This is a genomic window from Paenibacillus sp. 2TAB26 (genome assembly GCF_052115145.1).
Taxonomy (GTDB): domain Bacteria; phylum Bacillota; class Bacilli; order Paenibacillales; family Paenibacillaceae; genus Pristimantibacillus.
In genome coordinates, this window is sequence record NZ_JBFRGC010000045.1 from 1 (window position 1) to 50282 (window position 50282).

At 45.6% G+C, this 50282-nt stretch carries 45 protein-coding genes, 7 tRNA genes, 1 rRNA gene, 1 other RNA gene and 1 pseudogene; 48 read left to right on the plus strand and 7 right to left on the minus strand.

Annotated elements, in window-relative coordinates:
• The 7 genes from AB4Z50_RS33530 to AB4Z50_RS33560 form a co-directional block, all read left to right on the plus strand.
• A 23S ribosomal RNA gene (locus AB4Z50_RS33530) occupies positions 1–118 on the plus strand; the annotation flags it as partial.
• Positions 119–269: 151 nt separating this feature from the next.
• Positions 270–346: transfer RNA gene (locus AB4Z50_RS33535), tRNA-Met, on the plus strand.
• 23 nt (positions 347–369) lie between these two features.
• Positions 370–445: transfer RNA gene (locus tag AB4Z50_RS33540), tRNA-Val, on the plus strand.
• Between the two features lie 35 nt (positions 446–480).
• A tRNA-Asp gene (locus AB4Z50_RS33545) sits at positions 481–557 on the plus strand.
• 16 nt (positions 558–573) lie between these two features.
• A tRNA-Phe gene (locus tag AB4Z50_RS33550) sits at positions 574–649 on the plus strand.
• 38 nt (positions 650–687) lie between these two features.
• Positions 688–772: transfer RNA gene (locus AB4Z50_RS33555), tRNA-Tyr, on the plus strand.
• A 15-nt stretch (positions 773–787) separates the two neighbouring features.
• Positions 788–863 (plus strand) — tRNA-Lys (locus tag AB4Z50_RS33560).
• Positions 864–1011: 148 nt separating this feature from the next.
• On the opposite strand, the gene ssuE is transcribed toward AB4Z50_RS33560, so the two are convergent.
• The gene (gene ssuE, locus AB4Z50_RS33565) at positions 1012–1566 is read right to left on the minus strand and encodes an NADPH-dependent FMN reductase (protein ID WP_441886357.1); all 555 of its coding nucleotides are present in this window, start codon (positions 1564–1566) and stop codon (positions 1012–1014) included.
• Between the two features lie 189 nt (positions 1567–1755).
• On the opposite strand from ssuE, the gene AB4Z50_RS33570 reads away from it, so the two are divergent.
• From AB4Z50_RS33570 to AB4Z50_RS33695, 26 genes are all read left to right on the plus strand, one after another.
• Positions 1756–2703 (plus strand): glycosyltransferase family 4 protein, encoded by a 948-nt coding sequence (locus AB4Z50_RS33570; protein WP_441886360.1) that lies wholly within the window; start codon positions 1756–1758, stop codon positions 2701–2703.
• Between the two features lie 174 nt (positions 2704–2877).
• Positions 2878–4020 (plus strand): PucR family transcriptional regulator, encoded by a 1143-nt coding sequence (locus AB4Z50_RS33575; protein ID WP_441886363.1) that lies wholly within the window; start codon positions 2878–2880, stop codon positions 4018–4020.
• Positions 4021–4109: 89 nt separating this feature from the next.
• Positions 4110–5231: an ABC transporter ATP-binding protein gene (locus AB4Z50_RS33580; protein ID WP_076270765.1), complete on the plus strand. Its 1122-nt coding sequence runs from the start codon at positions 4110–4112 to the stop codon at positions 5229–5231.
• A 203-nt stretch (positions 5232–5434) separates the two neighbouring features.
• Positions 5435–6013 carry a sigma-70 family RNA polymerase sigma factor gene (locus AB4Z50_RS33585; protein ID WP_441886367.1) on the plus strand — a complete coding sequence of 193 codons (579 nt, stop codon included), beginning with the start codon at positions 5435–5437 and terminating at the stop codon, positions 6011–6013.
• A complete protein-coding gene (locus AB4Z50_RS33590; RefSeq protein WP_441886369.1) occupies positions 5973–7337 on the plus strand; it encodes a DUF4179 domain-containing protein in 1365 nt (454 codons plus the stop codon). Before AB4Z50_RS33585 ends, AB4Z50_RS33590 begins: the two co-directional genes overlap by 41 nt.
• Before the next feature lie 120 nt (positions 7338–7457).
• Complete coding sequence (gene hprK, locus AB4Z50_RS33595) at positions 7458–8396, plus strand: HPr(Ser) kinase/phosphatase (RefSeq protein ID WP_076270762.1); 939 nt, start codon at positions 7458–7460, stop codon at positions 8394–8396.
• A 21-nt stretch (positions 8397–8417) separates the two neighbouring features.
• A complete protein-coding gene (gene lgt, locus AB4Z50_RS33600) occupies positions 8418–9419 on the plus strand; it encodes a prolipoprotein diacylglyceryl transferase (protein WP_441886373.1) in 1002 nt (333 codons plus the stop codon).
• Positions 9420–9442: 23 nt separating this feature from the next.
• Complete coding sequence (gene ppaX, locus AB4Z50_RS33605; RefSeq protein ID WP_076270761.1) at positions 9443–10108, plus strand: pyrophosphatase PpaX; 666 nt, start codon at positions 9443–9445, stop codon at positions 10106–10108.
• A complete protein-coding gene (locus AB4Z50_RS33610) occupies positions 10101–10634 on the plus strand; it encodes an acyltransferase (protein ID WP_179089910.1) in 534 nt (177 codons plus the stop codon). Before ppaX ends, AB4Z50_RS33610 begins: the two co-directional genes overlap by 8 nt.
• A gap of 195 nt (positions 10635–10829) precedes the next feature.
• The gene (locus tag AB4Z50_RS33615) at positions 10830–12062 is read left to right on the plus strand and encodes an ATP phosphoribosyltransferase regulatory subunit (protein WP_441886378.1); all 1233 of its coding nucleotides are present in this window, start codon (positions 10830–10832) and stop codon (positions 12060–12062) included.
• Positions 12059–12703, plus strand: a complete 645-nt coding sequence (hisG, locus tag AB4Z50_RS33620; RefSeq protein ID WP_076270758.1) for an ATP phosphoribosyltransferase — start codon at positions 12059–12061, stop codon at positions 12701–12703. Before AB4Z50_RS33615 ends, hisG begins: the two co-directional genes overlap by 4 nt.
• A 204-nt stretch (positions 12704–12907) precedes the next feature.
• Entirely contained in the window at positions 12908–14194 is a 1287-nt protein-coding gene (hisD, locus tag AB4Z50_RS33625; protein WP_441886381.1) for a histidinol dehydrogenase, read from the plus strand.
• Between the two features lie 165 nt (positions 14195–14359).
• A complete protein-coding gene (gene hisB, locus AB4Z50_RS33630; RefSeq protein ID WP_441886384.1) occupies positions 14360–14965 on the plus strand; it encodes an imidazoleglycerol-phosphate dehydratase HisB in 606 nt (201 codons plus the stop codon).
• A gap of 1 nt (position 14966) precedes the next feature.
• On the plus strand, positions 14967–15584 hold the full coding sequence (gene hisH / locus AB4Z50_RS33635) for an imidazole glycerol phosphate synthase subunit HisH (RefSeq protein WP_441886387.1): 618 nt from the start codon (positions 14967–14969) through the stop codon (positions 15582–15584).
• A gap of 422 nt (positions 15585–16006) precedes the next feature.
• Positions 16007–16765, plus strand: coding sequence for an imidazole glycerol phosphate synthase subunit HisF (gene hisF, locus AB4Z50_RS33640; protein WP_339206014.1), 759 nt, complete (start codon positions 16007–16009; stop codon positions 16763–16765).
• Positions 16762–17454, plus strand: a complete 693-nt coding sequence (hisIE, locus tag AB4Z50_RS33645) for a bifunctional phosphoribosyl-AMP cyclohydrolase/phosphoribosyl-ATP diphosphatase HisIE (RefSeq protein WP_441886390.1) — start codon at positions 16762–16764, stop codon at positions 17452–17454. The genes hisF and hisIE overlap by 4 nt, the downstream gene beginning before the upstream one ends.
• A 43-nt stretch (positions 17455–17497) precedes the next feature.
• A complete protein-coding gene (hisJ, locus tag AB4Z50_RS33650) occupies positions 17498–18304 on the plus strand; it encodes a histidinol-phosphatase HisJ (protein ID WP_441886393.1) in 807 nt (268 codons plus the stop codon).
• Between the two features lie 115 nt (positions 18305–18419).
• Positions 18420–19370 (plus strand): ribose-phosphate diphosphokinase, encoded by a 951-nt coding sequence (locus tag AB4Z50_RS33655; protein WP_076270752.1) that lies wholly within the window; start codon positions 18420–18422, stop codon positions 19368–19370.
• A gap of 165 nt (positions 19371–19535) precedes the next feature.
• A complete protein-coding gene (locus AB4Z50_RS33660) occupies positions 19536–21287 on the plus strand; it encodes a tetratricopeptide repeat protein (RefSeq protein WP_339206018.1) in 1752 nt (583 codons plus the stop codon).
• Positions 21288–21307: 20 nt separating this feature from the next.
• Positions 21308–22255, plus strand: a complete 948-nt coding sequence (gene trxB, locus AB4Z50_RS33665; protein ID WP_076270750.1) for a thioredoxin-disulfide reductase — start codon at positions 21308–21310, stop codon at positions 22253–22255.
• A gap of 11 nt (positions 22256–22266) precedes the next feature.
• The gene (locus AB4Z50_RS33670) at positions 22267–22440 is read left to right on the plus strand and encodes a hypothetical protein (RefSeq protein ID WP_441886398.1); all 174 of its coding nucleotides are present in this window, start codon (positions 22267–22269) and stop codon (positions 22438–22440) included.
• A gap of 23 nt (positions 22441–22463) precedes the next feature.
• The gene (locus AB4Z50_RS33675; protein WP_339206020.1) at positions 22464–23414 is read left to right on the plus strand and encodes an ROK family glucokinase; all 951 of its coding nucleotides are present in this window, start codon (positions 22464–22466) and stop codon (positions 23412–23414) included.
• A 220-nt stretch (positions 23415–23634) separates the two neighbouring features.
• The gene (gene rapZ / locus AB4Z50_RS33680; protein ID WP_076270748.1) at positions 23635–24522 is read left to right on the plus strand and encodes an RNase adapter RapZ; all 888 of its coding nucleotides are present in this window, start codon (positions 23635–23637) and stop codon (positions 24520–24522) included.
• A gap of 33 nt (positions 24523–24555) precedes the next feature.
• Positions 24556–25521 carry a gluconeogenesis factor YvcK family protein gene (locus AB4Z50_RS33685; protein ID WP_339206022.1) on the plus strand — a complete coding sequence of 322 codons (966 nt, stop codon included), beginning with the start codon at positions 24556–24558 and terminating at the stop codon, positions 25519–25521.
• 6 nt (positions 25522–25527) lie between these two features.
• Positions 25528–26457: a DNA-binding protein WhiA gene (whiA, locus tag AB4Z50_RS33690; protein WP_076270746.1), complete on the plus strand. Its 930-nt coding sequence runs from the start codon at positions 25528–25530 to the stop codon at positions 26455–26457.
• Positions 26458–26662: 205 nt separating this feature from the next.
• The gene (locus AB4Z50_RS33695; protein WP_028609180.1) at positions 26663–26932 is read left to right on the plus strand and encodes an HPr family phosphocarrier protein; all 270 of its coding nucleotides are present in this window, start codon (positions 26663–26665) and stop codon (positions 26930–26932) included.
• A 172-nt stretch (positions 26933–27104) separates the two neighbouring features.
• Here the strand turns inward: AB4Z50_RS33695 and clpP are convergent, their stop codons facing one another.
• Together clpP and AB4Z50_RS33705 are read right to left on the minus strand one after the other, a co-directional pair.
• On the minus strand, positions 27105–27689 hold the full coding sequence (gene clpP / locus AB4Z50_RS33700) for an ATP-dependent Clp endopeptidase proteolytic subunit ClpP (protein WP_169091151.1): 585 nt from the start codon (positions 27687–27689) through the stop codon (positions 27105–27107).
• Between the two features lie 316 nt (positions 27690–28005).
• Positions 28006–28080, minus strand: a tRNA-Arg gene (locus AB4Z50_RS33705).
• Between the two features lie 274 nt (positions 28081–28354).
• On the opposite strand from AB4Z50_RS33705, the gene AB4Z50_RS33710 reads away from it, so the two are divergent.
• The 10 genes from AB4Z50_RS33710 to AB4Z50_RS33755 all read left to right on the plus strand — a co-directional run bounded on the left by AB4Z50_RS33710 (position 28355) and on the right by AB4Z50_RS33755 (position 40424).
• Positions 28355–29419: a sugar-binding transcriptional regulator gene (locus tag AB4Z50_RS33710; RefSeq protein ID WP_339206024.1), complete on the plus strand. Its 1065-nt coding sequence runs from the start codon at positions 28355–28357 to the stop codon at positions 29417–29419.
• 88 nt (positions 29420–29507) lie between these two features.
• Complete coding sequence (gene gap / locus AB4Z50_RS33715) at positions 29508–30512, plus strand: type I glyceraldehyde-3-phosphate dehydrogenase (protein WP_054025940.1); 1005 nt, start codon at positions 29508–29510, stop codon at positions 30510–30512.
• A 175-nt stretch (positions 30513–30687) separates the two neighbouring features.
• Positions 30688–31872, plus strand: a complete 1185-nt coding sequence (locus AB4Z50_RS33720) for a phosphoglycerate kinase (RefSeq protein WP_430063728.1) — start codon at positions 30688–30690, stop codon at positions 31870–31872.
• A 39-nt stretch (positions 31873–31911) separates the two neighbouring features.
• The gene (gene tpiA, locus AB4Z50_RS33725) at positions 31912–32670 is read left to right on the plus strand and encodes a triose-phosphate isomerase (protein ID WP_076270742.1); all 759 of its coding nucleotides are present in this window, start codon (positions 31912–31914) and stop codon (positions 32668–32670) included.
• Between the two features lies 1 nt (position 32671).
• Positions 32672–34213, plus strand: a complete 1542-nt coding sequence (gene gpmI, locus AB4Z50_RS33730) for a 2,3-bisphosphoglycerate-independent phosphoglycerate mutase (protein ID WP_076270741.1) — start codon at positions 32672–32674, stop codon at positions 34211–34213.
• 25 nt (positions 34214–34238) lie between these two features.
• A complete protein-coding gene (gene eno, locus AB4Z50_RS33735) occupies positions 34239–35531 on the plus strand; it encodes a phosphopyruvate hydratase (RefSeq protein ID WP_076270740.1) in 1293 nt (430 codons plus the stop codon).
• Positions 35532–35649: 118 nt separating this feature from the next.
• Complete coding sequence (locus tag AB4Z50_RS33740) at positions 35650–36417, plus strand: sugar phosphate isomerase/epimerase family protein (protein ID WP_430063731.1); 768 nt, start codon at positions 35650–35652, stop codon at positions 36415–36417.
• 98 nt (positions 36418–36515) lie between these two features.
• On the plus strand, positions 36516–36752 hold the full coding sequence (gene secG / locus AB4Z50_RS33745; protein WP_054025946.1) for a preprotein translocase subunit SecG: 237 nt from the start codon (positions 36516–36518) through the stop codon (positions 36750–36752).
• Positions 36753–36922: 170 nt separating this feature from the next.
• Positions 36923–39967 carry a ribonuclease R gene (rnr, locus tag AB4Z50_RS33750; RefSeq protein ID WP_441886409.1) on the plus strand — a complete coding sequence of 1015 codons (3045 nt, stop codon included), beginning with the start codon at positions 36923–36925 and terminating at the stop codon, positions 39965–39967.
• A 256-nt stretch (positions 39968–40223) separates the two neighbouring features.
• Positions 40224–40424: a cold-shock protein gene (locus AB4Z50_RS33755; RefSeq protein WP_028609190.1), complete on the plus strand. Its 201-nt coding sequence runs from the start codon at positions 40224–40226 to the stop codon at positions 40422–40424.
• 88 nt (positions 40425–40512) lie between these two features.
• Here the strand turns inward: AB4Z50_RS33755 and AB4Z50_RS33760 are convergent, their stop codons facing one another.
• Positions 40513–41241 carry a copper homeostasis protein CutC gene (locus tag AB4Z50_RS33760; RefSeq protein WP_441886412.1) on the minus strand — a complete coding sequence of 243 codons (729 nt, stop codon included), beginning with the start codon at positions 41239–41241 and terminating at the stop codon, positions 40513–40515.
• Positions 41242–41378: 137 nt separating this feature from the next.
• Between AB4Z50_RS33760 and smpB the strand changes: the two genes are divergently transcribed.
• From smpB to AB4Z50_RS33775, 3 genes are all read left to right on the plus strand, one after another.
• Positions 41379–41858 carry an SsrA-binding protein SmpB gene (gene smpB, locus AB4Z50_RS33765; RefSeq protein WP_076270736.1) on the plus strand — a complete coding sequence of 160 codons (480 nt, stop codon included), beginning with the start codon at positions 41379–41381 and terminating at the stop codon, positions 41856–41858.
• Between the two features lie 257 nt (positions 41859–42115).
• Positions 42116–42481: a transfer-messenger RNA gene (gene ssrA / locus AB4Z50_RS33770) on the plus strand.
• Positions 42482–42689: 208 nt separating this feature from the next.
• The gene (locus AB4Z50_RS33775) at positions 42690–43214 is read left to right on the plus strand and encodes a phosphotransferase-like protein (protein ID WP_441886414.1); all 525 of its coding nucleotides are present in this window, start codon (positions 42690–42692) and stop codon (positions 43212–43214) included.
• 151 nt (positions 43215–43365) lie between these two features.
• On the opposite strand, the pseudogene AB4Z50_RS33780 reads toward AB4Z50_RS33775, so the two are convergent.
• A pseudogene (locus tag AB4Z50_RS33780) lies at positions 43366–44565 on the minus strand (IS110 family transposase).
• 281 nt (positions 44566–44846) lie between these two features.
• Positions 44847–46151, minus strand: a complete 1305-nt coding sequence (locus AB4Z50_RS33785) for an amidohydrolase family protein (protein WP_441886417.1) — start codon at positions 46149–46151, stop codon at positions 44847–44849.
• 156 nt (positions 46152–46307) lie between these two features.
• Here AB4Z50_RS33785 and AB4Z50_RS33790 point away from each other — a divergent pair, with 156 nt between their 5' ends.
• The gene (locus AB4Z50_RS33790) at positions 46308–46736 is read left to right on the plus strand and encodes a MarR family winged helix-turn-helix transcriptional regulator (protein WP_441886419.1); all 429 of its coding nucleotides are present in this window, start codon (positions 46308–46310) and stop codon (positions 46734–46736) included.
• 334 nt (positions 46737–47070) lie between these two features.
• Here the strand turns inward: AB4Z50_RS33790 and AB4Z50_RS33795 are convergent, their stop codons facing one another.
• The gene (locus AB4Z50_RS33795) at positions 47071–47805 is read right to left on the minus strand and encodes a stalk domain-containing protein (RefSeq protein WP_441886422.1); all 735 of its coding nucleotides are present in this window, start codon (positions 47803–47805) and stop codon (positions 47071–47073) included.
• 1397 nt (positions 47806–49202) lie between these two features.
• On the opposite strand from AB4Z50_RS33795, the gene AB4Z50_RS33800 reads away from it, so the two are divergent.
• Positions 49203–49649 (plus strand): hypothetical protein, encoded by a 447-nt coding sequence (locus AB4Z50_RS33800; RefSeq protein ID WP_364145309.1) that lies wholly within the window; start codon positions 49203–49205, stop codon positions 49647–49649.
• Positions 49650–50282 lie beyond the last annotated feature (633 nt).

Sequence of the window (50282 nt, forward strand, 5' to 3'; positions counted from 1 at the left end):
TTCCCAGTATGTTCCCAGTATGTAAGACCCCTTGAAGACGACGAGGTTGATAGGTTCGGGGTGGAAGCACAGCAATGTGTGTAGCTGACGAATACTAATCGGTCGAGGGCTTATCCTAAACACGTTTACTGTGACCCATACATCCAGTAGACAGCAGCATTAAGGCTTCAGCAAGCCTAATCTTTCGTATCCAGTTTTCAGGGCGTAATGTTCTGACTTTGCAAGCGTCCCCGAACGCTGCAATCGACAACTATTCGGGGGACAAGCGTGGCGGTGTAGCTCAGCTGGCTAGAGCGTACGGTTCATACCCGTGAGGTCGGGGGTTCGATCCCCTTCGCCGCTACCATTACCTTTTTTATCGTAACATCTGGAGGATTAGCTCAGCTGGGAGAGCATCTGCCTTACAAGCAGAGGGTCGGCGGTTCGATCCCGTCATCCTCCACCATATGTACTTATTCGGTTTTATGACCGGATCCACTTGGAGCTGTGGTGTAGTGGCCCAACATGCCTGCCTGTCACGCAGGAGACCGCGGGTTCGAATCCCGTCAGCTCCGCCATTTTTCTTTAAAGTAAGGCTCGGTAGCTCAGTCGGTAGAGCAGAGGACTGAAAATCCTCGTGTCGGCGGTTCGATTCCGTCCCGAGCCACCACTTTATTTTTCGTTACGACGAGAAATAAGTAATAGTATGGAGGATTAGTGAAGTGGCTAAACACGGCAGACTGTAAATCTGCTCTCTCTGAGTTCGGTGGTTCGAATCCATCATCCTCCACCATTTCTTTTACAGCAAGAGCCATTAGCTCAGTTGGTAGAGCACCTGACTTTTAATCAGGGTGTCGTAGGTTCGAATCCTACATGGCTCACCATTTTTTTTCTAAACACACCTATACAACCGTAGATCTTAGGATCTACGGTTTTTTTGTTTGATTATAATCGAAATAAAAAAGAGTTTGCCCATCATTAAAGTGGGCAAACTCTTTTTTTGCATAGTTAAAACCAGATAATGAATGAATCTTAGTTTTTACTCCGTAGATTCAATTCATAAACAAGCTCGTTTACCGTTTCGTTTAGACGAAGTTTAAGTTCATCATTTAATTCAAATACTGGAGCTTCATTTGGCTCTTGTGAACGCTCGATTTGGGAATCAACGGCGTACACTCCGCTTACATATAATTTCGCGCCCATGGATGCGAGTACCGGCTTGAGGGAATAGTCAATAGAGAGTAGATGTGCGATGGTGCCGCCGATAAACAGAGGAGCAATGATTTTACCATCAAGTCCTTTCTGCGGCAGTAGATCTAGAAACGTTTTTAGAACGCCTGTATAAGATGCTTTGTAAACTGGGCTTGCAATAATAACAGCATCCGCATTCTCGACAAGCTGATTGGCTTCTATAATAGCAGGGCTGCCAAAACGAGCGTGAATTAGATCTTCGGCTGGCAAAGAAACCACGGTTATGGTATCTACCGAAAGACTTTTTGTTATCAATTGTTGCTCTACGTACTGTGTTATGCCATTTAAACGAGATGAAGCATTTGGACTGCCTGAAATAATTACAATCTTGGACATGGGTGCACTCCTCTTTTTCAAATAAATAGTAGAAAATAAAATTACATTAATCCGATAAGTAAACTTTGAATAGATAGTACCATGGCAGATGTTATTTGGTCAAACAGGTTTGATTTGTTTCTTGTATTTTATCGATATAAGGGAACAATGTATACATATAGGAATGAAATAGAAAAAGGGGTAGTTGCAATGGTATACGGATTAGCGGTTTTAATTAGCTTCGCGATCGTATTTGCAAGCGTACCACCGCTTCGTGTATTTGCGCTGCGACTTGGTTTTGTCGATCGTCCTAATCAGAGAAAAATACATAACAAGCCGATCCCTCTCATGGGTGGCGCGGCTATTTTTGTTGGCTGCATCGTTACGATGTTTATTTTTATCGGGTTCACTCCGCTCACTTGGACCATAGTTACGGGTGGAACCGTGCTCGTAATTATTGGACTTCTTGATGATGCGTCAAAGGCAAAAGGGAAAGATTTTCCTATATGGCCGCGTGTCATTCTCTATATAGGTGCTGCGTCAATCCCAAGCTTATTTCACATCAAAATTGCGGGTATCACCAATCCGTTTACACATTTGTTTATTTCATTTCCCGATTGGGTGTCGTGGCTGACAACGATGCTATGGGTTTTCGCGCTAATCAATATGATTAACTTTATTGATGGCGTAGATGGGCTGGCTTCAGGGGTATGCACGCTGTCAGCACTTACACTATTGACGGTGGCGCTCGTCAAAGGTCAGCCAAGCACCGCTATTCTTGCCATTATTGTAGCCGGAGCATGCTTTGGTTTTTTGGTCCATAATTTTTATCCAGCTAGAATTTTTATGGGTGATGCAGGAGCGACCTTCCTAGGTTTTACGCTTGCTGTAATAGCTGTTGATGGAGCGTTTAAGAAAGCAACATTCATTACCTTGCTAGTTCCATTACTGGCGCTTGGATTGCCTATATTTGACACGGCTTATGTTATGCTGCGCAGGCTTATAAGCGGTAAAGGCTTGCATCATGCGGACAAGCTGCATACGCATCATCTTTTGATGAAATGGGGACTGAGCCAGGTTCAAACGGTTTCGTTTTTATATTTAATTGCTGCGTTATTCGCGCTCTTGTCAATCATTCTTTTACTGGTAATAGGCTGAATTAAGCAAGCTCTTGTGGTACAATGACGGGAAAAAGCGTTATTCCACATTAAGGTGCGAATAAACTTTTTTTACTTATTAATCCGCTTATATGGAGCTGCTAATCGCAATAGGTGTCCTCCCATAGGAGGAAGCACGCAGCCGCAAATGCTTGTGGAGATTGGAGATAGAGAAATGAGCACGACAGACTGGTTGAAGCCGCTGAAGCACATTTTGAACTGTCCGGTACATGCTGTTTCGAAATCTATAGCGGAGTGGAACGATTTAATTAGCAATGCTGATGTGGTGTGGTTAGGCGATCATATAGGATCTTCTCCTATAGAGGGCCAACGCGTAGAAAAAAACGAAAAAACGTGGATTGTCATTTCATCTGCGGAATATGAAGTGGATTTATTAGAAATCGATTGTCCATCGCTTCAGGCAACAGAGAAGGAACTGATAAGCTGGACATTGCAGCTTAACCGCGGACATTTAATGGAGAAAAAAAATGCGGCGCTCTCTGAATCAGAGAGGCAAGCGCTTAAGCTTGGAGATTGGATTCAGAAGCAGTTGGAATCGGATGAGCCCGCATATTCCTTACCTGATCATTTAACCGTTGGCAGTCGCTTATTTAATGAAATGATACCTTTCTTACTCGTTACAGAGCAGTCAGGCACGAAGCATGCAACCTATTCTGAATTAGAAAAACTTCTGCGTTCATTTATGTCCGACGATGTCTTGCTTATTCCGCTCAAGAGCCAGGAATGGCTGATATGGGGTTCGATGTCCTTGCTGAGAGATGAGGATTCCGATGCTTTCGATGAGCAGGAGGAAGAGACGATTGAGGATAGTCTAGCTTCGATTGGGCTTGGATTGCATGAGATGCTTGCCAGTGAGTGGATTGGTGAATGCCACATCGCAGTTGCTCATCCATCATCACCAGCAAAAGGTATGATTGAGACGACAATGCTGCTGCGGGAGACGATTAATCTTGGCCGAAAATTCCATGTAGGAACGAATATTTATTTGCCGTGGATGCTTCAGTTGGAACGTTTGTTGAATGCAATTCCTGAAGTCCATCGTGCGAGATATTTGGAGCAGTCGTTAAAAAGAGCGGATCTTTTCGTTGAATCAGAAATGCTGAGTACATTGGAAACATTTTTTACGCTTGATTGCAACGTTAGTGAGACAGCGAAGAAATTATACATTCATAGAAATACATTATTATATCGTTTAGACAAGCTTAAACAAGAGACTGGTTTAGATGTTCGTCAGTTTAGGGATGCCGTACTAGTCAAAATTATATTACTATTGTACAAAGTTACGAAAAGAAATTAGTTTTTTTGTAAAGTATGTGCATAGTCACAAGCTCCCCAGTGGGATAAGATATAGGCATAACGAAATTTCTTTCTAGGGGGAAAATTATCATGGCAGGCGTACGTTTAGAAGGCATTTACAAAAAATACCCGGGTACTGACAAAGCATCGGTTACTGACGTTAACTTAGATATTAAAGACAAAGAGTTTCTCGTATTGGTCGGACCATCTGGTTGCGGTAAATCGACAACTCTTCGTATGATTGCAGGCCTTGAAGAAATTTCCGAAGGCAAATTGTTCATCGGCGACCGCCTTGTGAACGATGTAGCTCCTAAAGACCGCGACATCGCGATGGTATTCCAATCCTACGCGTTGTACCCGCACATGAACGTTTACCAAAACATGGCTTTCGGCCTTAAACTTCGTAAATTCAAAAAAGCAGACATCGACAAACGTGTTCGTGAAGCTGCTAAAATTCTAGATATCGAGCATTTGCTTGACCGTAAACCAAAAGCACTTTCCGGTGGTCAACGTCAACGTGTCGCTCTAGGACGCGCAATCGTTCGTGAGCCACAAGTATTCTTGATGGATGAGCCGCTTTCCAACTTGGACGCGAAACTTCGTGGACAAATGCGCGCTGAAATCAGCAAGCTTACAAAACGTCTTGAAACAACAACTATCTATGTAACGCATGACCAAATCGAGGCAATGACAATGGGTGACCGTATCGTTGTTATGAAAGACGGTTTCATTCAACAAACAGCTTCACCAGAAGAACTGTATAACCACCCGGTTAACATCTTCGTAGCTGGCTTTATCGGCGCTCCATCGATGAACTTTATCAGCGGTTCGCTTACAGAGCAAGGCGGCGCGCTTCGCTTCAAAGCAAGCGGCGTTGATGTAGTTGTTCCAGAAGGCAAAGCAGCATCGCTTCGCTCGAAAGGTTACATCGGCAAAGAAGTGATTCTTGGCATTCGTCCAGAGGATCTTCACGAAGAGCCAGTATTCTTGGAAGCATCCCCACAAACAATCGTGAACGCAAATGTTGAGGTTGCTGAGAACCTTGGTCACGAGATGTACTTGTACCTGAACGGAATCGGCACTGACACAGTTATCGCTCGTGTTGATGGCCGCTCCGGTCTACGTGATGGCACAACTGTTAAGCTTGCGCTTGACATGAACAAAGTACACTTGTTCGACAAAACGACAGAACTTAACATTTTCGAAGCTTAATCAATAGTATGGAAGAAGAACGGTCGGATTATCCGATCGTTCTTTTTTTTATTTAAAAATAGAGGGCGTTTTTATCGAATTGACTGTTGCGATTAAATAAATGGGAGTCAAACAAAACCGTTTCCATGCTTCGGCTGTCTAATACAAAACAGGATTAATAATGTATAAGAAATGAGAGGCAGCCTGGGCAGGAGGGAAGAGGCATGAATAAGGATGAGTGGGCTCAAGCGGCTATACGGGGCGATGAAACGGCGCTGCTGCAGCGTATTGATCTAGATAAGCATCAAATGTATGGGATTGCTTATTCATATATGCGAAATGAGTCGGATGCATTAGAGGCTATACAAGAAACGGTTTGCCGGATATGGACGAAAAAGCACACATTAAGGGAGCCGAAATTTTTTACAACGTGGGCCATTCGTATTTTGATCCGTGTGTGTATGGATGCTAAGAAGAAGCAAACGAGGGAGCGTCCTACCGATTCGATAGCCGAGCAATATGATTTGAGGGAAAAGACAGTTGAGTACGATGAGACAGCAGCACGCCTTGATATGGCTGCGCAGATTCAACTGCTTCCGGTTAACTATCGTATGGTGATAACACTCAAATATTATCGTGATATGACGATTACGGAAATTGCTGAGCTATTGGAGAAGCCTGATGGGACCATTCGAACGTGGCTGAACAAAGCATTAAAAGGACTAAGAGCAGATATGGCACATATGAAGGAGGAGATACGAAATGAGCGAGGCCAAGGAGACGCAGTTCAGGCAAGGCAATGAGGCGCTGCGAAGTGACATTGACTATGTGAATCAGGAGCTTGTTGTGATGCCGGAGTTGGCGCTGGATGCGGCAATACGAAGTGGGATTGAGCAGGGGCGGAAGCGATCCATTCGTAGAAACAGAAAAAGATGGAGTGTGAGCATGATTGCTGCAGGGCTAAGTGTAATCCTGCTTCTAACCGCGTTCGTTCGCGTATCTCCTGTGTTTGCTTCCATTGTGAAAGAAATTCCGGGTTTCAGCGGGTTTGTTGAGTTGATTCAGGGAGATAAGTCCTTGATTACAGCAATGGAAAATGATTTCATACAGCCTATAAAGCTCTCGGACGAGAAAAACGGCTATATTTTTACGGTTGATGGTATTATAGCCGATGATCAGCGTATGGCTATTCTGTATACGGTAGAGGGACCAGGAATTAACGGCAATACAGGATTTCTGGAGTATAAATTAAAAACGAGTGATGGTAAGGATTTGGTCGCTTCCATTGGTTCATCGCATTATCCGAATGATGATACCGAGGGTTCAAGCGTTCCTGTGCATCAATATTTAGATATACTAATGGGCGAAGGTTCTAAAATGCCGGAGAGCTTGCAATTCAGCCTATTGCTTGGCGGTCAGTGGCTAAAGGTTGATTTTCCAATTGAGCATAAAAGATTCGAGGGGATGCGTGAAGAAATCTCGATCGAGCAAAAGGTTGAGGTCGGAGGACAACGTTTTACGGTGAAAAATGCTGTCATAACACCGCTTCAAATAGCAGTGACAATCGAAGCAGATGCAAATAATGACAAACACGCAAATGGTTTTATAAATATAGCGCTTGTCGATGAGAAAGGCAGGCGATATGAGTCGAATTCTGCATTTGGCGATTCTAATACATCAATTACCCTTCACTTTAAGAGCAGTTATTTCGTTAAGCCCAAAAAGTTAACTTTAATTGCGGACGGTTTGTATTTGTCGGAAAACAATTTAAGCATCACGGTGGATACGGATAAAATAGAAACTTTATCATCACCGAATAATAGGCTTCTATTAGCCAGCAAAGAGCTGCTAAATGGTGAGTATGAAGTGAAGTTTGATTTGCTAAGTCAGGATGAGATCGATAAGAAGCCGGGGTATACATTATTTCCGCACGGCGGCACCTTTAAGGACGGTGCTGGTGTATCTTACCCTATTTCAGATAATCGGGGGGTGCAGTGGAATTCAAATGAAGATAAAGTGACCTATGTTTATCAAATTCCAGCAGCAGATTACAAGCAGCCGTTAACATTCAGTATTGAGCAGTACCCTGGTTATGTATTAAAACCGATAAGTATACCGATAAAATAAGTCGAAGGCGCAAGCAGCGGAGGAAACGTTGCGTTCAGCGCCTTTTTCCTTTACGATGAAGACATTGGAAAATATCATACATATACACAATAGCAGTTGTCATATGAGGGAGGCCCTACGATGCCGAAAAAAGTGAAAGTATCTGAGCTCGTTAAACAATTTCAGCTTGAGATTATTGCGGGCGAGGATGGAATGAAGCGCGCCATTACAGTAGATGATTTGTATCGGCCTGGACTCGAAATGGCTGGATATTTCCACTACCATCCAAGTGAGCGCGTACAGCTGCTTGGAAGAACGGAAATCTCGTTCCTAAATATGCTGGACGGTGAAGAGCGCAAGGATCGTATGGTTCGTTTATGCAACGAGGATACACCTTGCATTATTTTGACAAGAGGGCTGGAAGCGCCTCAAGAGCTTGTAGATCAATGTAATGAGAAACAAATTCCGCTGCTTAGAAGCAATGTGGCTACAACCATTTTGTCCAGCAGAATTACGGACTTTTTGGAGAGAAAGCTAGCTCCGACAGCAACGATTCATGGCGTTCTTGTTGACGTATATGGCGTTGGAATGCTTATTACTGGAGGAAGCGGCATCGGTAAAAGCGAGACGGCGCTAGAGCTTGTCAAACGCGGACACCGGCTTGTCGCTGATGATGCAGTAGAAATTATGCAAACCTCCGATGCGCAGCTGCACGGCAGTGCGCCAGAGCTTATTCGTCACCTGCTCGAGATTAGAGGGCTGGGTATTATTAATGTAATGACACTTTTTGGCGCAGGGGCAGTTCGGACGCAGAAGCGTATCGGCCTTGTCATTAAGCTGGAAAACTGGCAGCAGGACAAGCAGTATGATCGCCTTGGATTGGATGAAGAAACGACCCGTATTATCGAGACGGACATTCCGCTCGTAACTGTGCCAGTAAGACCCGGTCGTAACTTAGCGGTCATCATCGAGGTGGCAGCAATGAATTTCCGCTTGAAACGAATGGGTTACAATGCGGCGCTGCAGTTTACGAATAAGCTTACGGAAACGATCGCTGACGATATGGACGAATACGATTGAACCTAAAGGGGATATAACTAAATGAAGACATTGATATTAAACCCAATTGCCTTCACATTAGGCTCTATTGAAGTGCATTGGTATGGCATTATTTTGGGAACAGCGGCATTAGTGGGGCTGCTTCTCGCGGTGCAAGAAGGTAAACGATTCGGAATTAAGCCGGATTTTTTCATGGATTTGTTGCTGCTGGGCGTCCCTTCCGCCATTATTGGAGCGCGAATTTATTATGTAGCGTTCAAATGGGAAGATTATAAAGGCAACTTTGTAGATGTGTTTAAAATATGGAATGGCGGTATCGCGATATATGGTGCGATAATCGGAGCTTTTATTTGCGGGTTCTTCTATTTCCGCTATAAAGGCTATAACTTCTGGCGCTTGGTAGACATTTGTGTACCTGGACTGCTTGCAGGTCAAATGATTGGTCGTTGGGGAAATTTCATGAACCAAGAGGCGTATGGCGGCGTGGTTAGCGAGTCTTTCCTTCGCAATACACTTCATTTACCATCGTTTATCGTGGATCAAATGCTTATTCAAGGTGAATACCGTCACCCGGCTTTCTTGTATGAATCCGTATGGAGCTTGGTCGGTATTGCTATATTGTTCATCCTTCGCCGCCAAAAGTTTTTGCGCGCAGGCGAGCTGATGGCCAGCTACTTTATCTGGTATTCAATCGGCCGTTTCTTTATAGAAGCGCTTCGTACGGACAGTCTTGCATTTAGAGGACCATCGTGGCTGGCATCGTTTATTAATGGCCTCTGGACTCCAATGGAGGTATTGTTCAAACAAGGTTACTTGGATCCTGCGTACGGCAACATAAGGATTTCACAAGTACTGGCGCTGCTTTTAATCGTTGGTGCGGTTGTACTTATTATCGTGCGACGTAAGACGGGACTTGCATCCGCTCATTACCTTGATCCAATTACGACTAGCAAGCCAGAGCGTAACGTGGGATCGGATTCTGAGAAAAAGGGCAAAGACCAACCTGTTGGCACTAAAAAAGATGATGAGGCTGGCAAGCGTTAAATGTAATTTAGGGAGGTTTATCGATGACGGGCAATATCAAAACGATGCTGTTCGATTTGGACGGCACGATTATCGACACCAATGAGCTTATCATCCGCTCGTTCATAGAGTCTTTACAAGGCGTAGCACCAGAAGGATTCGGAAGAGAGCATATTATTCCAAGCATGGGACAGCCGCTTACGGATCAAATGAAGCTATTCTCGGGATTGGATGAAGTAACACATCTTGTGGCAGCGTATCGCGAAGTTAATCTGCGTTTGCATGATGAATATGTAAAACCATTTGATTACGTCATAGAAGTTATTGAGCGGATGCATAAGCAAGGTATCCAAATTGGCGTCGTTACGACAAAAATGCGTCTGACAACGGAACGCGGCTTGAAATACGTTGGGCTGTTCGACTTCGTGGATACCATTGTAACGATTGATGATGTTGTTCATGCTAAGCCGCATCCAGAACCAGTGAGCAAAGCAATCGGACTGCTCGGCGCAGATCCGGCAACGACCATTATGGTTGGAGACAGCACAGTGGATATCGAGTCGGCGATTGCAGCAGGTGCGATAGCAGTTGGTGTCGCTTGGTCGCTAAAAGGTGAGCAAATCCTTAAGGATGCCGGAGCCCATCATGTCATTCACGACATGCGCGATCTCTATTCCTTTGTCGGAATGGAGCGGGAAACATTTGCGTAAAGTTGAACGATATCCGGTGGAAGGGCCAAACGCGCTGTGGCAAGTATATTCAACGGTCAGCCGATTCAAATCGGTTCGTAATTTCATTTGCATCCAGCTAGCGCGCTATTGTCCGATTCTTCCGTTAAAAAATTGGATTTACCGCCGTTTGCTCGGCATGAAGGTCGGAGAACATACCGCTTTTGCACTTATGGTCATGGTCGATGTCTTTTTTCCCGAGCGTATAACGGTAGGCAATAATACAATTATCGGATATAATACAACCATTCTAACTCATGAATATTTGATCAAGGAGTATCGTCTCGGCGACGTCGTGATAGGCTCTCATGTTATGATAGGAGCAAATACGACGATATTGCCAGGTGTAACAATCGGTGATCATGCCATTGTAGCTGCTGGATCAGTTGTCCATAAGGATGTGCCTGCTTATGCATTTGTAGGAGGCAATCCGATGCGGGAAATTAGACGAAGCGAAATGGTCGTGCCAAGCGAATTTGATGAGAATGTGCGCAACATTTTAAACTAATGGGCTATGGAAAGCTTCGTCCGTGCGAGTTCGTCTCGCAGCCGGTCGAGGCTTTCTTTTTTGACGTAAAACGGATCGATTTCAACTTGACGAAAATAAGCTTTTCATGCTAATATTACGACTAAACTCTTTAATTTGTTAGCATGGTAACATGGTATCGCTTTAAACCACTAAAGTAAACGAAGGTGATATTGGATGTCTAAACCAAAAGTATTTGAGAAGCCGATAGGCGTTAAAGATTATTTGCCAAGTGCAGTGGCTAAGCTGCGTCATATTGAACGTCAGGTTCTTGCCTGCATGCAGGGCTGGGGCTACGAACAAATTATAACTCCAACAATGGAATATTACGATACAGTAGGTGTAGCCAGTTCTACATCCGATCAGAAGTTATTCAAGCTGCTTAACAATCGTGGAACAACGCTGGTGCTGCGCTCTGATATGACGTCGCCAATCGCTCGTGTGGTGTCATCCTTATTGAAGCAAGCGGACTTTCCGCAGCGTCTGTCGTATCACTCTAATGTGTTTCGGGCGATAGAGGAAGAGGCGGGCCGCGAGGCAGAATTTTTCCAAACGGGCGTAGAGCTAGTTGGTGATTCTTCTGCAGAAGCGGATGCAGAGGTTGTTGCTCTTGCAATCGCGTCGCTTAAAGCTGCCGGCGTTGAACGTTTCAAGATCGCTATTGGGCATGTTGGGTTCCTAAACGGCTTGCTGGAGCAATCCTTGCCAGGCCGTGCAGAAGCGCAGGAGCAGTTGAAGAGCTGCTTGTTAGGCCGTGATTTTGTAGGTTACCGCGAGCAGCTTCGTGGATTAACCGTGGATGAATCCGTTCAGCAAGAGCTGGAAGGTGTCTTGCGTCTACGCGGCGGGCAAGAGATTTGTGATCAAGCGCTGCAGCTGAATGTGGATGATAAAGCGCGGGCGTCCATTCAACATTTGTGCGAAATATGGGATGTGCTGAAGGCGTACGGGGTTTGTGAGCATGTGCTTATCGATCTGACGATGATTGGTGACTTCTCCTATTACACAGGGATGACTTTCGAGGGTTATGCAGCTGATCTAGGCTTCCCGGTTGTAAGTGGAGGCCGTTATGACAACCTGCTGGCCCAGTTCGGCAGACCGGCTCCTGCAACGGGATTTGCACTCAAGACGACGCGTATTCTGGAGCTGCTTGGCGATGGCGCTGAGAGTGAAACGGAACGCACACTGGTTATCTATGATACAGCTGGACGCAATGAAGCGCTTGTTAAAGCACAGGAGCTGCGCGGGCAGGGTGCGAGCGTTGTAACAGAGCGGGTAGATGCGAATAACGCGCTTCTTGAAGAGATTAAAAATAAGGCACAGCAGCAATCGTTTACTTATAAAGGCGTAGCCTACACAGCATTGCTGACATTTGACGGAAGCGGTATTAAAGGAGGCAGCGCCACATGAGCGGAGCGACAAAAGATATATTGAAAGTGGCGATGCCGAAGGGCCGCATTTATAAGGTAGCTTCCAAGCTGTTCCGTGAAGCGGGGCTTCCGATTCCTAGCGACTTTGATGATACGCGCAAGCTGATCATTGAGCTTCCAGAGGTAGGGATGGAGTTCATTATGGCAAAGCCTGTTGACGTACCGACTTATGTGGAATACGGCGTAGCGGACATTGGAATCGTGGGCAAAGACGTGCTCATGGAGGAAAATAAAGATGTTTATGAGCTGCTTGATCTTGGGATTGCCAAATGCCGGATGTCTGTTATTGGCATGCCGGATTGGAAGCCGACTATGAATCCGCGTGTAGCGACCAAATACCCGAATGTGGCTTCGGCGTATTTCCGTGAGCTTGGGCAGCAGGTGGAGGTCATTAAGCTAAATGGCTCCATCGAGCTTGCGCCAATGATCGGGTTAGCTGACCGTATCGTTGATATGGTAGAAACCGGCCAAACTCTTCGTGAGAATGGGCTTGTAGAAATGGAATCGATCTTCGGTATTACTAGCCGCTTGATCGCGAATCGAGTAAGCTACCGGATGAAGAATGAAGCGATTCAAGGACTGTGTGATCGCTTGCAGGAAGCGTTGGCTAAGCGGGGTTAGGAAGAGAGCGGAAAGTAAGAAGAAAGCATGATCGGATAAAGTGAGCCCAGCAAGAGCGGGAGATGCATGGCGAGTGTCACTGAAGCACGAGCAAACGCAGAGCAGGGCTTGCAGCATTTCATGTATAGACGAGGCATGACAAGTGAAGCGCATGCTGGACTGGACGGATTAATAGCCTTGTGAGTATTGGAAGGAGTGGATGATATGCGTATTATGCGAGCGGAGCAATTTGGTTTGAAGCGTGAGGTGGAGTATGGGACACCTGAGCAAAATGAGTCTGCTTTGAAGATCGTCGCAGACGTAAAGTCTGAGGGGGATGCAGCGCTGCTGAGGTATACGGAGCAGCATGACCGCGTTAAGCTGGACGCTGCGTCGCTGCGTGTGACGCTGGAGGAAATACAGGCGGCGTATGAGCATGTTGACGCCGACTTTCTCACGGCTATTCGCGAAGCAGCCGTGAACGTTCGGGTATTCCACGAGAAGCAAATGCGTACCTCGTGGATGGATTTGCAGCAGGACGGAACGCTGCTCGGGCAAATTATGCGACCGCTCAAGCGGGTCGGCGTATACGTGCCCGGAGGCAAGGCGGCTTATCCGTCGTCCGTGCTGATGAATGTTATACCGGCGCAGGTAGCTGGCGTGCCGGAAATTGTTATGGTGACGCCGCCGGCAACTGGCGGCACGGAAGGCATCGACCCGTATATTCTCGTTGCCGCCGCGGAATCGGGCGTCAAGGAGATGTACCGGGTCGGCGGCGCACAGGCCATAGCCGCGCTTGCGTACGGCACGGCCACGATTGCTCCGGTCGATAAAATTTGCGGACCGGGCAATATTTATGTGGCGCTTGCGAAGCGCGCCGTATTCGGTGCCGTCGATATCGACAGTATCGCCGGGCCAAGTGAAATCGTCGTGCTTGCTGACGATTCGGCTGATCCTGCGTATGTAGCCGCGGATCTGCTGTCGCAGGCGGAGCACGATGAGATGTCATCGGCGATCCTTGTAACGCCATCGCAGCAGCTTGCGGAAGCTGTAGCAGCGGAGGTGGAGCGTCAGCTGTCCACCCTGCCGCGCCAAGACATTGCACGCAGCTCCATCGACAACTATGGCGCTGTACTGCTGGTCGACTCGCTCGAAGCGGGTATCGACGTTATTAATCAGATCGCGCCTGAACACTTAGAGGTGCTGACGGTTGACCCGATGCGTTTGCTCGGCTACATTCAGAACGCAGGTGCTATTTTCCTTGGGCCATACAGCTCGGAGCCGGTCGGGGATTATTTTGCTGGACCTAACCACATCATTCCAACAAACGGCACAGCACGGTTCTCATCGCCGGTTAACGTTGATGATTTCTTGAAGAAATCGAGCTTGATTTACTACAGTAAAGAAGCGTTGATGGCTAATGGCGATAAAATCATGACGCTGGCTCGTCATGAAGGACTTGAAGGGCACGCTCGTGCAATCGAGGTTCGTCTTGAGAAGGAACGCGGGTAAACATTTTAACGTAAATAGATAAATTTGTTAGGCAAACAATTAAGTATAGGAGAGTTATTACCTAGGTAATAACTCTTATGCTCTTTAGCGGCATATGCTGGAATTCCCTTATGCGGCAGGGTATTTGAGATGATGGAAACAAATATAATCATATAGGAAGAAGGAATGAAAGTGTCGGAAAATCGCGTACGTGAAGCATCGGTGGCACGCAAGACGAATGAAACGGATATTAAGCTTACTTTTGCAGTAGATGGAACAGGTGAAACAAAGATTGATACAGATGTCCCTTTCTTTAACCATATGCTGGATCTATTTATTAAGCACGGCCAGTTTAATCTGGAATTAGAAGCACGCGGAGACATCGACATCGATGATCACCATACGGTAGAGGATATCGGAATTTGCATCGGTCAGACGCTTCGTGAAGCGCTGGGCGATAAACGCGGCATCAAGCGTTACGCTAGCGTATTTGTACCAATGGATGAGGCGCTGGCTCAGGTTATTATTGATGTGAGCAACCGCCCACACTTTGAATATCGTGCCGAATACCCATCCACACAAGTAGGCAGCTTCTCGACAGAGCTTGTTCATGAGTTTTTGTGGAAGCTTGCACTTGAATCACGCATCACGCTTCACGTAATCGTACATTACGGCAAAAACACGCACCACATGATTGAAGCGGTGTTCAAAGCGCTTGGACGAGCGCTTGATGAAGCAACAAGCATTGATCCTCGCGTACAAGGAGTGCCTTCAACGAAAGGAGTGCTCTAGGATGATCGCGATTATTGATTATGGGATGGGCAACCTCCACAGCGTAAGCAAAGCGGTTGAGCGTCTTGGATACGAGGCGGTTATAACAGACGATCCCGAGAAGATTGCAGCTTCAGACGGAGCGATTCTTCCTGGCGTTGGTGCGTTTGGCGATGCTATGCAAAACCTGCGGGAAACGAAGATGGATGAAGTGACTAAAGCGTATGCAGCYTCTGGTAAGCCGCTGCTCGGCATTTGCCTTGGCATGCAGCTTCTCTTCACCGAAAGTGACGAATATGGAACGAATGAGGGATTAAATCTTCTTCCCGGCAAAGTTAGCCGTTTTACAGGTGATTACAAGATTCCGCATATGGGTTGGAACAAGCTGAATTTCCTTCAAGAGCAATCGCCTCTATTTAATGGGTTGACCGAAGGGCATGTTTATTTCGTACACTCGTTCCATGCGAAGCCGGAGGTAAGTTCCGACCTGCTCGCAACAACAGACTATTATCAGCAGGTAACAGCAATTGTTGGTCGCGGAAACGTATATGGCATGCAATTTCACCCCGAAAAAAGCGGAGAGCTTGGCATGCAGCTGCTGGGCAACTTTCTTGCACTAACTAAAATTAACGAAGCATAACAAGCTTCAATAGATATTCAAGCAAGTTAACTACTTAAACAAATTAAATCGTTTAAGACTTAAAGCTTAAGCTTGCCCCACAGGCTATTGCGATGATAAGCCTGTGTGAGAATTGCATAGTGCCTGTATACTGTTTACCTGTTTGCATGTGTGTGTGAGCAGTACTTGTGTGCTTGGATAATGATCGATCAAGCCAAGCACAGGCTGCTCAATCTTGCCAACATTGCTGAATGAATGCATTCCATTTAATAATGACCGTGCTATTTCTTCCATACTTACAAATGAGTCTACGCTGCTTGGTAAGGATGCTTCTTCCTTAATCCAAGCAGTTTTATCAAAGTGATTCCAAGTAATCCTAAGTAATGCCGAGTGTTACCGGATAGACAATTAAGCTCGACTACGGGCATAAAGGAGAGTGCAATATGCTGGCGAAACGTATCATTCCTTGTCTTGACGTGAAGGATGGCCGCGTTGTGAAGGGTGTTAATTTTGTGAACCTGCGCGATGCGGGCGACCCAGTCGAGCTGGCGGCCACTTATGACCAAGAGGGCGCAGATGAGCTTGTATTTCTAGATATATCGGCTTCCGTTGAAGGGCGTGCGACGATGATTGAAGTGGTCAAGCGGACCGCTGGGGAAATTACGATTCCGTTTACGGTAGGCGGCGGCATATCTCATGTCGATGATATGAAGCGGCTGCTGCGCGCCGGCGCGGACAAAATCGGCATAAATACAGCTGCGGTTTTAAACAAGGCACTCATTCAAGAGGGGTCACGCAAGTTTGGATCACAGTGCATCGTGGTGGCGATTGATGCGAAGTTTAATGCTGAGTGGGGCGAATGGGAAGTTTACACGCACGGCGGACGCAAAACGACTGGCATTAAGGCGCTCGAATGGGCACGTGAAGTGGAGAAGCTAGGCGCAGGTGAAATTTTGCTGACTAGCATGGATGCCGATGGCACCAAAGACGGCTTCGACATCAAGCTCACGCAGGCGGTGTCAGATTCGCTAGGCATTCCTGTCATTGCTTCGGGCGGAGCGGGTAGAGTCGAGCATTTTAACGATGTATTCCAAATGGCACATGCGGATGCGGCTCTAGCTGCGACGATTTTTCACTATAAAGAAATGACGATTCGTGAAGTGAAGGACGACTTGCGCTTGAAGGGAGTAGAGGTACGATGACGGAAAACAATCATAATGAACTTATCTCAAAAATTAAATGGGACAATGCGGGGCTAGTACCAGCTATTGTTCAAGATGTGCAAAGCAAAGAAGTGCTTATGATGGCTTATATGAATAAGGAATCACTTCAGCTATCCGTTGAATCCGGCGTGACTTGGTATTGGAGCCGATCGCGTAATGAGCTTTGGAACAAAGGAGCGACAAGCGGCAATACGCAGCGCATCGTCTCTTTGGCTTATGATTGCGACGGTGATACATTGCTCGTTAAGGTGGAGCAAAAAGGTCCAGCTTGCCACACAGGGCGCTATAGCTGCTTCTTTAATTCGGTTGAAGTAGCTGGGAACACAGATGCTTCTTCAGAGGCTGGACAATCCGCTGCAGACCGCTTTGCTACGCTTGGACAACTAGAGAGCGTGATTGCCGAGCGTTACGCAGAGCGCCCTGAAGGCTCTTACACCTCATACCTGTTCGATAAAGGTGTAGATAAGATTTTGAAAAAAGTAGGCGAAGAAGCATCCGAGGTGATCATAGCAGCGAAGAATAAAGATAACGACGAGCTTCGCAGCGAGGTTGGCGATCTTATTTTTCACCTGATGGTATTGCTTCGTGAACGTGGATTGCCGCTAGATGATGTAATCAGTGAAATTAACAATCGTCACGGCAAGCCAACAACAAATAAAATGAGATAATGGAAGCTGAATGATAAATGACAGCAGAAAGGCCGGTACGCACATGTTTATCGATTACCATACGCATCATGCTCGCTGTGGTCATGCCGTCGGAGAGCTAGAGGAATATGTAAAGAAGGGCATAGAGATCGGACTCGTGCAGCTCGGCCTTTCCGATCATATGCCTCTGCTCCATGTTGACCCTGCGACTTATTATCCGGAAATGGCTATGCCGATGGATGAGCTTCCGCGTTATGTGGAGGAATGCCTTGCGCTTAAGGAAAAGTATAAGGGACAAATCGACATACGTGTTGGGCTTGAAGGCGATTATATCGAGGGCAGCGAGGAGCAGATCGCTGCGATCGTGAACGCGTACCCTTGGGACTATGTGATTGGCTCTGTTCATTTTCTTGAGGAGTGGGACATTACCGATTTCCGGCAAACGGGAGGCTGGGAAGGCCGCAATCGTATGGCTGTATACGAACAGTACTACGCAGCCGTGGGCAAAGCAGCCGCAAGCGGGTTCTATGACTACATTGGACATATTGATGTCATCAAGCGTTTTGGCTTTCAGCCGGAGGAAAATGTTACCCATTTGGAGAACGCTGCACTAGAGGCAGTCAAGAAGCATGGACTTGCGATTGAGCTCAACGCATCGGGCCTTCGCACACCTGCAGCAGAGATGTTTCCGAGCCGTAGAATGCTGGAATATGCACTGGAACTAGGTATTCCGCTGACGGTTGGTTCGGATGCTCACCAGCCTGAAAGACTAGGCCAATATTTGGATCAAGCGTACGATTTGCTCAAAGAAGTTGGCTTTAAGCAGCTTGCGACATTTAATTGTCGAAAATTAGTGATGATTGATTTTTGAAATATCGTAAATTCCATGTATAATATAGATGATCAAATAAGCTTTGTCGAATGATCCGGCAAAGACGAGTACTTGTTCCGTCAAATTAATTGGTTTTAACGCTCAGGAGGGTATCATGTTAAGCGACAAGGTGCGTATTTTTTCGGGTTCGTCTAATCCGGTATTGGCTCAGAAAATTAGTGCAGAGCTTGGTCTGACGCTAGGTGCGATCAAGATGTCCCGTTTTAAAAGCGGAGAGATTTACGTGCATTACGAGGAAACGATTCGGAATTGCGATGTATTTCTCGTACAATCATTCTCACATCCAATCAACGAGCATTTTGTCGAATTGCTTGTTATGATTGATGCGGCGAAGCGTGCTTCCGCAAGAACGGTCAACATCATCATGCCTTATTACGGTTATGCGCGTCAGGAGCGCAAAGCAGCACCTCGGGAGCCGATTTCAGCGAAAATGCTGGCGGATGTGCTCACGACAGTAGGAGCGAACCGAGTGATTACAATCGACCTACATGCTCCAGCTATTCAAGGCTTCTTCAACATTCCAGTCGATCATATGACTGCGCTAGATTTAATCAGCGATTATTTGAAGTCGAAAAACATCAAGAACCCGGTTGTTGTATCGCCGGATGCAGGACGTGCTTCAACTGCTGAGAAGCTAGCGAACTACTTGGATACATCGTTTGCGATTATGATCAAGAAACGCCCTGCGCATAATGAATCAGTTATCACACATGTTATCGGTGATGTCGAAGGTCAAACTCCGATTATTATCGAGGATCTCATCGATACGGGATCTACGATTGTTAACGTTGTGGAAAGCTTGAAGGAGCGCGGCGCTGAGGATGTATTTGTATGCGCAACGCATCCGTTATTCTCCGGCTCTGCCATTGAGCGTTTGGATCATCCCAATATTAGAGAAGTCATCGTAACAGACTCAATCAGCTTGCCGGAATCGACTCCTGAACGCTTCAAGGTGCTTTCCGTTGCGCCGTTGCTTGCAGAAGCAACACGCATTATTTTGGAGGGCGGCTCTATTAGCACATTGTTCAAAAGCAATGGTGTCTAAACGTTCAAATGGAATGCAGAACTAACGAAATGAATAGTAATGCCGCGGGAAATCGCGGGTGGTGTATTTGCCATCCGCGATTTTCCCACATATTCTTTCATGTTCTCAGGGGTATTGCTATGGTATAATCGTATAAAATCGGAAGTAACGGGAGGTGCCTTGCGGGTGAAAGAAAAGAAACGAGTTGCCGTAGATCAACAGACGAAAGTCATACCGGTTCAATGGGACGCTACGTTTTTTTTCGAACGTGCGGTTCGATCGCTTGATCGGCTCCATTATGACAAGGCACTTAAATATTTTCGTCGCGCCGTCGAATACGAGCCGGAGAATCCGGTAAACCATTGTAATATGGCCGGCATTCTTTCTGAAATGGGCAACTATGAGGAATCGAATAAAATCCTCGGTTGGATTGTAGATGAGCTTGATCCGACGATGACGGAGTGCCATTTCTATATGGCGAACAATTTTGCTAATTTAGAACAATATGAAGCAGCCGAAGGCTCGCTTATTCGATATTTGGAAGAGGACTCCGAAGGACAGTTTCTGGATGAAGCGGAAGATATGATGGATCTACTGCATTTTGAACTGGAGCGTCCTACTCGTCTAACCAACATTAAGTCTCGTGAAGGCATGGTCGAGCATGATTTGGCGCGCACGCTGCTGGAGGAAGGTAAATTCACTGAGGCTGTGCGCATTTTGGAGAAAATTATCGAAGGACAGCCAGATTTTTTAGCTGCTCGAAATAATTTGGCATTGGCCTACTACTATATGGGCATGTTCGATAAAGCGATGGATACGATCCATGAAGTGCTTGATCTTGAAGCGGGCAACCTGCATGCGCTGTGCAACCTTGCTATTTTTTATCAGCACAAGAACGATGAAAAAAGCTTGAAGCCGCTTGTTGAGCTGCTTGCGAAGACGGTACCGTTCCATCAAGAGCATGTGTTTAAACTGGCAACAACAATGGGCATCTTAGGAGAGCATGGTGCTGCTTATAAGCATTTCACCAGACTTCTCAAAGACTCAGAGCTCACTCAGGATCCAAGCCTGTATCATTACGCGGCTGTTGCAGCTTGCAATATCGGACGTTTGCAGGAAGCAGAGCGCCTATGGAAGCAGACAATCAAGCTCGATCCAAAATCAAGCATTCCTCTTTATTATATGGAGCAGCTTGAGCTGGTACGAAGCGGGCAGCAGACGGCTGCCATCAGCTATCACTATCATTTGCCGTTTGAAGAGCAGTTTAAGCTATGGGAGAAATCTTCCGATGGCATTCCCGATCATCTTAAGCGCGATCCGCTAGTACGTTCGTCGTTCTTCTGGGCGCTGCGTCATGGTGATCAGGACACGAAGCTGCAGGTTATTCAGGCTCTAGGGATGATCGCCGACAGCGAAGTGAAGGATGTTCTTCAGACATTTTTGCTCGAGAAGGAAGAGGATGATTATTTAAAACGGATTGCCATCTTTGTACTCCGAACGATGGGCGTACAAGAGCCTTTACATGTGGTGCTGGAAGGCAAAGAAACGGTCATTGAGCCGAACAGGGTCCCTTCAAGTCTGCCTGTATGGGAAGATAAATGGCAGGCTGTTGCAGATATCGCTCTTGATCGCATGAGCAAGCAGTATGATTTGGTTCAGCAGCATGATTTGATGACCTTATGGGTGGAATTTTTGACGCGAGTATATCCAGATGCTCCGAAGCTTACGAAGCCGGAGAGCTGGGCGGCCGCATTAGAATATTTAACTGCAAAAATGCATCGTCGTGCTATCTCCTATCACGAGGTTTCCACCAGATACGGTACATCTATTGCGACAGTCAGCAAGAACGTCAAGATTATTGATGAAGTTTGCGGCATCAAAGAAAAGATGAAGTCGATGAGTTCCGTCTTCTTTACGCAAGAATTACAGGACGAATAAACTTTTACGAGGTGAAGCTTATGTACAAATCAATTATTATCGGTACTGGTCCTGCGGGGCTTACAGCAGCTATTTATTTGGCTCGCGCTAACATGAGCCCACTCATTATTGAAGGTCCAGAACCGGGCGGTCAATTGACGACAACAACAGAGGTTGAGAATTTCCCTGGTTTCCCGGAAGGGATTATGGGTCCTGAGCTGATGGAAAACATGCGTAAGCAAGCGGAGCGCTTTGGCGCTAAGTTTATTACGGGTTGGGTTAATAGCGTGGATATGTCAGAGCGTCCATTCAAGCTTCAAGTGGAAGGCCATGGCGAGCTTGTTGGGGAGAGCATCATTATTTCTACTGGTGCATCGGCTAGATACCTCGGCATTCCAGGCGAGAAAGAAAACGTTGGCCGAGGCGTAAGCACTTGCGCAACTTGCGATGGCTTCTTCTTCCGCGGTAAAAAAATTATCGTAGTGGGCGGCGGCGACTCTGCGATGGAGGAAGCAAACTTCCTTACTCGTTTTGCTTCAAACGTAGAGCTTGTTAACCGTCGTGATGAGCTTCGCGCATCAAAAATCATGCAGGATCGCGCTCGTGAGAACGAGAAAATCAGCTGGAGCTTAAACCGCACACCGGTTGAGGTTGTAGCAACTGGCATGGGTGTTACTGGACTTAAAGTTCGTGACAACGAGACAGGTGAAGAGGATGTTATTGAGACAGACGGAATCTTTATCGCTATCGGCCATACGCCAAACACGAAATTCCTAGCAGGTCAAATCGATACAGACGATCATGGTTACATTGTTGTAAAACCAGGTACATCTGAAACGAATGTACCGGGCGTGTTCGCTTGTGGAGATGTTCAAGACAGCAAATATCGTCAAGCAATTACAGCAGCAGGCAGCGGTTGTATGGCTGCACTGGATTGTGAAAGATATTTGGAGGGTGCAATTACGCATGACTGGAGCAAATCGCTTTAATACTTGACGAGTTGCAACATAAGATAAAGAAGGGGCTATACCAGCAGAGCGACATGCTTGAAGGTATAGCTTTTTCATTAAATGCTGAAGGCGTTTTTTCCAAGCCCAGAATGGTTGATTTGCCAGTATTCCTCTATCTTGACCAGAGGATGAAGGTCGCTTATAGTGTTACAAGAGAAGATTAACATATTGATGAGGTGGACTAGTGATGTCTGAGAAGATTTACGTTGGAGTCGATGTCGGCGGAACTGCTATTAAAGTAGGTATTTGTAATTCGGATGGGCAATTGCTCCAGACGTACGAGGGGCCGACGGAGGCGAGTAAAGGAACGGACACTATCCTTCAAAATATTGCGAAATATGCACAACAAATCGTAGTGGAATCGGACTATGATTGGGAGCAAGTTGACGGGGTAGGCGTTGGTATTGCTGGTTTCTTAGATATTCCAAACGGAATTGTGAAATTTGCACCAAACTTAAAAATCGAGAACGTCAATCTTAAGGCTTATTTGGAGCAAGAGCTGAATAAGACAGTTAAAGTTAATAATGATGCGAATGTTGCTGCACTAGGCGAAGCTTGGGGCGGAGCGGGCAAAGGCATCGCGCACTGCGTATGCTACACGCTCGGCACAGGCGTAGGCGGCGGCATTATTATAGATGGTAAAATCGTTGAAGGCTCTATGGGTATGGCTGGCGAGCTTGGTCATATGGCTATCGTGCCTGATCTTGAAGCTATTGTATGCGGCTGCGGCAAAATTGGCTGCTTGGAAACGGTATCCTCTGCAACAGGTATTATCCGTATGGCAAAGGATGCGGTTGAACGCGGCGATCGTACATCGCTTTCACTTGTTGAGGATATTATGGCGAAGGATGTTCTTGATGCGGCTAAAGCAGGAGACGAAGTAGCAACTCGCATCGTAAACCGTGCTGCTTATTATTTGGGTAAATCAATGGCGATGATCGCTATTGTATTGAATCCGCAATATTTCATCATTGGCGGCGGCGTTTCGAAGGCTGGAGAATTTTTATTCGAGCAAATTCGTGAAGTATTCGACAAGTATACACAGGATCAAGCGAAAGAAAATGTGCAAATCGTAGCGGCAACACTAGGCAACAACGCTGGCGTTGTAGGCGCAGCTGGCCTTATTCTAAGAGGTTAATTTCATAGTTGTAAATGACGAAGAGACTTTGCATCTGCAAAGTCTTAACCTATTCTTACGAAGTAGGTTTGCGTTCGCAAACCTTATGCGTATCCTTACGAAGTAGGTTTGCCCTAGCAAACCTTAAGCATATCCTTACGAAGTGACTTTGCATTCGCAAAGTCTAAGTGTATCCTTACGAAGTGACTTTGCATTCGCAAAGTCTTTAGGAGGTTTATTCATGGAAACGACAGCAGCAGTAGCAAAGCTTGTCATAATAACCGGGATGTCTGGCGCGGGCAAGACCATTGCTGTCCAAAGCCTGGAGGATCTCGGTTTCTTCTGCGTAGATAATCTGCCGCCCGTTCTTATTCCTAAATTTGCAGAGTTGATCGATCAGTCGAACGGTAAAATCGGCAACGTTGCGCTTGTTATCGATTTGCGCGGGCGTGAATTTTTCACGGCGCTTTCGGAGTCGTTGGCCTATATCAAGGAGCATTATACGATTAGCTGTGAAATCTTATTTTTGGATGCAACTGATTCTGTCTTGGTTCAGCGCTATAAGGAAAGCCGACGTCGTCATCCGCTGGCGCCTGAGGGCATGCCGCTTGAGGGCATTCGCAACGAACGTCGCCTGCTTGAAGATTTAAAGGGCTGGGCATCACAGGTTATTGATACGAGTATTTTGAAACCAGCACAATTGAAGGAACGTATTATTTCTCATTTTACACACCTAGAGCAAAACAGCTTGTCGATAAATGTAACTTCCTTTGGCTTTAAATATGGCATTCCTATCGATGCGGATTTGATCTATGATGTTCGTTTCTTGCCTAATCCGCATTATGTCGAGCATCTGCGCCCAAATACCGGTCAAAATCCCGATGTATATGAATACGTTATGAAATGGCCTGAAACTCAGCAATTTCTAACGAAGCTGCTGGATATGTTGCAATTCCTTATTCCGCTTTATCGTAAGGAAGGGAAAAGTCAGGTTGTTATCGGTATTGGCTGTACTGGCGGTAAGCATCGTTCCGTTGCTATAGCAGAATATTTGGGACGCATGCTCGGCAGCAGTGATACGGAACGTGTGCGTGTCAGCCATCGCGATGCCGAACGTGACAAGCATTGACGAGGTGAGAAAATGCAAAGTAGACACAAGATAATGAGACGGCCTAAAATCGTCGTAATTGGCGGCGGTACAGGTCTCTCTGTTATGCTGCGAGGTCTTAAGGAGAAGCCGCTCGATATTACCGCGATTGTTACGGTTGCCGATGATGGCGGGAGCTCAGGCATTTTACGCAATGAGCTGCAAATTCCGCCTCCGGGTGACATTCGGAACGTACTTATGGCATTAGCGGATGCTGAGCCGCTGCTGACTGAGGTTCTTCAGTATCGTTTCAAAACGGTACCGGGACTTGCAGGCCACAGCCTTGGCAATCTTATGCTGGCAGCAATGACCGATATATCCGGCGACTTTGTAACTGGGATTCGTGAGCTGAGCCGTGTGTTAGCGGTTCGAGGACGGGTTCTGCCCGCAGCGAATCAGGCTATCGTACTTAAAGCGGAAATGGCTGATGGCAGCATTGTCACAGGGGAATCCATGATTCCGAAAGCTGGCAAGGTCATTAAACGAGTGTTTTTGGAACCAGCCGATGTCGAACCGCTGCGAGAGGCAGTCGAGGCCATTGAACAGGCCGATGCTATATTGATTGGACCGGGCAGCTTATATACAAGTATTATTCCAAACTTGCTAGTTCCTAAACTGGCAACTGCCATCGTGGAATCAGAAGCCGTAAAATTATTTGTATGTAATGTTATGACCCAGCCTGGGGAAACTGATAATTATTCGGTAGGCGATCACCTTGATGCCATTCATGCTCATATCGGTCAACATCTATTCGATTATGTCATTGTAAATGACGGCGAAATTCCGCCGCAAATCGAAAGCAGATATGCTGAGCTTGGCGCAAAGGCCGTCCATTTGGATTTAGATGCAGTTACGCAAAAGGGTTATGAAGTCATTGCGGATCGGCTAGTATTGTTTCGCACTTTTCTTCGGCATGATGCCGAACGCTTAAGCCATCATATTTATAAGCTGGTAGAGAACTGGATGTTACGAAAGAGGTGATACACAATGTCATTTGCGGCCCAAACAAAGAAAGAGCTGACATTAATTGAAGCGGACAGCTGCTGTGAGATAGCGGAGCTATCTGCACTCATACGGATGAATGGTTCGGTTAGCGTATCTAGCCGCAAAGTCGTTTTGGACATCTCAACGGAAAATGCCGCGATTGCCAGAAGGATTTATTCCCTGCTCAAAAAACATTATGATGTGCATGTAGAACTGCTTGTCCGTAAAAAGATGAGATTGAAAAAAAACAACGTGTATATTGTCCGTATACCGGCTAGAGTTCAGGAAATATTAAGCGAGCTCAAAATTGTATCGGAAGGTTTTATGTTCAATTTAGGCATCGATAAGGAAATCATTCGCAAGCCTTGCTGCAAACGCTCCTATCTACGGGGTGCGTTTCTTGCTGGCGGATCGGTTAACAATCCAGAAGGTTCATCTTATCATTTGGAAATCTCTTCGATGTACCAAGAGCATTGTGAGTCGTTAGTTGACCTTGCGAACAAATTTGATCTTAACGCGAGATGCATTGAGCGAAAAAAGGGATTTATCTTCTACATCAAAGAGGGCGAGAAAATAATTGAGCTCCTCAATATTATTGGTGCGCACCAAGCTCTGTTCAAGTTTGAAGATGTTCGAATCATGCGCGACATGCGCAATTCAGTAAACCGGATCGTAAACTGCGAAACGGCCAATCTAAATAAAACGATCGGTGCAGCTGTTCGTCAGATCGAGAACATTAAGCTGCTTCAACGTGAAGTAGGACTGGATAGCTTGCCTGATAAGCTGAAGGAAGTAGCTGAGATAAGGCTTCAGCATCCGGATATGAATTTGACTGAGGTCGGCGAAATGCTCGGAGGAAAGGTCAGTAAGTCGGGCGTAAACCATCGTTTGCGCAAAATCGACGCACTTGCGGAAAAAATCCGCGGTGTCTGAACTTTTATCCTAGTGCATCAGCTGGTATAATGATATAATAATTTAAAATGACGCAATTTTTAAAGATAAGAATAAGCAGCATTGATACTTACACATCTTATCTTTGTCCGGAAACGAGCTTTTGCAGCCAGAAGACGGCAAACAGAGCCGTATAAGCTTTTGCCGCATGCTAATGATTGAGAAAAATATAGGGGGTATGGTTTCCATGACAAGGCTTCCGGTTGTTGTTCGTCTTAAGACTGGACTACATGCAAGACCAGCAGCATTATTCGTACAAGAAGCGAACAAATTTTCCTCCGAAGTATTTGTAGAGAAAGACGACAAAAAAGTAAATGCTAAATCCATAATGGGTATTATGAGTTTGGCTATCAGTTCTGGCACTGAAGTATCCATTAGTGCCGAGGGTTCGGACGCAGAACAGGCTGTAAACGCTTTAGTCGCTTTGGTAAGCAAAGAAGAGCTGGAGAACCAATAATGAAGAAGGAGAGAAGTCACGCAGGTTCATTATGAGCTTGCGGCGGCAGCTCTTTTTTTATATGGAATGTACAATAATCTTACGAATGTGTTTGCACTAAAAAAAAGAGCAGGCTCGGATGAATCCGAACTTGCTCTTTTTTGCGTTCAAACCTATGACCTAGCGGAATGAATTATGCGAGTTTCTCAATTACTTTATCAACCAAGCCATATTCTTTGGCTTCTGCTGCACTCATGAAGTAATCGCGGTCTGTATCTTTCTCGATACGTTCAAGCGATTGTCCACTGCGCTCTGCCAAAATACCGTTCAGCTTGTCGCGCATGCCGATAATGCGTTTCGCACGAATGGCGATATCGCTTGCTTGGCCTTCTGCACCGCCAAGTGGCTGATGGATCATGACTTCGCTGTTCGGAAGCGCATAACGTTTGCCAATTGCACCTGCAGTAAGCAAGAAAGCACCCATAGAAGCAGCCATACCTACACAAATCGTAGATACATCAGGTTTAATATATTGCATCGTATCGTAAATAGCCATGCCTGCCGTAATTGAGCCGCCCGGGCTGTTAATATAAAGAGAAATGTCCTTCTCAGGGTCGTCTGCCGCCAGGAATAACAATTGAGCGATGATGGAGTTTGCCACCACGTCGTTTACACCTGATCCTAGAAAAATAATGCGATCTTTCAGTAGGCGAGAGTAAATGTCATACGCACGCTCACCCCGATTGTTTTGCTCAATAACCATAGGAACGAAATTCATATCCAACGTAAGCCCCCTCCTAAAAAACAATGAATGGTTAAATCGTATTCTCATAATAACGGATGAAAAGTCAAAAGTCAAAGATAGTCAAACAGGTCTGTAATTCCCTTGCTGCGTATACGAAAAAAATGGGTTTGAAGTGGATTGGATGAAATATACAAGCGCAATTTGGAGTGTTTTCCATGAGGCATAGGTTGGATGTTGTAGCGGGAGATTAATCACTTGGGTGTTGCTTAAAATAAAAAAAACGTTCCAGCGTATAGGAACGGTTCGTGTGTATCAATATAGAGTTTGAACTTGCGATAATAAAAAGTAATGGCGCGCCCGCAAGGAATCGAACCTAGATCTCAGCCTTCGGAGGGCTGCGTCATATCCATTGGACCACGGGCGCATAAGGAAAAGCTGCTGTTGCTGCTATCTGCTTCTGTAAGAAAATAGTCGCAAAAATGATTATATGATATTAAAGATTTTAAAGCAAGCGATGTTCAAAAATTAAATTTGTTAAAAATGCGTCGGAAACCGTTTCCAATTGATAATCGGCTATTGCTACAATCGGTTATTTCCGATAAACTAAAGGTGGGACTTGAAATGATACCGCGGGACATATTGAGTCCAACGTATTTTGAACCGAATACGCTATAGGCCGATGGAGTGAAGGATGAGAAATGCGTCAGATCATTGAACTGCAGCAGCAGCTTGTGCCTGATCTGCTAGAGGTCATGAAGAAACGATATTCGATTTTGCATCAAGTAATGGTATCGGATTTAATCGGACGTCGAACGTTGGCTTCTGTATTATCGATGACGGAGCGTATGCTTCGGGCAGAGACCGATTTTCTAAAGACGCAGGGGTTGCTCGAGATTCATTCGGGAGGCATGCGGATTAGCGATTCAGGCAAGCTTCTATTAGAGCAGCTTGAGCCATTCTACAAGACAATGTTCGGACTATCCGAACTGGAGGAAACGATTCGCAGCCACTACGGCCTATCGCAGGTCATTATAGTTGCTGGCGATTCGGAAGTCTCTGCCCAAACAAAGCGAGAGCTTGGACGTGCGGGATGTCAGGTGCTTATCAAGGTAATGCAGCCTAACGACGTTGTAGCTGTAACAGGCGGAACGACGATTGCACAGCTGTCGAATCAACTGATTAGTTCTTCTCAGCTGAATACGAACTTGTTCGTACCGGCTAGAGGCGGTCTAGGGGAGAGCTTGGATTACCAAGCGAATACGATTGCTTCCATGATGGCTAAGCGTACAGGAGCGCAGTATAGACTTCTACATGTGCCGGATCATCTGGGAGAGGAAGCTTTTGCATCTATTATGCAGGAGCCGAACATTCGAGAAATTGTGGATGTCATCCGCAGTGCTCGCATCGTTGTACATGGTATCGGAGATGCTATGGTTATGGCAAGACGCAGGCGGCTAGAGCGTGAAGTTATTGATGCTATGGAAGCTGAGGGTGCTTTGGCGGAGTCGTTCGGGTTTTATTTTGACCGAAAAGGCGCTGTCGTGCACAAAATGCAAACGGTGGGGTTACGGCTCGAGGATATTGTTAAAACTGAAGTTGTTATAGGTGTTGCTGGCGGCAAGAGCAAAGGCGAGGCTATAGCGGCAGTGATGCGCTTTGGACACAATGATGTACTCGTAACGGATGAAGCAGCGGCACTTGAAATCGTAGCTTTGATCGATCAAGAGAAGCACAGTCAAGAAGAAGGCAATAAGGAATCATGACAATTTGCAAATTGCTGTTAAGGCATACCTGCAAAATGTCTTGAAATATATTCATAAATCTTTTAAAAACGCTTAGGAGGAAACAAAAATGGTTAAAGTTGGTATTAATGGTTTTGGTCGCATCGGCCGTAACGTATTCCGCGCAGCACTGAACAACCCTGATGTTCAAATCGTGGCAGTAAATGATCTTACGGATACTGCAACACTGGCACATCTTCTGAAATACGATACAACACACGGTCAACTTGACGGTACTGTAGAAGCTAAAGAAGGCGCGCTTATCGTAAATGGCCGCGAAATCAAAGTATTCGCAGAGCGCAACCCTGCAGACCTTCCTTGGAGTTCGGTAGGCGTTGAAATCGTAGTTGAATCAACTGGTATTTTCACAGCGAAAGAAAAAGCTGAGCTTCACTTGCAAGGCGGCGCTAAAAAAGTTATCATCTCCGCACCTGCAACGAACGAAGATATTACAGTGGTTATCGGCGTTAACGAAGATAAATACGACGCTGCGGCACACACCATTATTTCCAACGCTTCTTGCACAACGAACTGCCTTGCTCCTTTCGCAAAAGTATTGAACGACAAATTCGGAATCGTTAAAGGTATGATGACTACAATTCACTCATACACAAATGACCAATCCGTTCTTGACGTTCCTCACAAAGACTTGCGTCGTGCTCGCGCAGCTGCTGAGAACATCATTCCTTCTTCAACTGGCGCAGCGAAAGCTGTTTCACTAGTTCTTCCAGAGCTTAAAGGTAAATTGAACGGTATGGCTATGCGTGTTCCTACGCCTAACGTTTCCGTAACTGACCTTGTTGCTGAGCTTAAAGTTAATGTAACTGTTGAAGAAGTTAACGCTGCATTCAAAGAAGCTTCAGAAGGCGCTCTTAAAGGCATCATGAACTACAACGAATTGCCGCTTGTATCTAGCGACTACAACACTGATCCTGCTTCTTCTACAATTGATGGTCTTTCGACTATGGTTGTTGAAGGCAACATGGTTAAAGTTATTTCATGGTACGACAACGAGTGGGGCTACTCTAACCGCGTAGTTGATCTTGCTGCTTACATTGCTAGCAAAGGTCTGTAAGCAAAGAAGACGGACTAAAGACCGCAGCATACCGCGCATGCGGAGCTAAGGTTTTTGATTTGCGGCTTCTAGAGTCGTAAGTCATGGGGGCGTTTCTTCTTTGAAGGAACGCCCTTCTTTTTTTTGTATTCTACCGTTATACCTTTCCATAACACATTTTCGGGAGGCTTCATAGATGAATAAGAAAAGTGTACGTGATGTTGCAGAACTAGCTGGTAAACGAGTATTTGTTCGCGTTGATTTTAACGTGCCGCTTGAAGATGGAAAAATTACGGATGACAAACGTATTCGTGAAACGCTTCCTACAATCAACTTTTTGATCGAAAAAGGCGCAAAAGTTATTCTTGCAAGCCATCTTGGACGTCCAAACGGTCAAGTAGTAGAAGAGCTTCGCCACACAGCTTCCGCAGCACGTCTATCTGAGCTGCTAGGCAAGCAAGTAACGAAAGCGAACGAAGCTATCGGTGAAGCTGTCGAAGCACAAGTTGCTGCACTAAACAACGGTGATGTGCTATTGCTTGAAAACGTACGTTTCTATGAAGGCGAAGAGAAAAACGATCCAGAACTAGCGAAAGCTTTTGCAAAACTTGCTGACCTGTTCGTAAACGATGCATTCGGCGCTGCTCACCGCGCTCACGCTTCGACAGAAGGCATTGCACACATTTTGCCAGCTGTATCAGGCCTTCTTATGGAGAGAGAGCTTGAAGTACTAGGCAAAGCGCTTAACAACCCAGAGCGTCCTTTCACAGCAATCGTTGGCGGTTCGAAAGTTAAAGACAAAATCGCTGTAATCGATAAAATGCTTGAAATTGCTGACAATGTCATCATTGGCGGCGGCTTGTCTTATACATTCTTCAAAGCACAAGGTCATGAAATCGGCAAATCGCTTGTAGACAACAGCAAGCTTGATTTGGCTCTCGAGTTCATGGAAAAAGCGAAAAAACTAGGCAAAAACTTCTTGATCCCAGTTGATATCGTTGTAACTGACGATTTCAGCGCTAACGCTAACACGCAAATCGTTGACGTTGACAGCATCCCTGCTGATTGGGAAGGTATCGACATCGGTCCTAAAACACGTGAACTTTATGCTGATGTGATCAAAAACTCCAAGCTGGTTGTATGGAACGGACCTATGGGTGTATTCGAAATCGAGCCATTCTCCCATGGTACACAAGCCGTTGCTCGCGCTTGCGCAGAAACAGCTGGCTATACTGTAATTGGCGGCGGCGATTCCGCAGCAGCAGCTGAGAAATTCCACCTAGCTGACAAAATGGACTTCATCTCGACAGGCGGCGGCGCTTCCCTAGAGTTTATGGAAGGCAAAGTGCTTCCAGGCGTAGTTGCTCTTAACGATAAATAATACATTTACCCAACTATATAGATTTGAGGAGGATTACGCATGAGCAACAGAACACCGATTATTGCAGGTAACTGGAAAATGTTTAAAACGGTATCCGAGGCTGTAACATTTTTCTCCGAAATTAAAGGTAAAGCTGAAGTTGCAGGTGTAGAGAGCGTGATCTGCGCGCCATACACAACACTTCCGGCACTTGTTGAAGCTGCAAAAGGTACGTCGATTGCTATTGGAGCACAAAACGTACATTTTGAAGACAACGGTGCATTCACAGGTGAAATCAGCGGCGTTATGCTGAAGGATCTTGGTGTGAAATACGTAATTATCGGTCACTCCGAGCGCCGCGCTTATTTCGCGGAATCAGATGAGATCGTAAACAAGAAGGTTCATGCTTCCTTCAAAAATGGCTTGCTTCCTATCGTTTGTGTAGGCGAGAAGCTGGAAGAGCGCGAAGCTGGACAAACAAAAGAAGTATGCAAAGTGCAAACGGAAGCGGCTTTTGTTGGCCTATCTGCAGCACAAGCAGCTGAAGTTGTTATCGCTTATGAGCCAATCTGGGCTATCGGTACTGGCAAATCTTCTACTTCCGAGGATGCACAAGATGTTATCGGTTATATCCGCAGCGTTGTTGCTGGTCTTTATGATCAAGCGACTGCTGATGCGGTTCGCATTCAATACGGCGGCAGCGTGAAGCCTAATAACGTAGCTGAGTACATGGGTCAAGCTGATATTGACGGTGCACTTGTTGGGGGAGCGAGCTTGGAGCCTGCATCCTACATCGCACTGGTCGAGGGGGCCAAGTAATATGGCTGCTCCGAAACCTGTAGCGCTTATTATTCTCGACGGCTTCGGTTTGCGCGATGATGTAACGGGCAACGCGGTTGCACAAGCAAACAAACCAAACTATGACCGTTACTGGTCAACTTATCCGCATACGACATTGACAGCATGCGGCGAAGCGGTTGGACTTCCTGAAGGTCAAATGGGCAACTCCGAGGTTGGCCACTTGAACATCGGCGCAGGCCGCATCGTTTATCAGGATTTGACTCGTATTAGTAAATCGATCCGCGATGGTGAATTTTACGACAATGAGACGATCCTCGGTGCTGTTCGCCATGTAAAAACAAATAGCAAAAAGCTTCATCTATACGGCTTGCTGTCGGATGGAGGCGTTCATAGCCACATTGAGCATTTGTTCGCATTGCTCGATCTAGCGAAGAAGGAAGAGCTTGAAGAAGTGTACATTCATGCTTTCCTTGATGGCCGCGACGTGTCCCCGGACAGTGCAAAGGGCTATCTAGAGCGTCTTCAAGCCAAAATCGAAGAGGTTGGCGTAGGCCGCATTGCGACGGTTCAAGGCCGTTACTATGCAATGGACCGCGACAAGCGCTGGGAGCGGACGGAGAAATCCTACCGCGCTATGGTATATGGCGAGGGCCCTCAATATTTCGATCCGATTCAAGCGGTAGTTGAATCCTACGAGAAATCGGTTTATGATGAATTCGTTATGCCAACGGTTATTGTAGACGGTGAAAACAAGCCAGTTGGCCTTGTTGAATCCGAGGACGCAGTGATTTTCTTCAACTTCCGTCCTGACCGTGCGATTCAATTGTCGCAAGTATTCACGAACGAGGACTTCCGCGGCTTTGACCGTGGCGAGAAGCGCCCTGTTAATCTGTATTTCGTCTGCTTGACGCTATTCAGTGAAACCGTTGGCGGATTCGTTGCGTATTCACCAAAGAACCTTGATAATACGCTTGGCGAAGTGCTCGTGCAAAACAACAAGACTCAATTACGTACTGCAGAAACAGAAAAATATCCGCACGTTACATTTTTCTTCAGCGGCGGACGCGATCATGAGCTTCCTGGCGAAACTCGTGTGCTTATTAACTCCCCTAAGGTCGCAACGTACGATCTCAAGCCGGAAATGAGCGCATATGAGCTAGCTGAGTCCACGGTACGCGAGATTGAATCTGACAAGCATGACGCAATCATTCTGAATTTCGCCAACCCTGATATGGTAGGCCACTCCGGCATGCTGGAGCCTACGATCAAAGCGGTTGAAGCGACGGATGAATGCCTTGGCAAAGTAGTGGAAGCTGTACTAGCCAAAGGCGGCGTCTGCATCATCACGGCTGACCATGGTAATGCTGACATGGTGTTCGACGAGAATGGCCGTCCGTTTACGGCACATACAACGAACCCGGTTCCGCTTATCGTAACGAAAGCAGGGGAGACTCTTCGCGACGGCGGTATTCTTGCAGATATCGCACCAACGGTTCTTGATCTGCTTGAGCTTGCTAAACCAGCTGAAATGACGGGCATTACATTAATCAACAAAAAATAAAACTTTAAAAGGAGTGTTTTCTCTCATGTCAATTATCGTTGATGTATACGCACGTGAAGTGCTTGATTCCCGCGGGAATCCAACTGTAGAAGTAGAGGTTTCTCTTGAGTCTGGCGGCAAAGGCCGTGCAATCGTTCCATCCGGCGCTTCCACTGGCGCATACGAAGCTGTTGAGCTTCGTGACGGCGACAAATCCCGTTACCTTGGTAAAGGCGTTTTGAAAGCTGTTGAAAATGTTAACACTGAAATCGCTCCTGAAATCATTGGCCTTGACGCTCTTGATCAAGTAGCTATCGACCGCAAAATGATCGAGCTTGATGGTACTCCAAACAAAGCTAAGCTAGGCGCTAACGCAATTCTAGCTGTATCGATGGCAGTAGCTCGCGCAGCTGCTGACGCTCTTGATGTACCTCTTTACACTTACCTTGGCGGATTCAACGCTAAGACGCTTCCAGTTCCAATGATGAACATCATCAACGGCGGCGAGCACGCTGACAACAACATCGACGTTCAAGAATTTATGGTTCTTCCTGTTGGTGCTGAAAGCTTCAAAGAAGCGCTTCGTATCGGCGCAGAAATTTTCCACAACCTAAAAGCAGTATTGCATGATAAAGGCCTTAACACAGCTGTTGGCGACGAAGGCGGCTTTGCTCCTAACCTTGGTTCAAACGAAGAAGCAATTACAACAATTATCTCGGCTATCGAGCGCGCAGGCTACAAGCCAGGCGTTGACGTATTCCTAGGTATGGACGTTGCTTCCACTGAGTTCTTCAAAGACGGTAAATACGTGCTTGCAGGCGAAGGCAAATCGTTTACACCTGCTGAGTTCGTTGACCTACTTGCTTCATGGGCTGACAAATACCCAATCCTTACAATCGAAGACGGCTGTTCTGAAGACGATTGGGATGGTTGGAAATTGCTTACTGAGAAGCTTGGCAAAAAAGTTCAACTCGTTGGTGACGATCTGTTCGTTACGAACACTGAGCGTCTATCCGATGGTATCGACAAAGGCGTAGGTAACTCTATCCTTGTAAAAGTTAACCAAATCGGTACGCTTACTGAAACTTTTGATGCAATCGAAATGGCTAAACGCGCTGGTTACACAGCAGTTATCTCTCACCGTTCAGGCGAGAGCGAAGACAGCACAATCGCTGACATCGCTGTAGCTACAAACGCTGGCCAAATCAAAACAGGCGCTCCTTCCCGTACGGACCGCGTTGCGAAATACAACCAATTGCTTCGCATTGAGGACCAACTTGGTTCGACAGCTCAATACGCTGGCAAATCAGCTTTCTACAACTTGAAACACGTAAAATAAGACGCATTTAGCGGCTTATATAGAAGGGTATGCCTCATCAGGCATATCCTTCTTTTTTTTTCGCTCATACAGGACATAATAAGAGGGTAAAGCATCAACGATTAGGCGGTGTGTTTGATTGGCAAAACCTGTTATAGGTATTCAAATGTATTCTCTTCGTGATCAAACGGAGATCGATTTTTTGTCCACCCTGGAGAAGGTAGCCAAAATCGGCTATAAAGCGGTAGAATTCACAGGGTATTTCAAAATGCCGGCCAAAGAGTTGAAAAGCAAGATGGATGGACTCGGATTAATTGCCCCCTCCGTTCATGTACCTTTGAATTTTAGCGATACCAAGCAAATGGAGTCTGATTTTGAAGGACAAATTGAATATGCCATGGAGCTTGATGTGACTTATATTATTACGCCTTGGTCGCCGCTTCCTGAACTTCCGACAAAGGATAATGTGCAGTATTTAGTTGATGTTTTCACAAAATGCGCAAAACAGGTGAAGGCAACAGGTATGCAATACGGCTACCATAATCATGATTTTGAATTTAAGCTGGTGGAGAAGAAGCCTATTATCGATCAAATATTGTCGGATGTTCCAGAGGAGCTCTTGCAGATGGAGTTTGATTTGGGCTGGATTTATATCGCTGGTTATAAACCGGCTGATTATTTGAAGAAATATAAGGGACGCGTTCCTTGCGTGCATTTGAAAGACTTTTTGAAAGGGCGGAAGGATGCAGAAATCGGCAAAGGCGAGGTAGGTTATGATGAGCTGTTAAAAGAGCTTGAGCCTGCAGGCGTTAAGTATATGTTTGTAGAGCAGGAGCAATTTAGCTCAAGCTCCCTTGATAGCGCAGCAAATAATTTTAACTATTTGAAAGAGCATGGCTTTGCGTGAACAGCGAGAATAAGGCCTGTCCTATTGTAATTTGTGCCCATCTATGGTACACTCGATTTATGTGTTTCTACGGAGCTCCTATGCTGGAGGTGGAATGAATGGATATCATATTGAAAATCGTGCTTGTTATATTTTCTGTCGGCCTTATTGCTGTCGTATTGTTGCAAAAAGGTAAGAGTGCAGGCTTGTCCGGAGCGATTACGGGTGGCGCTGAGCACCTTTTCGGAAAACAGAAAGCGCGCGGTTTGGATTTGTTCTTGCAACGTTTGACAGTTGCTCTTGCAGCTGGTTTCTTCATATTGGCGCTTGTTGTATCTTACTTCGTAAAACAATAACGAACACACACGCAGAAAGCGAGGATATTCCTCGCTTTTTTTGTATTTTCATCATATTCACGGATGCTGGGCTTCCATTTCGTGTATACTACAAGTTATATGATAATCTATCAACCTGCTGCAAATGGCGCTAGAGCAATACGGCAGGTTTATGAGGAGAAAAACTAATAATGATTAATTACGAGCAGGAACTGCTTGATTTTATGAGAGAGACGGCGTATAAGCCGATGACGTACCAAGAGCTTGAGAAACATTTTGGTATCGTAGATGCAGTGGAGTTTAAGGAGTTCCTTAAGCTGCTGAACAAATTAGAGGATGAAGGCAAAATCATTCGTACGCCAAATGATCATTACGGCGTGCCGGAACGAATGAACTTATTGCGCGGCAAGCTGCAATCGCATGCCAAGGGCTTCGGTTTTCTAATCCCGGATGAGAAGGATCATGGAGATGTGTATTTGCACGCCAATGATTTGAAGAGCGCAATGAATGGAGACATCATTCTGGTTCGTGTCACTTCGAGAAGTGAGCATGGAGGCCGGATGGAGGGCGAGGTCGTCCGTATTGTAGAACGTGCCGTTACGCAAATCGTAGGAACGTTCGAGGATCACGAGGTTTATGCTTTTGTCGTGCCTGATGATAAACGGATCAATCGGGATATCTTTATTCCAAAAGGCGGCTATCAAGGTGCTGTCCCCGGACAGAAGGTTGTCGTTAAAATCGTTTCCTATCCAGAAGGGCGTTCTGCTGCTGAAGGGGAAATTGTCGAAATTTTGGGACATAAAAATGATCCCGGTGTCGACATCCTGTCGATTATTCGCAAGCATCAGCTGCCAGTGGGCTTTCCTGATGAAGTAATGAGAGAAGCTGAAGCGGCACCTGATTCCATTACAGACGATGAGATTGTGCAGCAAGGCAGACGAGATTTGCGCGATGAGGTCATCGTGACGATAGATGGCGAGGACGCAAAGGATCTAGATGATGCGGTGCATGTGAAGCGTCTGGAGAACGGCAATTATTTGTTAGGTGTACATATTGCCGATGTCGGCTATTACGTAAAAGAAAATTCAGAGCTCGATCAAGAAGCATACCTTAGAGGCTGCAGCGTATATTTGGTGGATCGCGTTATTCCGATGCTGCCGCATCGTTTGTCGAATGGCATATGCTCGCTCAACCCGCAGGTTGATCGTCTGACGCTTTCATGTGAAATGGAATTTGATGCGGCGACGCTTAAGCGTGTACGTCATGATGTGTTTACGAGTGTGATTCGCACGAAAGAGCGTATGACCTATACGAATGTGAAAAAAATATTGACTGCAACGGAAGAAGAGCCGCAAACCGAGTTGAAAGAGCGTTACGCCGGCTTGCTTGATATGTTTGGCTTGATGGAGGATCTAGCGATGCGTCTTCGTTCAAAACGAATGAAGCGCGGAGCGATTGACTTCGATTTCCAAGAGTCTAAGGTTATCGTGGATGAGAACGGCAAAGCGGTTGATATTGTGAAGCGCGAGCGTTCGGTAGCGGAGCAAATCATCGAGGAATTTATGCTCGTGGCGAATGAAACGGTGGCCGAGCATTTTCACTGGCTTCGTGTGCCGTTCCTTTACCGTATCCATGAAGATCCGTCACAAGAGAAATTGCTTAACTTCGTTCAGTTTGCAGCAAACTTCGGTTATGTCGTGAAGGGCAAAGGCAATTCCATTCATCCAAAAGCATTGCAAACGCTGCTTGAGGACATTCGCGGCACGAAGGAAGCGACCGTTATTTCCACTGTGATGCTTCGTTCGATGAAGCAGGCGAAATACGATGCGGAGAGCTTGGGGCATTTTGGCCTTGCAGCTGAGTTTTATTCACACTTTACATCCCCAATTCGCCGATATCCTGACTTGGTCATTCACCGTATCATTCGCGAGGTGCTTGATGGCAAAGGCCAATTGACGGAAGCAAGACATGAGTCGCTAACGGCAAGGATGCCGGAAATTGCGCAGCATTCCTCGGAACGTGAGCGTGTAGCGGTTGATGCAGAGCGTGACACAGAGCAGTTGAAAAAATGTGAATTCATGCTCGATAAAGTGGGCGAAGAGTTCGAAGGCATTATTAGCAGCGTAACGAGCTTCGGCATGTTTATCGAATTGGACAATTCGGTCGAAGGTTTAATTCGTTTGAGCGACATGTCTGATGATTACTATAACTTCCATGAGCAGCATATGATATTGGTCGGCGAGCGTACGTCCAAAGTGTACCGAATTGGCGATGAAGTTAAAATTCGCGTTACTCGGGTGAGCATGACGGAGCATACGATTGATTTCGAGCTTGTAGATATGAAGCCGCGCAGCGGCTATAAAGGCATACCAAGCAGTGGTTTTGGCGGCGGCGAACGCGGCGGCAAAAAACGCGGTGGTTTCGGTGATCGCAATCGCGGCGGCAGAGGCGAGCGCACAGGAAGTGCGGGCGGCAAAGGTCAAGGCGGTGCAGGTGAGGGCAACCGCGGAAGAGGCGAGCGCGGAGCGAGCGGTGCTGGCAAAGGTCAAGGTGGCGCAAGCGAAGTTTACCGTGGCAAAAACGAGCGCGGAGCAAGCGCGGCTGGCAAAGGTCAAGGCGGTGCAGCCGAAGGTTATCGTGGTAAAACGGATCGCGGTGCAAACGCGGGAGGTAAAGGTCAAGGCGGTGCAGCCGAGGGCGGCCGCGGCAAAGGTCGCGGAGGCAAAGGCGGACGCGGCGGATTTGGCGGCGGCGTCGATCGCAGCGTGGTTGGCATTGTCGAGCAGGCCAATCCATGGCGCATCGATGCACCTGATAGCGGGCGCGGCGGCAAGCGGCGCGGACGTGGAGGCGAAGGCGCAGCCGGAGCTGGCGTGAACGACGGTGGAAATCCGGCGGAGCGTGGGCCGGGGCAAGAGGCGGATTTGTCGCCGGGCAACGGTAGAGATTCGTCGCGCGGGAACAATGCGCGTACGGATATGTGGGGCCTGCCCATCCGCAATAGCGGCGGGCCAGGCGGAAATGGTCGTGGAGCCGGGCAGCGGCGGAGCGATGGAAGTGGCGGCGGCGCGAAGCGGCGGCATACGCCGCAGGGCGGCGTGGTCGGTAGTGAGCGAGGCGCGGAATTGCCGAGCGTGGAAGGCAGCGGCGGCGATGCGGTGAAGAGCAAGCGGAAGAAAAAAAGCGGAGGCGGCGGTAACGCCACAGCTGCTTTTGTCCGGAAAAATCGCAAATAAATAAGGGCGGCGACTTCCGTTCTATGGCATAATTGGAAGTCGCCGTGATCTGGGCAATTTGGGAAAATATATTTAAGCTCGTCACTTGCATTTTAATTCTGGGTATAGTACACTCAAATCAATCGATAATATGAACCTGAATTCACATATTGAAAAGGGTATCATTATAGTCATGAAACCCTTTCCAATGTGTGAATTTTTTGTTTAAAGACAAACCAGGCGCATATTAATATTATTTTTTTGGAGGTTTTTACACATGCAACAAGGTACAGTTAAATGGTTTAACGCAGAAAAAGGTTTCGGCTTTATCGAAGTTGAAGGCGGCAACGATGTATTCGTACATTTCTCCGCAATCACTGGCGAAGGCTTCAAAACTCTTGAAGAAGGACAACGCGTAGAATTTAACGTTGTTCAAGGCAACCGTGGACCACAAGCAGAAAACGTTGTAAAGCTGTAGTAGCTTACGAACGTTGATAAAACCGCCTTTGACCTTTTAGGTTGAGGGCGGTTTTTTTGTGCATAAAAGGAGCTTCTGTTTTGTTCCTTTATAGGAATTCGTTAAGTAATTGACGGGCATGACGAACGAGCATTCCATCGATAGGAGAATCTGTTCCACCGGTTCTAACACCAGTTCCGAGATGAATGGCTTGTGCTCCGGTAAATTTTATAAAGGCAGGCAATGAAGGAACCGATAGACCGCTTCCAGGGAGTATGGTAACAGTATGTCCAATAGTTTGTTTAACCAACCTATTAATTTGATCTGTTGCTTCAAGAACGCTCGGTTTACCGCCTGAGGTAAGTATCCATTTGATTTGAGGGTATTTTAGGAGTGTGGCTAGAGCCTCTTCTTGGTCAGGCACCTCATCAAATGCTCGGTGGAAGGTAACAGGACGATCACCAGCAGCTTCCAATAAACTTTCTAAAGCATCTGTATTAATAGTCCCATCAAGCTGAAGCGTGCCTAAGACGAACGCATGAACGCCTAATGTACGCATTCTGATCATTTGAGCAGTCATTTCACTAAGATCTGCCTTATCGTAAACAAAGGACTTGCTATGAGGCCTAACCATCGCATGTACGGGATATACTTTAGTTATAGGTGTGTGATTAGCTTGCTCGAGCCGTTTTAACGCCTCAAGCACCGAAACCGTAATGTCCTCTTGTGGAGTTAGTCCACCTTCTTCAAAGGCGGATATAAGCTCTACACGGTCCGCACCGTGCACTACAGCTGTAACCGCTTCATCTGCAGTCGTAGCAATGATTTCAAGCAGCATGGGAAATCTCCTTTTTGGGCAGGGCGATAGAGCGGGATGCTCCATAGCCGCCTTGATTTTCGTTGTTAAAGTTGTTACAATGAACACCAGTATACGTGCAACCATTATTTTAGCTTAATTAAGTCGAGGTGACTAGCATGGGTAAGAAGAGTGACGGCAAGCAGCTCGCCCAGAATAAGAAAGCTTCCCATGACTATTTCATTGAGGAAACGTTCGAAGCTGGCATGGTGCTTTTGGGTACAGAAATTAAATCGCTGCGAACGGGTCGTGCAAATATTAGTGATGCATTTGCTACCATTCGTAACGGCGAAATTTTCATACACAATATGCACATTAGTCCGTTCGAGCAAGGGAATATTCACAACCCTACCGATCCAACGCGTGCTCGCAAGCTGTTGATGCACAAGATGCAAATTCATAAGCTTCTAGGCTTATCCAAGCAAGAAGGTTATGCTATTGTACCCTTGAAGATTTATGTGCGCAATGGTTATGCGAAGTTATTGATTGGTCTCGGTAAAGGTAAGAAGCAATACGACAAGCGCGATAGTGCAGCTAAACGTGATGCTCAGCGTGACATTCAGCGTGTGCTGCGTGAGAAACAGAAGGTTTCTAACTAAGGTGTAGATTTCCATGGCAGCAAGCGACCATGATTGCCAATAACAATTGTGCACGGAAGCAGCTGATTCGTGGTATACTAAGACAGTAGCAACGGCAAAACAATCAATAAATGCAAGTGCATGCGTGCTAGACAATCGGAACAGCCTGCTTGGTCAGATGCTGATCCTTAATCCTAAAGCTTCAATTGAGCTAAACGTTAGTGTGGATCTACTCTTTGGAGTAGTGTTAATCTGCAGCTAACCGTTTATGCAAAATTGGGGGCGTTTATGGATTCGACGGGGATTGTACGAGCGCGGGTTGCGGGTAGCGGGGAGTCGTCCGCTTCATCAACGCTAAAGCCTATTAAACGGCAAACAACAAACAAACTACGCTTTCGCAGCCTAAGAAACTGTGTGCGTGCTTCTACCCAGCATCGTCCATGTGACTGGATTAGGGGCTAACAAGTAGTGGAATACGCTGTCTCATCTCCGCCTGCGGTGAGCTGAAGAAGACAATCAGGCTGACCTTAGCGAAAGCCGGTTACGGGGCGTTTGCTTGGGTGACATCAAAACTGTGACTACACCCGTAGAAGCCTGTGTGGCGTGATCTTCGGACAGGGGTTCAAATCCCCTCGCCTCCACCAATACCATGAAGAAACCCGACCTCGTGAGGTCGGGTTTTTTGATTTTTTAGTCATGTTAAGAGCATGTCTTTTATTAAAATAACGGGCAGGATTAATTATAACAGTTCTTTACATCACCACGTTTTGGTGCAAATGTTATACTAATCAGGAAATCACCGTTACCATAGTATTCTTTTTTTATGATCATGAATAAGAGAGGCATATTAAGATGAAAAAAGGGGAAATCGTATTTCTAAATGGTGTAACTAGTGCTGGGAAAACATCTATAGTAGATGCTATACAGATAAAATCAGATGAATTTTTTTATGTTGTTGCAAATGACCTTTTTGAGAATACAATAGGCGATAACTATCTCCGTGAAGATTATTGGAAATATTTAAGTGATGCAATTATTATGATGTATCATACTGCTAAACTATTTTCTGACCATGGTAAGAATGTACTAATAGACGGAATTTTGGTTGAAAGACCCGAATTAAAACCGCATTATGAAAAAGTTAAGGATATATTTGCGGGGTATCCTTTCTATATTGTCGAAGTTTTTTGTCCTTTAGACATTTGTCGCCAAAGAAATATTGAACGTGGAGATAGAACCGAAGACCAATCTGAGTGGCAAAATAATATTATGGCCAAAGATATACAATACAATTGTACTGTCAATACACACATAAATTCCTCAGAAGAATGTGCAGATTCAATTATAAAGTATTTATTTGATAGGTCCGAGGTTTAAGCTATCGGGGAACGTTTGTTTTATAAAAAAACGAAAGCAGCCGACCACAATGATTGGCTGCTTCATTACACTATTCTAGCTAATAGCTTGTCAATATTTAAAACTTAATGGATGTTGAGGAAGCTTACCTAAGCAGGATAGTGTTTCCTACTTAGGTAAGACGAAATGCTTCTTTATGGGTAAGAATCGCGAAAATCCAGTGAATGAGCTTATTTACACAGGCAATGACAGCCACTTTAAACGGCTTGCCCTCGGCACGCTTTTTATCGTAAAAGGCTCGGAGTTTTTGGATGCGCGAGCTACGCAGACCGCATCGTACGGTCAGATACAAGGTTGTTCGAAGCCTTCTGGAACCGCGTTTGGTAATCCTATTTCGGGTTGCTGTAAACTTGCCGGAAGAGAAGACGCTAGGGTCGACACCGGCAAATGCAACAAGCTTCTTTGCATGATCAAATCGATCGATTTCTCCGACTTCTGCCAGTATTGTTGCAGCAATTCTGGTGCCAATGCCGGGTATCGATTGGATCAACCCATACTCATGTAATTCTGCAGCCAGAGCATCTATGGACTGGTCGAGGTTTGCTAGGTGCTCTTGGTACTGTAGAAGCAGATTAATAAGCAGTTCCAGCGAGATGAGACGGCTTGAAAAAGCTGTTTTCTTGAAAGGGTTTCGCTCCGCAGCAGCTGTTAATTTCAGCGCGCGCTCAAGCGACCAAGCGGAATTCGACCGCCCAGACAGAGACTGGATCGTCGCTGTGATGTCATTCAGAGACTTAGTCAGCACTGCGGAAGAGGTAGGGTGAAGAGCCAGAAAACGAAGAGATACTTTCGAGTACAGGTCTCCAAACACGCCACGGTATTCCGGAAAGACTTGATCAAGGACAGCTTGAAACTGTAGCTTCGCTTGCGCATACATATCAGTTAGAGAATCAAACTGCCTTGTCAGATAGCGTAGATTCATCATAAATTGTCCTCATTTTTTGTACGGTTCTAATTCTTCCTTGTAGAACAATTCCCCTAGTTGATAGGCGTCCGCCATATCCGTTTTCACTTTGCGTAGGCTGGTTTTTATGGCCTGGTGTGAAATTAACGGATTGATGACAATATACAAGTATTGATGTTCATCTAGAAACTGAATGACGGGGCTATGGTAGTGTCCAGTTGCTTCTAACACGACTGCCGGGCGCAGTCCAGTAATGCATTCGAGCTCCTGCACAAAATTCAAGAAAGACGCCAGTCCCTCAAGATTATGCTCAAACTGAAAGATTTTTCCTTGCGGTATTCCTCGGTTAGTGAATGCTTGTGCATGACTTTCTCCTTTGGAAACATCCAGTCCGATTACAGGATTCATGGAACCACTCCTTGTTATATATTCGCCGGAAGCCCCTAACCTTCTTGTCGTCCACATTATCGTATGTGATTCGTGGTCATGCCCCAACTAGCCTAATCATGGTATAACAAGTAGGGGGGATGAACGGAATAGCTATCGAGATCCAAGTCTCACGGGCAGAAACGTTCGATCCCCGGCTACCGCAATCTTACGACCATGCAAAAATGAGGTCGACCAGTAATTTCTGGTGACCTCATAATACGAACGGGCAGGATAGTTTCAATGATAAATATAATTAACATTTATTTCTGTACACCTTTGAACCATATAGCTTTAATAGAAAGGGTATCCGAGATATTGGTAGTCGGGTCGCCATTGACCAGTACTAGGTCAGCGCGCGCACCTTCGGCAATACGGCCACGATCATAAAGACCAAACCGGCGGGCCGGTTTCGAGGTAGCCGATTGAAGTGCTTCTATTGGAGTGAACCCGGCTGTAACCAGTAATTGCAATTCATGATGTACGCTGGCTCCATGAGCAAGGCCGCCAAGGTTCGGAACGGGGACGGGGGCGACATCCGTCCCAACCAGAATATCCACACCGGCCCTGTGAAGATCCATCACATTTTTAAAGCTATTTTCTATATTGCCTTGAGGGAAAGTATTAAAGCTTGAGTTCAAAATATCGATCCATTCCGGACTTAATTTGGAATGAACACGTGGGTCATTCGCCAACTGCGATGCTGGGTTCCCAATAATGGATGAGTTCAAAACCAAGCACGGTGTAACAAACGCGCCAGAATCGACGATGGATTGCACTAGCTCCTGCGTGTAATCGGGTCTATCGATAAACAGGTGGCCCAATCCGTCTACGCCTAGATCGATGGCGGTTTGTGTAGAATGAGCAGTCAAGACGTGGGCGATGACGACTTTATCGAACTTATGGGCTTCTTCCACCGCTGCTTTTAGAATTTCGTCGCTTAAAACAGGCAGTCCAGGAGCGCCCATGACTGTTCCTTCTTCAATCATAATTTTTACATAGTCGGCTCCATTCYCCACTTGGGTATGCACATGTTTAATCGCTTCTTCCACCGTTGTTACTTGCGGTACTTCTTCGTGATCGTGGGCGTAAGCGGCTAGCATAGCATCCCGGTCTTCCTTCGATAACTTCTCCAATTCCTTTAATACGAATTCTGGAATCTCATCACCATCTGGCAGCAATTCATCCGGGTGACCACCAGGAGCGGTGATTGCCGTACCTGCAGAACGGACATCGGCGATGTCATCCGTATTTTTCAATTGGATTGCACGTCCTCTTTCTGTAAAGTCACCGTTCATTTCGAGTTCTGTCGTCACACCGAAATTTAATGCATCCCTTAATCCACCGATGGAAGTATGAACATGCGCATCAATTAAGCCGGGCAATAATGTTGCATCCTCAGCATCGATGATTGTTGCATTCCCCGGAATGTCACCACCTACTGCAATAACGGTTTCCCCTTTGATGACAATACTCCTTGATTCTATTACTTTTTCTCCATCAAAAATACGCACATTCGTAATAGCAGTAATTTTTTCTGCTGAAGAGCTTTGGACTACATTCTTCATATTGTTATCCTCCTTGGATATGCCTTACAACAATTCGAAGTATAACTGTTAGTAAACTAACTGTCAACAAACTAATATTTAATTGACATGAAAGTTAGATATTTGTATAGTTTACTTACTAACAGTTAGTTTCTAATAATATGAGGAGGTACGCTCATGGAGCCTCGCAAGAATTCGACTTATCTGGATTTGTTTCAGGTTATTGGCCTTAAGTTAAAGAAAAAAGCGGACGAGAGCATAAAAGAGTTAGGGTTAAACGCTCAACAAGGAAAAATAATTGGCTATATCTACGAAAACCAAGAAACTGAATTGATTCAGAGGGATCTTGCTGATCGGTTTCATCTGCGCGGGGCTAGCATCACAGGTATGCTTCAAGGTCTTGAGCAAAGAGGATTCATCGAGCGGAAAATCCCAGTCAATAATGAACGACAAAAAAATATTTATGTTTTGCCAAAGGCCATTGAATTGATTGAAGATTTTAATGAATCCTTTCAAAAAGTGGAGGAAGAAATCGTTCAAGCCCTTTCCGAAGATGAGAAACAAATCTTAAAGGAATTGTTGATCAAAATTAATGAACGCTTATAATTGCGTTTGGAATCTACCCCGTAGATTGGGGTACTTAATTCAACTAACGGAGAACGTTAGTTGAACAAATTAGGGGCGGTTTGCTACGGCAGCTGCTCCATTTCTTTATTAAGCTAACGGGCAGTTTAGTTCCAATATGATAAAATTATAGGGACAGGTAACGTTAGTTCAATAAAACATACTTCATTTTCCTTGAACACCAAGGTATGGGCATGCCTTTCCAGCTATCGCTCCTTTCTGCTTGAAAATGGGAAAGCAAATGCAAAAAAGCCCTCCATATTCATGAGAATATGGAGGGCTTTTTTTAAAAAAATCAGTTAACATGCTTAGATAATCAAGCTTCCGTGTTTTTATCGATGATAATAGCGCTGGAGGTTTCTGTATCCCATGTTACATTGGTGTTCAGTGCTTCGCTTAGAAAACGTAGTGGTACTAAAACACTGTTGCTTTTAACCTTACCGGCAACGTCAAGCGTAACGGTTTTCCCATTAATCGTAGCGATTTTGCTGCCTAGCGTCAGTTTGACCACGACACCATCACGCGTAACGGTCACCGTTTTCGAAACATTATCATAAGTAACTACGGCGTCCAGCGACTCGGAGATCGCGCGGAACGGAACAAGCGTGCGTCCGCTCTCAACAACGGGAGATACTTCAGTACCTAGCGTTTTGCCATTTACATAAACCTTCACTTTTTTGTCGCCGAGCTTCACTTTGATCTTGCTAAGTTTCTTATATTCTTCAATATTGGCAGGATCTTGCGAGACAACCTCAGCTTGCACTTCTGCTGCAGCTTTTAGTTCTCCATCCTTCTCCAATGTAGTAACCAGTGTAGCTAAACTAGTGTCAGCATTCACATCAATGTTATATTTTGTTTTAAGCAGCTCCGCAATCCGAACGCCTGCGGGTTTATCTTTGACGTTTTCATACGCATTTTGAAGACCTTTAGAGCCATCGTTCTTTCCGTCGTCATAAACGGAACCGCTCACAGTAGTATCTTCTGCTTCTACTTTAATAGTTGCTTCGTTTTTGCCTTGATTTCCAGGTGCGGCAAAAGCAGTGGACGCCATTAGGCTAAGTGAAATTACTCCAGCCAAAATTATGGATTTTTTTATTTTATTACCTCCATGAGTATGTAGTTTGTACAACACCTACAACTATTCGGAGGGCATAAAGTTTTTTTGAGGGTACACTGAAATACTTAATTACAGGATATATGAAGTATCTCCTACTAATGTGAAATTTGTTAAAGAGGGAGGAGATGTATCTCCAGAGGCATACGACTAATCTGTATTTTACTGGTAGACCCATTATGCTAACGAAACACGATACGATAGTTGAACACCGAAAGGGCTTCCGCGTGTTAGTCCTTCGTTAAGCTAACTGGCAGAAGAGTTCTAATAAAACTACTGTTCATCGTCCTAAGAAAACTCGTTATTCTGAAGGTATATCTTCGTTATTAAATGAAGGCATAAGATCTTGATCATAGGACGAATTTTTACTTTTATATTATTTTTCGAATAAGTTATCAATCATGCGTGAAACAATTTCGCCTTAAGTTACGTTTAATAAAATATGTGAAATGCCTAGATGGCAGGTAAACTTATTTGAAAATTTCGGCTAAACCTATTCATTTTTATGAAGTTCGTGGACCCAATGTGCCTTTCACACCGCGGAGTAAAAAATTTTATGAAATGAATCGATGTTCTTCAAGAATTGGTTCGTGATTGAAAATAACGGTAGGCTAAGCCTTCATTTTTGTTAATAACCAAAAAGAGAACCCCAGCTCGAAAAGCTGGGGCCATGGCTCCTCTGGTGACTCTCAAACACCGGAGGAGTAACAAAGGTTATGAAATGAACGCGATGTTCACCAGTATCTCGTTCACAATTCATAATATAAAGGATGTCAGCTTATTTGTCATTTCCAAAAAACTGGATAAAAATACAGGGATAGTCAGCATTATTGCTTCTATTCAGTTTATATAATATATTTAAAGGTTTGAGAATAGATTCTAACCGTTTAATACTTTCTTAATCATTATGTAATAAAACCCTCTATACCCCAAAAAATAGTTTTTTAATTAATATTAATGTTAAATTGGCTTTAGAATAGGCAAACTAAAAAGTTTAAAATGTGCTTAATAAAATAATTAAATGGTTGATTCTTCAATTGTTGTTTATCCGAAGGTGTAGGCCACGTGGATACATTAAAATATTCTCACCTGCATCACGCTAATGGGTACGATAGTTCAATGATAGCAGCGGCGTTCAAGGACTTTATTTCTCGTCCATGGCTGCCGTCGTATTCGGACCAAACTGTCTATTAGTGTGTATTGATATCCACTCATGTACAATAGAAAGTACGTTTTTCAATTCTATTAAATGTGCTTATCTACTAGTAATACCGCACAAACAAATCTATCAATTTTATATATACTATATTATTCCCCATATAGGAGATGATATAGTGAAAATTAAAACATCAGCTAAGAGAGTAGTAAAGACCAGCGCGATGAAGAAAAAATTGAACACTCAGTTAAAAAAGCAAGTTCGGGTGAAAAACACCACTTCGGGTACTGTTAGAAGCACAGGTGTTCTCAAAAAAAATCCGAGTACAACATTTGCCCATACCGAAGTCATGAATCGGAGATCTTCACCGATAACCGCAACCGTTATGGTCTTTAATTGGGATACCAATTCACCAGTAAGAATTGGTAACAACACCGTTACCATACCAGCCAATTCCCTTAGATTTTTCAATACAAATCTCGCTGGTGTCAACGATCACTATGAAGTAGTTGTCATCCTTTCAGCTACTTCAAATGTTATTGTTAACCATTTCGGAGTAGCTGGGGATGTACCGCAAGATGGTAACATCGTTCTGGATCGTGACCTTATTTCAATTACGTTATAACATGTTATAAAAAAGCGCCCATAATTGGGCGCTTTTTTATTGCACAGTATTATCTATTTGTCTTTGTAAATGCCTATAAGTGCTTATATATCAACGTTTATGGATATATCAGCATAGGACCATACCGTTCATCTCAATTGTTGAACTAACGGGCAGGATCGTTCCAACGCCAAYGGGCAGAAACCGCTCGCTTATTCGCAGGATTTCGCCCGGATAGTAAGGGGGGGGAAGACATGAAGGGAATACCCTGTTAGACTTCGGTAACATGAAGGCGCACGGGAATAGAGGAGGGATATAACCATCCTATATACTTCCATTTACTGCACGCATTCTCCACGCCACCCTTGGAGGTTTTCACTCCCATGTCTTAACGGGTCTATGCCCTCTCATTCCTTCGTTACGCCTATCCAAGGGGTGGAGGCCAGTCTTGCTAACGGTACGGGTCGGTGCCCTTTGGTTTAATGCATCAGGTACTCCGTGCTTTCTTTGAAATCCTGCGAATAAGCCAAAACTCGTACAACGAAACGGGTTGTATGGTTAAGCTGCTTGTAAGAGTGGTAACGTTTTATGTGGCATGTAGGCTTTACCGCTACGAGCCATTCCGACTAGTATTCTGGCCAATTTACCGCATAG

Coding starts and splice junctions, on each gene's coding strand:
- AB4Z50_RS33710 (WP_339206024.1), top strand. CDS start 28,355: ATGCGTCAGATCATTGAACTGCAGCAGCAGCTTGTGCCTGATCTGCTA.
- AB4Z50_RS33570 (WP_441886360.1), top strand. CDS start 1,756: ATGGTATACGGATTAGCGGTTTTAATTAGCTTCGCGATCGTATTTGCA.
- secG (WP_054025946.1), top strand. CDS start 36,516: ATGGATATCATATTGAAAATCGTGCTTGTTATATTTTCTGTCGGCCTT.
- AB4Z50_RS33590 (WP_441886369.1), top strand. CDS start 5,973: ATGAGCGAGGCCAAGGAGACGCAGTTCAGGCAAGGCAATGAGGCGCTG.
- AB4Z50_RS33575 (WP_441886363.1), top strand. CDS start 2,878: ATGAGCACGACAGACTGGTTGAAGCCGCTGAAGCACATTTTGAACTGT.
- AB4Z50_RS33775 (WP_441886414.1), top strand. CDS start 42,690: ATGAAAAAAGGGGAAATCGTATTTCTAAATGGTGTAACTAGTGCTGGG.
- lgt (WP_441886373.1), top strand. CDS start 8,418: ATGAAGACATTGATATTAAACCCAATTGCCTTCACATTAGGCTCTATT.
- AB4Z50_RS33675 (WP_339206020.1), top strand. CDS start 22,464: ATGTCTGAGAAGATTTACGTTGGAGTCGATGTCGGCGGAACTGCTATT.
- clpP (WP_169091151.1), bottom strand. CDS start 27,689: ATGAATTTCGTTCCTATGGTTATTGAGCAAAACAATCGGGGTGAGCGT.
- smpB (WP_076270736.1), top strand. CDS start 41,379: ATGGGTAAGAAGAGTGACGGCAAGCAGCTCGCCCAGAATAAGAAAGCT.
- hisB (WP_441886384.1), top strand. CDS start 14,360: ATGAAAGTGTCGGAAAATCGCGTACGTGAAGCATCGGTGGCACGCAAG.
- ppaX (WP_076270761.1), top strand. CDS start 9,443: ATGACGGGCAATATCAAAACGATGCTGTTCGATTTGGACGGCACGATT.
- AB4Z50_RS33585 (WP_441886367.1), top strand. CDS start 5,435: ATGAATAAGGATGAGTGGGCTCAAGCGGCTATACGGGGCGATGAAACG.
- rapZ (WP_076270748.1), top strand. CDS start 23,635: ATGGAAACGACAGCAGCAGTAGCAAAGCTTGTCATAATAACCGGGATG.
- AB4Z50_RS33720 (WP_430063728.1), top strand. CDS start 30,688: ATGAATAAGAAAAGTGTACGTGATGTTGCAGAACTAGCTGGTAAACGA.
- hisIE (WP_441886390.1), top strand. CDS start 16,762: ATGACGGAAAACAATCATAATGAACTTATCTCAAAAATTAAATGGGAC.
- AB4Z50_RS33795 (WP_441886422.1), bottom strand. CDS start 47,805: ATGGCGTCCACTGCTTTTGCCGCACCTGGAAATCAAGGCAAAAACGAA.
- whiA (WP_076270746.1), top strand. CDS start 25,528: ATGTCATTTGCGGCCCAAACAAAGAAAGAGCTGACATTAATTGAAGCG.
- hisD (WP_441886381.1), top strand. CDS start 12,908: ATGCGTATTATGCGAGCGGAGCAATTTGGTTTGAAGCGTGAGGTGGAG.
- ssuE (WP_441886357.1), bottom strand. CDS start 1,566: ATGTCCAAGATTGTAATTATTTCAGGCAGTCCAAATGCTTCATCTCGT.
- AB4Z50_RS33655 (WP_076270752.1), top strand. CDS start 18,420: ATGTTAAGCGACAAGGTGCGTATTTTTTCGGGTTCGTCTAATCCGGTA.
- eno (WP_076270740.1), top strand. CDS start 34,239: ATGTCAATTATCGTTGATGTATACGCACGTGAAGTGCTTGATTCCCGC.
- AB4Z50_RS33685 (WP_339206022.1), top strand. CDS start 24,556: ATGAGACGGCCTAAAATCGTCGTAATTGGCGGCGGTACAGGTCTCTCT.
- hisG (WP_076270758.1), top strand. CDS start 12,059: ATGAGCGGAGCGACAAAAGATATATTGAAAGTGGCGATGCCGAAGGGC.
- AB4Z50_RS33760 (WP_441886412.1), bottom strand. CDS start 41,241: ATGCTGCTTGAAATCATTGCTACGACTGCAGATGAAGCGGTTACAGCT.
- hisJ (WP_441886393.1), top strand. CDS start 17,498: ATGTTTATCGATTACCATACGCATCATGCTCGCTGTGGTCATGCCGTC.
- AB4Z50_RS33755 (WP_028609190.1), top strand. CDS start 40,224: ATGCAACAAGGTACAGTTAAATGGTTTAACGCAGAAAAAGGTTTCGGC.
- gpmI (WP_076270741.1), top strand. CDS start 32,672: ATGGCTGCTCCGAAACCTGTAGCGCTTATTATTCTCGACGGCTTCGGT.
- hprK (WP_076270762.1), top strand. CDS start 7,458: ATGCCGAAAAAAGTGAAAGTATCTGAGCTCGTTAAACAATTTCAGCTT.
- AB4Z50_RS33695 (WP_028609180.1), top strand. CDS start 26,663: ATGACAAGGCTTCCGGTTGTTGTTCGTCTTAAGACTGGACTACATGCA.
- AB4Z50_RS33615 (WP_441886378.1), top strand. CDS start 10,830: ATGTCTAAACCAAAAGTATTTGAGAAGCCGATAGGCGTTAAAGATTAT.
- AB4Z50_RS33790 (WP_441886419.1), top strand. CDS start 46,308: ATGGAGCCTCGCAAGAATTCGACTTATCTGGATTTGTTTCAGGTTATT.
- rnr (WP_441886409.1), top strand. CDS start 36,923: ATGATTAATTACGAGCAGGAACTGCTTGATTTTATGAGAGAGACGGCG.
- trxB (WP_076270750.1), top strand. CDS start 21,308: ATGTACAAATCAATTATTATCGGTACTGGTCCTGCGGGGCTTACAGCA.
- hisF (WP_339206014.1), top strand. CDS start 16,007: ATGCTGGCGAAACGTATCATTCCTTGTCTTGACGTGAAGGATGGCCGC.
- tpiA (WP_076270742.1), top strand. CDS start 31,912: ATGAGCAACAGAACACCGATTATTGCAGGTAACTGGAAAATGTTTAAA.
- gap (WP_054025940.1), top strand. CDS start 29,508: ATGGTTAAAGTTGGTATTAATGGTTTTGGTCGCATCGGCCGTAACGTA.
- AB4Z50_RS33580 (WP_076270765.1), top strand. CDS start 4,110: ATGGCAGGCGTACGTTTAGAAGGCATTTACAAAAAATACCCGGGTACT.